The 56,793-nt window shown below is 47.3% G+C and carries 59 protein-coding genes and 1 pseudogene (1 of these 60 only partly in view); 42 read left to right on the plus strand and 18 right to left on the minus strand.

Translation table 11 applies throughout. From position 1 onward, the window contains the following. Positions 1–410: pseudogene (tuf, locus tag MHM89_RS10215) on the plus strand (elongation factor Tu); the annotation flags it as partial. Between the two features lie 502 nt (positions 411–912). Here tuf and MHM89_RS10220 read toward each other — a convergent pair. Then, positions 913–2,028: an alpha/beta hydrolase-fold protein gene (locus MHM89_RS10220; RefSeq protein ID WP_239408736.1), complete on the minus strand. Its 1,116-nt coding sequence runs from the start codon at positions 2,026–2,028 to the stop codon at positions 913–915. A 950-nt stretch (positions 2,029–2,978) separates the two neighbouring features. On the opposite strand from MHM89_RS10220, the gene MHM89_RS10225 reads away from it, so the two are divergent. Continuing rightward, positions 2,979–4,070, plus strand: a complete 1,092-nt coding sequence (locus MHM89_RS10225) for a hypothetical protein (RefSeq protein WP_239408737.1) — start codon at positions 2,979–2,981, stop codon at positions 4,068–4,070. A 717-nt stretch (positions 4,071–4,787) separates the two neighbouring features. On the opposite strand, the gene MHM89_RS10230 is transcribed toward MHM89_RS10225, so the two are convergent. From MHM89_RS10230 to grxB, 3 genes are all read right to left on the minus strand, one after another. After that, positions 4,788–5,189, minus strand: a complete 402-nt coding sequence (locus MHM89_RS10230) for a lysozyme inhibitor LprI family protein (protein ID WP_239408738.1) — start codon at positions 5,187–5,189, stop codon at positions 4,788–4,790. 330 nt (positions 5,190–5,519) lie between these two features. Then, positions 5,520–5,978: a hotdog fold thioesterase gene (locus MHM89_RS10235; RefSeq protein ID WP_053909958.1), complete on the minus strand. Its 459-nt coding sequence runs from the start codon at positions 5,976–5,978 to the stop codon at positions 5,520–5,522. 9 nt (positions 5,979–5,987) lie between these two features. Then, complete coding sequence (grxB, locus tag MHM89_RS10240) at positions 5,988–6,623, minus strand: glutaredoxin 2 (RefSeq protein ID WP_239408739.1); 636 nt, start codon at positions 6,621–6,623, stop codon at positions 5,988–5,990. A gap of 98 nt (positions 6,624–6,721) precedes the next feature. On the opposite strand from grxB, the gene MHM89_RS10245 reads away from it, so the two are divergent. Then, positions 6,722–7,252 (plus strand): DUF924 family protein, encoded by a 531-nt coding sequence (locus tag MHM89_RS10245; protein ID WP_022943696.1) that lies wholly within the window; start codon positions 6,722–6,724, stop codon positions 7,250–7,252. Here the strand turns inward: MHM89_RS10245 and MHM89_RS10250 are convergent, their stop codons facing one another. Both MHM89_RS10250 and MHM89_RS10255 read right to left on the minus strand, forming a co-directional pair. Further along, a complete protein-coding gene (locus MHM89_RS10250; RefSeq protein WP_239408740.1) occupies positions 7,253–7,618 on the minus strand; it encodes an STAS/SEC14 domain-containing protein in 366 nt (121 codons plus the stop codon). A 65-nt stretch (positions 7,619–7,683) separates the two neighbouring features. After that, positions 7,684–8,433, minus strand: a complete 750-nt coding sequence (locus MHM89_RS10255) for an HNH endonuclease family protein (protein WP_239408741.1) — start codon at positions 8,431–8,433, stop codon at positions 7,684–7,686. 219 nt (positions 8,434–8,652) lie between these two features. On the opposite strand from MHM89_RS10255, the gene lexA reads away from it, so the two are divergent. The 5 genes from lexA to MHM89_RS10280 all read left to right on the plus strand — a co-directional run bounded on the left by lexA (position 8,653) and on the right by MHM89_RS10280 (position 13,730). Continuing rightward, positions 8,653–9,270 (plus strand): transcriptional repressor LexA, encoded by a 618-nt coding sequence (gene lexA / locus MHM89_RS10260; protein ID WP_022943698.1) that lies wholly within the window; start codon positions 8,653–8,655, stop codon positions 9,268–9,270. A 318-nt stretch (positions 9,271–9,588) separates the two neighbouring features. Continuing rightward, positions 9,589–10,722, plus strand: coding sequence for a cytochrome c oxidase subunit II (gene coxB, locus MHM89_RS10265; RefSeq protein WP_022943699.1), 1,134 nt, complete (start codon positions 9,589–9,591; stop codon positions 10,720–10,722). Continuing rightward, positions 10,719–12,293 (plus strand): cytochrome c oxidase subunit I, encoded by a 1,575-nt coding sequence (ctaD, locus tag MHM89_RS10270; RefSeq protein ID WP_022943700.1) that lies wholly within the window; start codon positions 10,719–10,721, stop codon positions 12,291–12,293. The genes coxB and ctaD overlap by 4 nt, the downstream gene beginning before the upstream one ends. Further along, entirely contained in the window at positions 12,293–12,835 is a 543-nt protein-coding gene (locus tag MHM89_RS10275; protein ID WP_022943701.1) for a cytochrome c oxidase assembly protein, read from the plus strand. The genes ctaD and MHM89_RS10275 overlap by 1 nt, the downstream gene beginning before the upstream one ends. A 19-nt stretch (positions 12,836–12,854) precedes the next feature. Next, a complete protein-coding gene (locus tag MHM89_RS10280; protein WP_130147031.1) occupies positions 12,855–13,730 on the plus strand; it encodes a cytochrome c oxidase subunit 3 in 876 nt (291 codons plus the stop codon). Here the strand turns inward: MHM89_RS10280 and MHM89_RS10285 are convergent. After that, a complete protein-coding gene (locus MHM89_RS10285; protein ID WP_081604362.1) occupies positions 13,630–13,932 on the minus strand; it encodes a DUF2909 domain-containing protein in 303 nt (100 codons plus the stop codon). The genes MHM89_RS10280 and MHM89_RS10285 overlap by 101 nt on opposite strands. A 74-nt stretch (positions 13,933–14,006) precedes the next feature. Between MHM89_RS10285 and MHM89_RS10290 the strand changes: the two genes are divergently transcribed. The 13 genes from MHM89_RS10290 to MHM89_RS10350 all read left to right on the plus strand — a co-directional run bounded on the left by MHM89_RS10290 (position 14,007) and on the right by MHM89_RS10350 (position 26,372). Continuing rightward, complete coding sequence (locus MHM89_RS10290; RefSeq protein ID WP_162197071.1) at positions 14,007–14,696, plus strand: SURF1 family protein; 690 nt, start codon at positions 14,007–14,009, stop codon at positions 14,694–14,696. Further along, the gene (locus MHM89_RS10295; RefSeq protein WP_152441319.1) at positions 14,683–15,186 is read left to right on the plus strand and encodes a transmembrane cytochrome oxidase associated protein; all 504 of its coding nucleotides are present in this window, start codon (positions 14,683–14,685) and stop codon (positions 15,184–15,186) included. The genes MHM89_RS10290 and MHM89_RS10295 overlap by 14 nt, the downstream gene beginning before the upstream one ends. Positions 15,187–15,196: 10 nt before the next feature. After that, positions 15,197–16,186, plus strand: a complete 990-nt coding sequence (locus MHM89_RS10300; RefSeq protein WP_022943705.1) for a COX15/CtaA family protein — start codon at positions 15,197–15,199, stop codon at positions 16,184–16,186. Positions 16,187–16,200: 14 nt separating this feature from the next. Beyond that, positions 16,201–17,109 carry a heme o synthase gene (gene cyoE, locus MHM89_RS10305; protein ID WP_022943706.1) on the plus strand — a complete coding sequence of 303 codons (909 nt, stop codon included), beginning with the start codon at positions 16,201–16,203 and terminating at the stop codon, positions 17,107–17,109. Then, a complete protein-coding gene (locus MHM89_RS10310) occupies positions 17,099–17,704 on the plus strand; it encodes an SCO family protein (RefSeq protein WP_239408742.1) in 606 nt (201 codons plus the stop codon). Before cyoE ends, MHM89_RS10310 begins: the two co-directional genes overlap by 11 nt. A gap of 159 nt (positions 17,705–17,863) precedes the next feature. Then, positions 17,864–18,133 carry an STAS domain-containing protein gene (locus MHM89_RS10315; protein WP_239408743.1) on the plus strand — a complete coding sequence of 90 codons (270 nt, stop codon included), beginning with the start codon at positions 17,864–17,866 and terminating at the stop codon, positions 18,131–18,133. Between the two features lie 13 nt (positions 18,134–18,146). Further along, positions 18,147–18,509, plus strand: a complete 363-nt coding sequence (locus tag MHM89_RS10320; RefSeq protein ID WP_026110938.1) for a response regulator — start codon at positions 18,147–18,149, stop codon at positions 18,507–18,509. Positions 18,510–18,521: 12 nt separating this feature from the next. After that, the gene (locus tag MHM89_RS10325) at positions 18,522–20,618 is read left to right on the plus strand and encodes a chemotaxis protein CheA (RefSeq protein WP_239408744.1); all 2,097 of its coding nucleotides are present in this window, start codon (positions 18,522–18,524) and stop codon (positions 20,616–20,618) included. Next, the gene (locus tag MHM89_RS10330; protein ID WP_022943711.1) at positions 20,615–21,097 is read left to right on the plus strand and encodes a chemotaxis protein CheW; all 483 of its coding nucleotides are present in this window, start codon (positions 20,615–20,617) and stop codon (positions 21,095–21,097) included. Before MHM89_RS10325 ends, MHM89_RS10330 begins: the two co-directional genes overlap by 4 nt. Positions 21,098–21,128: 31 nt before the next feature. Beyond that, the gene (locus MHM89_RS10335; RefSeq protein WP_239408745.1) at positions 21,129–23,837 is read left to right on the plus strand and encodes a methyl-accepting chemotaxis protein; all 2,709 of its coding nucleotides are present in this window, start codon (positions 21,129–21,131) and stop codon (positions 23,835–23,837) included. A 59-nt stretch (positions 23,838–23,896) separates the two neighbouring features. Continuing rightward, entirely contained in the window at positions 23,897–24,718 is an 822-nt protein-coding gene (locus tag MHM89_RS10340) for a protein-glutamate O-methyltransferase CheR (RefSeq protein WP_151173550.1), read from the plus strand. After that, complete coding sequence (gene cheD, locus MHM89_RS10345; protein WP_022943714.1) at positions 24,715–25,332, plus strand: chemoreceptor glutamine deamidase CheD; 618 nt, start codon at positions 24,715–24,717, stop codon at positions 25,330–25,332. Before MHM89_RS10340 ends, cheD begins: the two co-directional genes overlap by 4 nt. A gap of 8 nt (positions 25,333–25,340) precedes the next feature. Beyond that, entirely contained in the window at positions 25,341–26,372 is a 1,032-nt protein-coding gene (locus MHM89_RS10350; RefSeq protein WP_045979087.1) for a chemotaxis response regulator protein-glutamate methylesterase, read from the plus strand. Here MHM89_RS10350 and MHM89_RS10355 read toward each other — a convergent pair. Next, positions 26,350–27,393: a polysaccharide deacetylase family protein gene (locus MHM89_RS10355; protein ID WP_151173549.1), complete on the minus strand. Its 1,044-nt coding sequence runs from the start codon at positions 27,391–27,393 to the stop codon at positions 26,350–26,352. The two genes, MHM89_RS10350 and MHM89_RS10355, sit on opposite strands and share 23 nt — an antisense overlap. 39 nt (positions 27,394–27,432) lie before the next feature. Between MHM89_RS10355 and dinF the strand changes: the two genes are divergently transcribed. Further along, a complete protein-coding gene (dinF, locus tag MHM89_RS10360; protein ID WP_022943717.1) occupies positions 27,433–28,704 on the plus strand; it encodes an MATE family efflux transporter DinF in 1,272 nt (423 codons plus the stop codon). On the opposite strand, the gene MHM89_RS10365 is transcribed toward dinF, so the two are convergent. Together MHM89_RS10365 and nfuA are read right to left on the minus strand one after the other, a co-directional pair. After that, entirely contained in the window at positions 28,649–28,945 is a 297-nt protein-coding gene (locus MHM89_RS10365) for a hypothetical protein (RefSeq protein ID WP_045979089.1), read from the minus strand. The two genes, dinF and MHM89_RS10365, sit on opposite strands and share 56 nt — an antisense overlap. Continuing rightward, a complete protein-coding gene (nfuA, locus tag MHM89_RS10370) occupies positions 28,923–29,498 on the minus strand; it encodes a Fe-S biogenesis protein NfuA (protein WP_022943718.1) in 576 nt (191 codons plus the stop codon). Before nfuA ends, MHM89_RS10365 begins: the two co-directional genes overlap by 23 nt. A gap of 150 nt (positions 29,499–29,648) precedes the next feature. Here nfuA and MHM89_RS10375 point away from each other — a divergent pair, with 150 nt between their 5' ends. Beyond that, on the plus strand, positions 29,649–32,198 hold the full coding sequence (locus tag MHM89_RS10375; RefSeq protein WP_239408746.1) for a M14 metallopeptidase family protein: 2,550 nt from the start codon (positions 29,649–29,651) through the stop codon (positions 32,196–32,198). 29 nt (positions 32,199–32,227) lie between these two features. Here the strand turns inward: MHM89_RS10375 and MHM89_RS10380 are convergent, their stop codons facing one another. Further along, complete coding sequence (locus MHM89_RS10380; protein ID WP_053909928.1) at positions 32,228–32,905, minus strand: ComF family protein; 678 nt, start codon at positions 32,903–32,905, stop codon at positions 32,228–32,230. Positions 32,906–33,000: 95 nt separating this feature from the next. Between MHM89_RS10380 and bioH the strand changes: the two genes are divergently transcribed. The 3 genes from bioH (at position 33,001) to MHM89_RS10395 (ending at position 34,946) form a co-directional block, all read left to right on the plus strand. Further along, complete coding sequence (gene bioH / locus MHM89_RS10385; RefSeq protein WP_239408747.1) at positions 33,001–33,735, plus strand: pimeloyl-ACP methyl ester esterase BioH; 735 nt, start codon at positions 33,001–33,003, stop codon at positions 33,733–33,735. Between the two features lie 96 nt (positions 33,736–33,831). Continuing rightward, positions 33,832–34,140, plus strand: coding sequence for a hypothetical protein (locus MHM89_RS10390; RefSeq protein WP_022943722.1), 309 nt, complete (start codon positions 33,832–33,834; stop codon positions 34,138–34,140). A 2-nt stretch (positions 34,141–34,142) separates the two neighbouring features. Next, positions 34,143–34,946 carry a putative metalloprotease CJM1_0395 family protein gene (locus MHM89_RS10395; RefSeq protein ID WP_045979092.1) on the plus strand — a complete coding sequence of 268 codons (804 nt, stop codon included), beginning with the start codon at positions 34,143–34,145 and terminating at the stop codon, positions 34,944–34,946. A 162-nt stretch (positions 34,947–35,108) separates the two neighbouring features. Here the strand turns inward: MHM89_RS10395 and MHM89_RS10400 are convergent, their stop codons facing one another. From MHM89_RS10400 to MHM89_RS10410, 3 genes are all read right to left on the minus strand, one after another. Continuing rightward, positions 35,109–37,433, minus strand: coding sequence for a Tex family protein (locus MHM89_RS10400; RefSeq protein WP_239408748.1), 2,325 nt, complete (start codon positions 37,431–37,433; stop codon positions 35,109–35,111). A gap of 133 nt (positions 37,434–37,566) precedes the next feature. Further along, positions 37,567–38,145: a hypothetical protein gene (locus tag MHM89_RS10405; protein ID WP_045979094.1), complete on the minus strand. Its 579-nt coding sequence runs from the start codon at positions 38,143–38,145 to the stop codon at positions 37,567–37,569. A 34-nt stretch (positions 38,146–38,179) separates the two neighbouring features. Beyond that, positions 38,180–38,494 (minus strand): hypothetical protein, encoded by a 315-nt coding sequence (locus MHM89_RS10410; protein WP_151173542.1) that lies wholly within the window; start codon positions 38,492–38,494, stop codon positions 38,180–38,182. Positions 38,495–38,569: 75 nt separating this feature from the next. Here MHM89_RS10410 and greB point away from each other — a divergent pair, with 75 nt between their 5' ends. The 3 genes from greB to envZ all read left to right on the plus strand — a co-directional run bounded on the left by greB (position 38,570) and on the right by envZ (position 41,178). Continuing rightward, positions 38,570–39,052 carry a transcription elongation factor GreB gene (gene greB, locus MHM89_RS10415; RefSeq protein WP_022943727.1) on the plus strand — a complete coding sequence of 161 codons (483 nt, stop codon included), beginning with the start codon at positions 38,570–38,572 and terminating at the stop codon, positions 39,050–39,052. A 98-nt stretch (positions 39,053–39,150) separates the two neighbouring features. After that, complete coding sequence (ompR, locus tag MHM89_RS10420; protein WP_022943728.1) at positions 39,151–39,870, plus strand: two-component system response regulator OmpR; 720 nt, start codon at positions 39,151–39,153, stop codon at positions 39,868–39,870. Further along, positions 39,871–41,178 carry a two-component system sensor histidine kinase EnvZ gene (gene envZ / locus MHM89_RS10425; RefSeq protein WP_022943729.1) on the plus strand — a complete coding sequence of 436 codons (1,308 nt, stop codon included), beginning with the start codon at positions 39,871–39,873 and terminating at the stop codon, positions 41,176–41,178. It begins immediately after the preceding gene. Between the two features lie 53 nt (positions 41,179–41,231). Here the strand turns inward: envZ and MHM89_RS10430 are convergent, their stop codons facing one another. The 3 genes from MHM89_RS10430 to hslR form a co-directional block, all read right to left on the minus strand. Then, on the minus strand, positions 41,232–42,770 hold the full coding sequence (locus MHM89_RS10430) for a phosphoenolpyruvate carboxykinase (RefSeq protein ID WP_022943730.1): 1,539 nt from the start codon (positions 42,768–42,770) through the stop codon (positions 41,232–41,234). A gap of 263 nt (positions 42,771–43,033) precedes the next feature. Beyond that, positions 43,034–43,879, minus strand: coding sequence for an Hsp33 family molecular chaperone HslO (gene hslO / locus MHM89_RS10435; RefSeq protein WP_045979096.1), 846 nt, complete (start codon positions 43,877–43,879; stop codon positions 43,034–43,036). Between the two features lie 8 nt (positions 43,880–43,887). Then, positions 43,888–44,292: a ribosome-associated heat shock protein Hsp15 gene (hslR, locus tag MHM89_RS10440; RefSeq protein ID WP_022943732.1), complete on the minus strand. Its 405-nt coding sequence runs from the start codon at positions 44,290–44,292 to the stop codon at positions 43,888–43,890. Between the two features lie 212 nt (positions 44,293–44,504). On the opposite strand from hslR, the gene gspC reads away from it, so the two are divergent. From gspC to MHM89_RS10505, 13 genes are read left to right on the plus strand one after another with little or no spacing between them, the layout of a single operon-like run. Continuing rightward, positions 44,505–45,431, plus strand: a complete 927-nt coding sequence (gspC, locus tag MHM89_RS10445; RefSeq protein WP_022943733.1) for a type II secretion system protein GspC — start codon at positions 44,505–44,507, stop codon at positions 45,429–45,431. 22 nt (positions 45,432–45,453) lie between these two features. Then, positions 45,454–47,520 carry a type II secretion system secretin GspD gene (gspD, locus tag MHM89_RS10450; RefSeq protein ID WP_022943734.1) on the plus strand — a complete coding sequence of 689 codons (2,067 nt, stop codon included), beginning with the start codon at positions 45,454–45,456 and terminating at the stop codon, positions 47,518–47,520. A 52-nt stretch (positions 47,521–47,572) separates the two neighbouring features. Beyond that, positions 47,573–49,069 carry a type II secretion system ATPase GspE gene (gene gspE, locus MHM89_RS10455; RefSeq protein ID WP_239408954.1) on the plus strand — a complete coding sequence of 499 codons (1,497 nt, stop codon included), beginning with the start codon at positions 47,573–47,575 and terminating at the stop codon, positions 49,067–49,069. Continuing rightward, positions 49,069–50,301: a type II secretion system inner membrane protein GspF gene (gene gspF, locus MHM89_RS10460; protein ID WP_022943736.1), complete on the plus strand. Its 1,233-nt coding sequence runs from the start codon at positions 49,069–49,071 to the stop codon at positions 50,299–50,301. The genes gspE and gspF overlap by 1 nt, the downstream gene beginning before the upstream one ends. A 41-nt stretch (positions 50,302–50,342) precedes the next feature. Beyond that, on the plus strand, positions 50,343–50,765 hold the full coding sequence (gene gspG, locus MHM89_RS10465; RefSeq protein WP_026110940.1) for a type II secretion system major pseudopilin GspG: 423 nt from the start codon (positions 50,343–50,345) through the stop codon (positions 50,763–50,765). 5 nt (positions 50,766–50,770) lie between these two features. After that, the gene (gene gspH / locus MHM89_RS10470; protein WP_239408749.1) at positions 50,771–51,349 is read left to right on the plus strand and encodes a type II secretion system minor pseudopilin GspH; all 579 of its coding nucleotides are present in this window, start codon (positions 50,771–50,773) and stop codon (positions 51,347–51,349) included. Continuing rightward, positions 51,346–51,750 (plus strand): type II secretion system minor pseudopilin GspI, encoded by a 405-nt coding sequence (gene gspI / locus MHM89_RS10475; RefSeq protein WP_045979099.1) that lies wholly within the window; start codon positions 51,346–51,348, stop codon positions 51,748–51,750. The genes gspH and gspI overlap by 4 nt, the downstream gene beginning before the upstream one ends. Beyond that, positions 51,737–52,393, plus strand: coding sequence for a type II secretion system minor pseudopilin GspJ (gene gspJ, locus MHM89_RS10480; protein ID WP_045979100.1), 657 nt, complete (start codon positions 51,737–51,739; stop codon positions 52,391–52,393). The genes gspI and gspJ overlap by 14 nt, the downstream gene beginning before the upstream one ends. Continuing rightward, positions 52,380–53,378: a type II secretion system minor pseudopilin GspK gene (gene gspK / locus MHM89_RS10485; protein ID WP_022943741.1), complete on the plus strand. Its 999-nt coding sequence runs from the start codon at positions 52,380–52,382 to the stop codon at positions 53,376–53,378. The genes gspJ and gspK overlap by 14 nt, the downstream gene beginning before the upstream one ends. Beyond that, the gene (gene gspL / locus MHM89_RS10490; protein ID WP_239408750.1) at positions 53,375–54,583 is read left to right on the plus strand and encodes a type II secretion system protein GspL; all 1,209 of its coding nucleotides are present in this window, start codon (positions 53,375–53,377) and stop codon (positions 54,581–54,583) included. Before gspK ends, gspL begins: the two co-directional genes overlap by 4 nt. Then, positions 54,580–55,047 carry a type II secretion system protein M gene (locus MHM89_RS10495; RefSeq protein WP_239408751.1) on the plus strand — a complete coding sequence of 156 codons (468 nt, stop codon included), beginning with the start codon at positions 54,580–54,582 and terminating at the stop codon, positions 55,045–55,047. Before gspL ends, MHM89_RS10495 begins: the two co-directional genes overlap by 4 nt. Positions 55,048–55,049: 2 nt before the next feature. Further along, positions 55,050–55,814 carry a type II secretion system protein N gene (locus MHM89_RS10500; RefSeq protein WP_151173536.1) on the plus strand — a complete coding sequence of 255 codons (765 nt, stop codon included), beginning with the start codon at positions 55,050–55,052 and terminating at the stop codon, positions 55,812–55,814. Continuing rightward, entirely contained in the window at positions 55,814–56,419 is a 606-nt protein-coding gene (locus MHM89_RS10505) for a UPF0149 family protein (protein WP_239385622.1), read from the plus strand. Before MHM89_RS10500 ends, MHM89_RS10505 begins: the two co-directional genes overlap by 1 nt. Positions 56,420–56,616: 197 nt before the next feature. Here the strand turns inward: MHM89_RS10505 and MHM89_RS10510 are convergent, their stop codons facing one another. Continuing rightward, positions 56,617–56,793, minus strand: partial view of a hypothetical protein gene (locus MHM89_RS10510; protein ID WP_022943747.1) — the 3' portion only. Its footprint extends 165 nt past the window's final position; only the last 177 of its 342 coding nucleotides appear in the window; the start codon falls outside the window, past its right edge — the gene reads right to left on this strand; the stop codon is at positions 56,617–56,619.

Below are 56,793 nucleotides of genomic sequence, written 5' to 3' on the forward strand. Positions count from 1 at the left end.
TTGAGATGTTCCGTAAGCTTCTAGACGAAGGCCGTGCAGGTGAGAACATTGGTGCCCTACTACGTGGTACTAAGCGTGACGAAGTAGAGCGTGGTCAAGTACTAGCAGCTCCAGGCACAATCACTCCGCACACGAAGTTCGAAGCAGAAGTATACGTACTGTCTAAAGATGAAGGTGGTCGTCACACGCCATTCTTCAAAGGCTACCGTCCACAGTTCTACTTCCGTACAACTGACGTAACTGGTGACATCCAGCTACCAGAAGGCGTAGAAATGGTAATGCCAGGTGACAACATCAAGATGGTAGTAGAGCTAATCTGCCCAATCGCGATGGATGAAGGTCTACGCTTCGCAATCCGTGAAGGTGGCCGTACAGTTGGTGCTGGTGTTGTAGCTTCAATCGTTGAGTAATCAATGATATAGCTAAAACGCTAAAAAAGAGGTCGCTTAGGCGGCCTTTTTTTATGCCTGAAATTCGGGTGTTGTTGTGGGTTAGGCTAAAGCCCAACCTACAGGTCCTGATGTTGTAGGCAAGGCTTCAGCCTTGCAACTGTCCAAGGCGGTCATATTCCAGAGGCCAGTACCTAGCCACAACTGTGTTTTTATATGTTTCTCACACATGGTTAGGCTAAAGCCCAACCCACAGGGACCAAGATCGTAGGCAAGGCTTTAGCCTTGCAACTTTGATTACATATGGCACTCTCACCTCTAACCCCAAAGGCTGCTATGCGCTTTTTAACCACTCTTTTTCTCAGTTCACTTCGTCCGTTAAAACTCCCCACAGCTTTGCACAGTGGGCTCTTGTCGCGTTGGCGACGGAACTTGAGATACAAATCACCTTAGGTGCAAGTAATTCGTCCTTGAAGTCTAGTTGATTTCGGAACCTATACCTCGCTGGCTTACCTACGCGTCGCTAGAGGGCGCTAATACGCTGGTGGTTTTTGGTGATGGTCGTGAGCCACCTGCTATTGTTGTGTTGTGCTAGAGCTAAGGCTTTACTGACAGCAGCTTTAGCTTTGTCCTTTTCACCAAGGCGCTCATAGGCGAAAGCTAATGTATCCCATAAGTTATCTGAGCGAGGGTAGCGAGCAACGCCCTCGGCTAAGATCTCTTGCCCCCACTGTGGATGGCCTTCATAAATGGCTTTAGCACCATAAACTATGTATTGCTGCTCATTTAAGCTGAATACGTGATTATTAAACTGGTCTTTTGCGTTTTGATAAAAGCGCTTAATTTCCGCTAAGGGCATGACGTCGATTTCAGGCACTGCGTTATAATCGCTGAATAGATCTCGCAGAGCATTAATGCTGCTTTGCAATGGCACTGAATCATGGGTTTCATTGCTAAACTGTTCCTGCTGCCAACGTAATGACTTGGGAGCGTGCCGACTTAAAACCTGTATTTGAGCATCAAACGCGGTTTGCATCTCGCCCCCTTCGGTTGCCATAGAAAGGTACCAATACCCGGTTAACGGTTTTTTCAATGCCAGCTTGGAATGTTTAACAAGCCATTGATCATCCCACCATAAACTGGGGCTGACAGCTAGGTAGGCATTGAACTCGCCGTTATGGTTGAGCGCTACTTGGCTGACAAATAACCCCGAGAGCGAGTGGCCAAACAGAGCCGTGTAATCACTTGCGCGGTAATGGCTATGAAGAAAAGGTAATAGCTCATCGCTGAGCATAGATAAGTATTTACCGGCTTGCCCTGATCTACCTTCAAAACCCTTTGCCTCGGTTGGCGTAAAATAGCGTATGCGATCAACGCTAGGTACGCCAACTACAATAAACTCTGGGATCATCGCAAACTGCGACATAAACAGAATATTGCCCTCTAAATGGGCAAGGTGTGAACCTCCGTCCATAACTAACAGCACAGGGTATTGGCTGTCATCACTGTGATTATAAGAGTCAGGTAGACGAATGGAGAGTTGGATATCTTGACCGAGTACCTCGGAAGCAAATTGAGTAGGAGGCGTTGCGTAAACAGCATTAGCAGCAAAAACCAATATCCATACCAGTATGCGCATTATGGTAGTTCCTTTTCTATAGTATCTGTAGAGTACTGATAATACCTGACTTTTTCAGTGAGTTCTAAATTTGCATTTGTATGATTCTGAATATCTTAGTGGTTGTTTCATCCTCAGTTCTGACTGTTAGTTATAATCTTGTCGCAGCAAAAGCTGATTTCTCGAGCGCGAATCTGAACGGGGAAGTCGATATCTGTAGATTTGGTTTCAACCTGGTAATTTTTGTCGGGTTGCCCACAGCGTCTCGCGATAAAAATTACCGTAAGTGCAAGTAATTCGTCCCTTAAGTCTAGTTGCCGACGGCATCCTTGCCTCACCGGGCTACCTACATCAGTGAGCTGAGTTGATATATTGGTGTCTATAAGAGGGGGAGGGGGCGTAATGAGGTCTTATAGCTTGTAGCAGTGTGCTCTTTTTAGTTAATTGAAGTGCTGAACGTTTAGTTGATTTTCACAGGTTAAATACTTAGCCTTTAAAGTTGATTATTTAGGGACAGCTTACAAAGGAATGAAATGAGTAACTTAAACACAGCCGTAGCTAATGCGAGTCACCAAATCCCGCAACCCTATACCGTGCAATTTAAGAGGCTTTTAGCAGCTAAGTCGATTAGTTCGAAGAACAAACTTAGCAAATCTTCAGCAGGCTCAGCGCCGTTATGATGCAAATAAGTCGGTATGCATGTTAATTAGTTCAAAAGTTACCTCGCTGAACAAAAAGGTAAATGCATTACCTAATCACTGGGTTGTGCTTACCAGCAACATAACTGTGGACGGTAAGAATATAGCTCACATTCCAGTCAACGAATTGGAGCAGTATGAGAACAAGGCGATCGAGTTACATGTTGCGATATGGGGTATGTCGAAAGGAAAGCTGCCATTACATTCGGTTAACCCTCAACGATCACTTACCTTTTCAGACTTTATGACCTATTACTACGGGCTTGTAGCTGCATGATGAACCCCTTATTCCTAGCTCTTATTTTATGCTTTTTCTCATTTGGTCTCTCGGCAGGTCAGCTCACAATTAAGCATGAAATTGCGATGCCTAAAACTTTGGATGCAAAGGTGTCTTATCTAGGGTATAGCCCCAGCGGAGAGGCTTTGCTGTTGTCGTCTTTTGTGCGAGAGGAGGCCTTTGTTATCGCTCCAGATGGAAGTTTAAAAACACTCGCTTTAACGCCGACCATAGATGAGCAAAGAATGGCTTACACTGATGAAACCTTGTATTTTTTTGCGGACTCGCAACTATATAAATTGTTGGATAATGGAGAGCTGTTACCTATTAGTCAGGCTGATCTTGCTTTAGGTTATGATTTAGATATTAGTCGCTCAGGCCGCTACGTACTTTCAGGTAATTATGAATTGTTGCGCATTAACTCCTTGGATGCAGCAGCTAGAATGCTTAATGTATCGGGAGTTCACCCCAGCGATGACTTTACTATGGGATATGAAGTGCTATCGATGCAACGTGAAGTATCAACATGGTTACGTGATAAAACTTTGCTTAGGGCGTGGAAGTTAGCTGATGCCCAAACGATCAATGACATCGAAGTTAGAGGTAAAGTGCGGACACATATTATTCTGAATGAAGCAGAATTTATCATTGCATACATCGTAGGCGATACAGTGCGCTTTTGGAATTACAAAACCAATACGCTATTAAAGCAACAACTGGAATTTGGGAATGATATCAGCTTAGGTAAATGGAATAATAAAGTTTGGCTACTTAGTGGCAAAACGCTCTACAGGCTTGTATGGGACGGAAATAGCGCCACTGCGCAGGAAGTATATCAAAGCAATGCTGATGAAGTCATTGACCCCCTCAGTCGGCATAACTTTTCTAGTGATGGTAAATATGCTGTGTTAACCGAGCGCAAGGGAGAGGCGTTCGACACTGCACTCTATCGGCAGGACCGCGATAGACAGTTTGTTAAGCTGAGTGAGCTTACTTTTGGACCTGGTCGTCTCAGCCTTCACCCAACAAAACGGGAACTGGCACACTTCAGCTATGACGATAATACTCTGCGAATATACAGCTTTTAACTAGGTTGTATCTCACTCGTATCATAATTGAGATGAGTGTATTGCGTCACCTTGTAGGCAAAGCTTTGGCCTTGTAATCGACAAAGACGCTCATATCATCAAAATTTGGGCTTTAGCGTTCAAACGTGTTCGTCACATGTGGTTAGGCTAAAGCCCAACCTACAGGGAGAGGTCACTCTGTAGGCAAGGCCCTCAGCCTTGTGATTGCGACCGACAAATACATTCCAGATTTCTGGGCTGAGAACACAAATGTGTTTGTCACATATGGTTAGGCTAAAGCCCAACCTACAGGGGAGGTCACTCTGTAGGCAAGGCCCTCAGCCTTGTGATTGCGACCGACAAATACATTCCAGATTCCTGGACTGAGAACACAAATGTGTTTCTCATATAACGGTTAGGCTAAAGCCCAACCTACAGGGAGAGGTCACTCTGTAGGCAAGGCCTTCAGCCTTGCGATTGCGACCGACAAATACATTCCAGATTTCTGGGCTGAGAACACAAATGTGTTTGTCACATAACGGTTAGGCTAAAGCCCAACCTACAAGGAGAGGTTACTCTGTAGGCAAGGCCTTCAGCCTTGTGATTGTGACCGACAAATACATTCCAGGTTTCTGGGCTGAGAACACAAATGTGTTTGTCACATATGGTTAGGCTAAAGTCCAACCTACAGGGGAGGTAGCTCTGTAGGCAAGGCTTCAGCCTTGCTACTCCAAAGGGCTAATTAAGTATCTGGGAAAGAGCCTTTATCCTAGTTTGGTTCATACGCAACTCACAATTATTTATAGCGGTCTCATACGCACTTGTGCCTTGCTCAATCTCGAATGCCTCAAGTTGACAACTTTGAGCCTTAAAATCGCTCCATGCCAATTGAGTTTTTTCTACTTGGTCGATTAATGTGTTACCTAATTCAGCCTCTGCAGCATAAGCCACCTGAATTTGCTCCCGTAAAAGCCTTAACTCGTTTGTTAGGCGGTGTTCAGACTCGTCTTTTTTCTGTGCTATGCATTGCTCGAGTTCAAGACTGTTGGTGGCATCTTCGCAAGGGAGCTTAGTATTATTGGGATTAGCGGCACAACTAAATGTAATCAGTGCCATGATAGCAAAGTATAATGCTTTCATTAGTTCACACCTCCGGTGGCTTTAGGTTTACGCTGTTCTAAATACTTCACACGATTTCTACCCGGTTCATAGAGCCTTAAAGTAGTGGAGTTGCGAATACAGTCGATGAGCTCATTAAAATCGTTATTCATCCCAGCTTTCATCGAGGGATTATAGTAAAGTCTTGGTATAAGAAGTTTACAAAGGCGTCTCTAATTAGAGGCTTTAAGCGTTGCTATCTGATCCTGAGAAGCGTTCCGAAAAAGCTCAATTCAAAACACCTTTCGCAGGGCTAAAGCATTGCCTATTTATTGTCGGACTGAAGTCTGACCTACAGGTGAGTATCTCGCTTTAGAGCCCTGTGCCTTTTGACCGCTTCTCAACCACCGCAGCCGTCATCCTGGAAATACAACACAAATCGCCAGCGCTGTTGTAAATTTTTATCTCCCACACTGATGAGCGGCCGCCTAGGTGCACGGGCTTGGTCACGGCTTTAAGTGTGCCGGTGCGTGAGGCTTTGAGGTGATTGGCGTTGATCTCCTGGCCGACGCAGTAGTATTTGCGGGTATCGACCACAAAATTGGCGGCGTAGCTGGCCACGGTTTCGGCTAATGCCACGTAAACGCCGCCATGAACAATGCCCATGGGGTTATATAATTCATTGCTCACAGGGAGGCAGGCGACCAGGTAATCGTCGCCTATCTCTGTGATCTCAATGCCGAGTTTAGTCATTAAGGTGCCTTTTTCACCTACACCTAAATCAAGCTTTTTACATAAGGCTAAATCAATCTCTTGGGCCCAAATACTCATCTGTACTCCTTAAACAGCAACGCGGGTAAAGGTTTTAATTCGGTGTTCAGTGGCTAATGTATCGACATAATTGAGTACATGCTCTGGAAAGGTTAAGTCTTTGACCACAGTGAGGTTGCGCAGAAAAGGAAATAACGCCACATCGGCCCAAGTAATATGTTCTGGGGTTTGCAGCCATGTTAATTCACTCAATGCGTGCTCCATCGTGGCGATGTCAGTGTCGCTATTGGCTAACACGCTATCGAAAGATTCGCCCAGGCGCTGCTCTTTCTTCTCGCGAAAATAGCTGATAGCGGTATCAATAGCGTATTCCGGCAGGGCCAGTTGCGGCCAACGCACAAAGGTCAGCCGTAAAAAGGTTTCAAGGTACTTTTCAACCCACTGTTGAGCTTGATTAAAGTGCTCTCCCTGTGACAGCTCCTTGTTGGCAAGAGTACAGAAATACTCGGCAATATCTAAGCTTTCGGCCATCGCGGTATCATCATCTTTGACCAAAATAGGCACTATTTTTTTACCCACTAACTGGTTGGGCGTGGCCTCGTCATCGTTGAGTAGGAAGCGCACATCCAACTCTAGCCCCAAGGCGCGTGCAACCAGTAATGACTTTATACAATAGGGGCAATGTTCAAATATAAACAGCTTCATAAAAAATACCTCAGAGCTTGCGAATTACTACCTTTTGGCCTTAGCTGTAACTAAACAATAGTTGCCGGACGAAAGCAAACTTTCGCCATTAGATCATCATGCAATATGAATCCGTTTACGAATTTTGGTTTACTCACAGCAGTCCACAGGATTGGTTTAAAAAAAGCGCCGACTTTGACGCCACAGTAAAAAAGCAATTTTTACCTACTTACGAGGCAGCGCGCCAAGGCGAGCTTTATTCTTGGCGAAAATCTGCTCGAGGCGCGTTATGTGAAATTATAGTGCTGGATCAGTTTCCTCGTAATATGTTCCGCGATACGGCCCAAGCGTTTGCAACCGATGCACTGGCTTTATGTTTGGCGCAGAATGCGGTGGAGAAAAAGTTTGCTTTAGAGCTTGATGATACCGAGCGTAGTTTCTTATACATGCCCTATATGCACAGTGAGAGCCAGGCGATTCATGTGGTGGCCGAGCAGCTTTTTCGGCCCTTAAGTAACTATAAATATGAGCTGGCTCACAAAGAAATCATTGACCGTTTTGGGCGTTATCCACATCGTAATGATATTCTCGGTCGGCAATCGAGCGACGCTGAGCAGGCGTTTTTAAATCAGCCTGGTAGCCGCTTTTAGTTAAGGGCTTTGTGCCCAGCGCTTCGCTTGTTCACGTTGTTCATAACGAAAGGATTTAACTTCTGCATGAATAAAGTGTGCGCCAAGGTGCTGGGCAAAGTCACCAAGCAACGAATTGGTGGCAATGGCTACTTTATTCACCTTTTGATGATGGTCGCGCACAAATTGCAGATGAGAGAGTAACGCGGCAAATGAGTCCCACCCCGGAAAGTGTTCAGTAGCAATAATGAGAGCATGTAGCTTTGCATGCTGTTCAATATAAGGGTCGATAATACGCACGGCTGCTGCAAAGTCTTCTGCTGTCAGCTGGCCTTGTGGTTCAAGTAGAGCGGTATTGTGTGTTTCGTTTATAGTGATATTGAGCATATATCCTCGCCAACGAGTTCATTAGATGCTCTATCAATATAGAATATTTACTTACAAGCGGTTGGTTATTGGTGCAAGGTTGTAGGTAGTGCGCTGAGGTTTAAAGTTTCACCTACGCAGCTTTGCAGCAAACTCTGAACTTGGTCTTTTTCGTTTTGCGAGTAGCGAAGGTCATATTTGCTCATGATGTAATTAAAGCGCTGAATGTACTGACAGCGGTAATCTTGATGCGGCGGCAACCATTGCCAAGGGCCTTTTGCGCCTTTGCTACGATTTAGGCCATCATCAACAGCAAGCAAATTCTCCATATCGTTGGCAAATTGTGCCTTTTGCGAACGACTCCAGGTGGCAGCACCGTGTTCATAGGCAAATTTAAGCGGCACAATATGGTCTATATCTAAATCATCGTCATTGCGTAGTATCTGCCCCGAATAAGGGTCATGCCACTGGCCGCTGGTGACGGTGCAGCGCGCTTGAGTAGTGTAGCTTACATCACTGTGTGATTGGGCAATCAGCACTTCAGCACGGGCGTCTTGGCAGTCGTGATCGGTGTCTAACCAATGTGGCCAGTTATCCCGATGATAACTATTTTCTGATGTTTGTTGAGTGTAGTTCTTTGGTAAACGTCCACCGTCTGCTAGACAGCTTTCTAAGTTCGCATAGGGGGTAAAAGATTGAGTGCGTTGATAATGAGCCGAATCTTCAGGGTGACAAAGGCCGCTGCGCGACATCTTGACCGTATCGGCTTTGCACGCACCTATCGTCAGTGCCGAAATAAGTAAAAGGAACGCTGAAAATACACTTTGGCGAGTCATCTAACTGCTTAATAATATGACTAAAACAGCGCTACTTTAAAGCATTGTCGCGCATTCGTCACCTATCACTTTATGAGTATGAGGTGAGGTTGCATATGAACAAAAGCGAAGTTGCATTAATTAAGGTTGCAACGGTCAGCAAATTCCCTGATTTTATTTGCGATTTTCATTTAACTGTATATACTCACAGTTAAATGTACTGTATGGAAACCCAGTTGTATGCGCCCATTAACTAAACGCCAATCGCAAATTCTTGAGCTGATTAAAGTCTTTATTAAAGATACCGGCATGCCGCCGACGCGTGCAGAAATTGCACAAACACTGGGGTTTCGCAGTGCTAACGCCGCAGAAGAACATCTTAAGGCGTTGGCTAAGAAAGGCGTAATCAAAATGAAGCCTGGCGCGAGTCGAGGTATTCAATTGGTCGAGGAAGAAGAACCCGAACAATTGGGCCTGCCTTTAATTGGCCGCGTTGCTGCGGGCGAGCCCATTCTTGCCCAACAGCATATAGAGAGTCACTGCCAGATAGACCCACTGCTGTTCAAGCCTGCTGCAGATTATTTGCTGCGCGTAAATGGCATGAGTATGAAAGACATCGGCATTATGGATGGCGACTTATTAGCGGTACATCGCACTCAGGTGGCTGAAAACGGCCAAGTGGTGGTCGCGCGGGTTGATGAAGATGTCACCGTGAAGCGTTTAGAAAAAGCTGGGCGTAAGGTTCTGCTGCATGCAGAGAATGAAGAATTCACACCCATTGAAGTCGATTTAGAGAACGAATCCTTTAATATTGAAGGCTTAGCTGTAGGTGTGATCCGAAACGCCGACTGGATGTAATTAAATTTACTTATTTTGCCTCTAATAGGTCTGTTATTAGGGGCTTTCCCCATGTTCCCTCCTTAGCCACAGTGCTTTCTAACAGCTTGAATATTCCTGTTAATTTATTAATAAAACGTAAACAAAAATAGTGTATTAACTTGCTATTAGCTCAATCTTTGACTAATTGGTTATATTACAGGCTTTGCTGGTCGGTTTTTCAACAGTTTATTTAGGGTCAAAGTTGTCGACTGGTAAAAGCATAATAATAACGAAGATTGGGTATTAAGCTGTAACCGCCTCTTCCTTGCATTGCGCAACAATAAGGAGATGGTACACATGAAGAAGCTGAGCTCCCTCATGTTGCTATGTCTGTTATTCCCTCAATTGGTGTCCGCGAATAGCAAGTACAACTTGCGCCAAGGGGTAACTGACATTAGCGAAAATGTTTACCAACTACACATGACCATATTTATTATATGCTGTGTGATTGGTGTGGTTGTTTTCGCGGTGATGTTTTGGGCGCTGCTCAAACACCGCAAGTCAAAAGGGGTCACCCCCGCTACCTTTCATGAAAGCACCAAAGTAGAAATACTTTGGACAGCGATTCCATTTGTTATTCTCATAGCCATGGCTGTTCCGGCCACCAAAACCCTGATTGCTATGGAGGATACAACAAAGGCCGATATCACCATTAAGGTGACTGGTTCACAATGGAAATGGCACTACGAGTATATGGGTCACGATGTGGGCTTCTACTCACTGCTGTCAACGCCTCAAGAGCAAATCAAAAATGCGCAAAATAAGGGCGACAATTACCTCCTCGAAGTAGATAAACCCTTGGTCATTCCCACTAATCAAAAAGTACGTTTCTTAATGACCTCAGATGACGTCATTCACTCTTGGTGGGTGCCCGATTTTGCAGTAAAGAAAGACGCTAACCCTGGGTTTATCAACGAAGCTTGGACACGCGTAAACGAACCGGGTACGTATCGCGGCCAGTGCGCCGAGTTATGCGGTAAAGACCACGGCTTTATGCCGGTGGTCGTAGAAGCAAAACCCCCTGAAGAGTTTGACGCTTGGCTGGCAGAGCAGAAACAAGCGAAGCAAGCTCAGGCGCAGGCCGATGCTGAGCTGCTAGAACAAATCCTCTCTGAAGATGAGCTAATGGCATCGGGCGAGCAAGTGTACATCACGCGCTGTGCAGCTTGTCATCAGCCTACGGGGCTTGGTTTACCTGGAGTCTTCCCCGCCATTAAAGGCAGTCCAATAGCCACCGGCGATATTAACGACCATATCGATATTGTGGTGCACGGTAAGCCAGGGACTGCGATGCAGGCATTTGTCGGTCAACTTACGCTTAAAGAGTTGGCAGCGGTGGTTACTTACCAACGCAATGCCTTTGGTAATGAAACCGGAGACATCGTTCAACCAAGCGTGATTCAGGCCTATATTGATGGGGAGGAACAATGAGTACAGCAGCTGCAACACATGAACATCACGGGCCTGCAACCGGAATTAAACGCTGGCTTTTTACTACTAACCACAAAGACATCGGCACCTTGTACTTATTATTTTCGTTGTTGATGTTTTTAACCGGTGGCGCCATGGCAATGGTGATCCGAGCCGAGCTATTCCAACCAGGACTTCAGCTGGTTGACCCTCATTTTTTCAACCAAATGACCACAGTACATGGTTTGATTATGGTCTTCGGCGCCGTGATGCCTGCCTTTACGGGCTTAGCTAACTGGATGATCCCCATGATGATTGGCGCGCCAGATATGGCTTTGCCGCGAATGAATAACTGGAGCTTTTGGATTCTGCCATTCGCTTTTGCCATCCTATTGCTGTCGCTGTTTATGGAAGGCGGCGGTCCGGCCTTTGGGTGGACCTTTTATGCGCCCTTATCGACCACCTACAGCAACGACAATACTGCCCTGTTTGTATTTGCCATTCACATTATGGGGATAAGCTCCATCATGGGGGCCATTAATGTCATTGTGACCATCGTTAATATGCGTGCTCCAGGGATGAAGTGGATGAAATTACCGCTGTTTGTGTGGACCTGGTTGATCACTGCATTTTTATTAATTGCAGTTATGCCGGTGTTGGCGGGTGCGGTGACCATGGTGCTCACTGATAAGTATTTTGGCACTGATTTCTTCAATGCCGCCGGTGGTGGCGACCCTGTGATGTTCCAGCATATCTTTTGGTTCTTTGGTCACCCGGAAGTGTACATTATGATTTTGCCAGCGTTTGGCATTATCTCCACCATAGTTCCTACCTTTTCACGCAAAAAACTGTTCGGCTATTCGTCCATGGTATATGCCACGGCCTCCATCGCCTTGCTGTCTTTTGTGGTGTGGGCCCACCATATGTTTACCACCGGTATGCCACTGGCCGGGGAATTGTTCTTTATGTACTCGACCATGTTGATATCGGTGCCAACGGGAGTAAAAGTATTTAACTGGGTAGCCACTATGTGGCGCGGTGCCATCAGCTTTGAAATACCAATGATGTTTGCTATCGCCTTTATTGTGTTGTTTACCCTCGGGGGCTTCTCAGGATTGATGTTGGCAATTACCCCAGTGGATTTCCAGTACCATGACACCTACTTCGTGGTGGCGCACTTCCATTATGTTTTAGTGACAGGGGCGGTGTTCTCGATTATGGCCGCTGCTTATTACTGGCTGCCAAAATGGACTGGGCACATGTATAGCACCACGTTAGCGAAATGGCATTTCTGGCTGTCGTTGGTTAGCGTTAATGTGCTGTTTTTCCCCATGCATTTTGTAGGTTTGGCGGGTATGCCGCGACGTATCCCAGACTATGCGCTGCAGTTTGCTGATTTTAACGCCATTATCAGTATTGGTGGTTTCGCCTTTGGTCTCTCTCAACTGCTGTTCGTTGCCGTGGTGTTCAAGTGCATCAAGGCTGGAGAGCAAGCACCAGCGAAAGTGTGGGATGGCGCAGAAGGCTTGGAGTGGGAGGTAGCATCTCCGGCACCCTACCACACCTTTGAAACGCCACCTAAGGTGCAGTAATGAACCACGCACCGTTATTAAAGAAACTAGTCATCAGCGTCATTGGCATGTTTGCGTTCGCCTTTGCCTTGGTGCCGCTTTACGACGTGTTCTGCGAAGTAACAGGGCTTAATGGTAAGCCCTCACTCGAACAGGCGCAGCAAAGCGAGCATGTGGATGACTCTCGCGAAGTGACGGTGAGCTTTACAACCCATGCGCAAAGTGGTGCCCCCTTTGAAGTGTTAGCGCAAAAGCAAGAAGTGGTGGTGAAACCCGGGGCGATGACAGTGGTGACATTCGCCGCAGCGAATACCAGTGGTGAGCCGCGAGTCATGCAGGCTATTCCATCTGTTTCTCCAGGGCTCGCAGCCAAGTATTTACACAAATTGGCGTGTTTTTGCTTTGACCAGCAGCCGCTACAAGCCAATGAACGGCTTGAATACCAATTGCGCTTTTATGTCGACCCTGCGTTGCCGCAGGAGTATGAGGAATTAACGCTGTCTTACACCCTCTTTGATATCAGCGCTAAGCGACAAGACTTACTCGCAGCGCAAGCGCGATAAACCGAGCGAGGTTAACGAAATGAGTAATCAATACGAAAAATATTATGTTCCGGAGCAAAGCCCCTGGCCGATAGTGGGGGCTGTTGCGTTGTTTTTTATCGCTGTGGGCGCGGGTCTTAGCGTTATGCAGTTAGAGCAAGGCGGTGGCTCTGGTACCTATTGGCTTATTGCTGGTATTGCGGTGCTGGTGTACATGCTGGTGGGGTGGTTTCGCAATGTGATTAATGAGTCACAAAGTGGCTTGTATTCGGCGCAAATGGATCGTTCATTTAAACAAGGAATGAGCTGGTTCATTTTCTCAGAAGTCATGTTCTTTGGCGCTTTTTTTGGGGCGCTATTTTATGCCCGTATGTTGGCTGTACCTTGGCTTGGTGGTGAGGGTAATAACTTGATGACCAACGAAGTGTTATGGCCTGAATTTAGCGCCTCATGGCCGCTAGAGCTAACACCAGGCGGTGATACAACTCAGGCTATGGGATGGCAAGGTTTGCCGCTAATTAATACCATTATTTTGCTAGTTTCTTCGGTGACTTTACAGTTTGCGCATACTGCAATTGAGAAAGACAACCGTAAACAGCTTACGGTATTTCTTGCTCTGACGGTGATACTCGGCGCGATATTTCTGTTTCTTCAAGGTGAAGAATACATTCACGCATATCAGGATTTAGGCCTTAAGTTAGACTCGGGTATTTATGGCAATACCTTCTTCTTGCTCACAGGCTTCCACGGTATGCATGTCACCTTAGGGGCGATCATGCTTACCGTGGTACTCATTCGCGTAATCAAAGGGCACTTTAGCAGTGAAAAGCACTTCGCATTTCAGGCTGCGGCTTGGTATTGGCACTTTGTTGATGTGGTGTGGTTGTGTCTATTCGTATTTGTGTATGTGTTGTGATCGGAGAAGGGTTAAAGCGCAGCAAGCCAGCTTGCTGTGCGAGCAAAATAATAATCAGGACGATGGCGCACAAAGCAACACGTTTGCCTAAGTAGTGCGACATCGGCACCTTGGAGTCAGACTTCAGCATAGCCAACATGGCACGGAATAAGGTGTATATGACAAAAAGTAGCAGCGCAACAATAATAATTTTTATAAGCACAGTGCAGTTTTCCTTTAATTGGTGTGCGAGTGAATACTCATAAGCTTAGCGCATTTTTGTGGAGTAGCATTGTCGTGTTAGTAGTAAGTACTTGTGTAGGCTTGGGTTTCTGGCAGTTAGATCGCGCCGAGCAAAAGCAAGAGCGCGAGCAGCTATTGCAGCAATGGGCCAGTAAAGGGCGCATTCCTTTTACCCAAGCTCAGCGCCTGATCAATTCAGATGTTGATGCCACAGGTATGCAAACCGCAGTGTCTGGTCGTGTGCTACAGCACTACTGGTTGCTTGATAACCAGGTTTATCAAGGCCGGGTTGGCTACGACGTATTGGTGCTGGTTATGCCTCAAGGAGCTAGTCGGTGGCTACTGGTCAACCTTGGTTTCATTGTTGCGCCAACAACACGTGAGCAACTGCCTCAGTTGCAGCTACCGACACAGATAACGCTTGATGATGTGCTCATTAAAGAAGGCCCGTTAGGGTCAATTACCTTGGCGCAAAGCTCACCATCAATGGGTTGGCCTAAGCGTGTACAGCAAATCGACATAACACAAATCGCGAATCAAGCGAGAGTCCCCGTTTATAATTTTATGGCGTATGCGCAAACGCCTTCGCCGTTAGTTGCTACCGAGCCACATTACCAGCCTGTGACCATGCCTGCAGAAAAGCATATAGCCTATGCATGGCAGTGGTTTCTCATCGCCTTAGCGGCGTTATTGATTGCGCTTACCGCCTTTTGGCGTGCAAGGAGAGGGTATGACAAATCGTAAACCATTAGTGATTTTTATTGCTTGTTTCATTATTCCCGTTGTTGCGGCTATTGCCGTTCTTAAAAGTGGCTGGCTACCAGCAAGTACCAGTAATAACGGCACTTTAATGAGTGAGCAGGTGGAACTTGAACAGTGGGGCCAATACCCCGTGTCGCCCTGGACTATCGCGCTAGTGAATCAAGCTGATTGTGGCCCTTGCCAAGCTCAGTGGCAAGACATGCAGTCGCTCTATGTAGCGCTCGGGAAAAACCAAAGTAAGGTGCGCATGGCAGTACTAGGGGAGAGGCCACGCAGCGCCGAGGTACCCGAGGTGTTGCATGTGGATTCAGTGCCCAGTGCATTAAAAGCAGGTCATCTGTACTTGATAGATCGCCATGGTTTGGTGGTATTGGAATATGACTACGCTGAGCAGGAGCAGCAAAATCGACTTATCCATAAAGGATTACTAAAAGACATTAAAAAACTACTTAACTATTCTCGCAGCAGCTAACGAGGCCAGTATGACAAAAAATTATAAAACTCTGGTGTTATGCACTGCCATTCTCGCAGTGTTGGTGGTGGGCTTGGGCGCTTATACACGTTTAAGTGATGCAGGGCTTGGGTGCCCGGATTGGCCCGGTTGTTATGGCTTTCTCACCGTACCCGATCAAGCCCATGAAATACAAAAAGTGCAGCAGCACTTTCCTGGTGCGCAGGTAGATCAAGGTAAAGCCCTCAAAGAGATGGTGCATCGCTATTTTGCCGGCGGCCTAGGCTTATTGATCCTAGCTTTAGCAGTGTATGCATTACGCCATGCAAAGTTGCCCCATGTCCCGTTGCGTCTACCAATGGTGTTGTTGTTACTGGTTATTTTCCAAGCCTTACTGGGCATGTGGACGGTGACCATGAATTTACAACCTTTGGTGGTGATGGGGCATCTTCTTGGTGGCTTTTCCATTGCTAGCTTACTGTGGTTACTTTACCTACGAACCCATTCTCAGCCCGTATTTGGTGGCGACCCCGGAGCGCGAGCAAGTCTAGGTTGGAGCCTGTCCGCGTTAGTTGTGGTGGTGATACAGATTGCCTTAGGGGGATGGCTCGCGGCAAATTATGCAGCCACACATTGTATTGGTTTCCCGATGTGTGCGGGCAGTGAGGCGTTCTCACTCAGTAGTGTTTTCCAGCTACCTACCGAGCACAGTAATTATGAGTTTGGGGTGTTGTCGTTCGAATCGCGTATGTCTATTCATCTATTGCATCGCTTTGGCGCACTCATTACCGCCGTGGTGTTGCTCAGTGCCATGTGGCAGGTATTTCGCAGTGCGCAATCACAGATGATTAAACAGGCGTGTGGCTGGGTTGTGGCGGCCTTAGTGGCGCAAATAAGTTTAGGTATCGCGTTAGTACAGATGAGTATTCCGTTAAATGTGGCACTTGCCCATAACTTGATGGCGCTATTGCTATTACTGACCTTAGTACGGTTGTGTTATCTACAAAAATCAAAAAGTTAATAAGGGAGCAGGCTATGAGCAAAGCGATTTATTGGCAGTACGGAGATAGTAAAGACACCACATGGCGTGATTATTTAGCCATGTGCAAAGCGAAGGTTGTGCTGATGTTGGTATTAACCGCTTGGGTTGGCGTAGCTTTAGCTCCCGACATGGGGCGCAGTTGGCTATTACAAGCTGTGAGCTTACTGGGTATTGGCTTATTATCAGCAGCCGCAGCGGTGATTAACCATATTGTGGACCGAGAAATTGATATGAAAATGGCTCGCACTCGCCATCGCCCGGTGGCCCGTGGCAGAGTGAGTGAGCGCAATGGCTTTATGTTTGCAGCACTGATTGGTGGGCTTGGGTTTGCTGCTTTGGTTAGCGCTGCTAACTGGCTATGTGCCATTTTGACGCTGATGGCACTGGTGGGTTACGCAGTTGTATATACATTATTTCTAAAGCGGGCAACGCCTCAAAATATTGTTATCGGGGGGCTTGCAGGGGCGATGCCTCCTTTGCTTGGTTGGGTTAGTGAAACGGGGCAACTTGCTGCAGCACCATGGCTCTTGGTGATGATCATTTTTACTTGGACCCCTCCGCATTTTTGGGCTTTAGCTATTGCTAGAGAGGCAGATTATCGTCGAGCGAATGTGCCTATGCTACCTGTGACGCACGGTATCGATTTTTGTAAAACATGTGTATTGGCGTATACCGTGATTCTCGCCTTAGTGTGCGTCTTGCCCTATTTAATTGGTATGTCAGGGCTATTTTACTTGTTATCAGCAGTTATTCTTAATGGTGTGTTTATTGCCTACGCTTGGCGTTTAAAGCGCGAACAGGACCATCGCAGTGCAATGGCCGTTTTTAAGTTTTCAATTGTGCATTTAATGGTACTCTTTGTCGCATTATTCATAGATAAGTGGATGTTTTATGTGGCGTAAACTAGGCGCGGCCGCGCTATTTTCTGTTCTGCTACAAGGGTGTTCAAAGCCGACATTAGAGGTTGATGCGCTGGTGTATGAGCCAGCCAAAGTCGTGAAGCCATTTAAGCTGAAAAATCAACACGGCAACGATGTCGGCGTTGATGACTTAAAATCGCAGTGGGATTTGCTGTTTTTAGGTTACACCAGTTGCCCTGATGTGTGTCCCATGACCTTGGCAAAGCTCCGGCAGGTAGAAAAAATGCTTGCCATAGAAGATATAAACGTTTGGTTTATATCAGTAGATCCTAATCGCGATACTGCACAAAAGCGACTACAGTATATTAATTACTTTAATCCTAATTATCAGGCCGTGTCGGGACCGCACAAGGCGCTTTACCCCTTTGTCCAGAATTTAGGGCTAATTTATGCAGTGACTGAAGAGCAAACAGGAGACTATTTAGTGGACCACAGTGCCTCGGTGGCACTGGTCGATCCGCATGGGAAAATACGGGCTATCTTCAAACCTGAATTTAAAGCTGGCAGTGTACCAACCATTAATACAGACACCATGATCAAGGACCTTAAATCTATACTCAGCTACTACGGTGGCTGAGCCAGTACCAGCGTGTCCCCCTTCGGTTGTCTATACATAGGCAGCCAACTCACCTAACTCTCTATTTATTTAAAGATTTTTTTACAAAATTCGCTGGCAATCTAACTAACTAGGTCTAAGCTTTTGATATGAGAAATGTTAAATGCTCAAGCATAATTTATGTTTAGGTTGCCTAACGAATTAACCATTTCACAAGTTGAAAATTTACAGGCAGAGCTACTGAAGCAGCTCCAGCGGGGCAGCGATCTATGTTTGGATATGAGCGATGTAACTCGCGCCGATACTGCCTGTATTCAGCTTTTGTGTGCGTTACAAAAAGCATTACAACTTGGCGATCACAGCATTACATGGGAAGGCTCGAGTGAAGCGCTCATAAACGCTTGTCAAAGCTTGGGTGTAGCCAATTATTTAGCGCTAAATGGAAACTAAATTAGGGGTGGGTATGACGAAGATTCTAGCCGTGGATGACTCAGCTTCAATGCGTCAAATGGTGAGCTTTACCTTGAAAAAGGCAGGTTATGAAGTCACTGAAGCGAAAGATGGCAGTGAAGCGTTAGCGATCGCCAAAAAGGATAAGTTCGATGCCGTGATTTCAGACGTCAATATGCCGGTTATGGATGGCATCACCTTGATTCGAGAGCTAAGAACCTTAGGTGATTACAAATTTACCCCTTTGCTTATGCTTACTACCGAATCCGGGCTAGATAAAAAGTCTGAGGGCAAGGCTGCGGGGGCTACCGGCTGGATAGTTAAACCCTTTAATCCAGACCAACTACTTGCAGTAATGAAAAAAGTAATTCGCTAAGGCTGCGCGGCTATGAGTATCGATCTCAGCCAATTTTTCGAAGTCTTCTTTGAGGAGAGTTTCGAGGGCCTTGATGCCATGGAGAGTGAGCTGTTAAATCTTACTCCAGGCGAAGCCGATAGCGAAACGCTCAATACCATCTTCCGCGCAGCCCACTCAATCAAAGGCGGCAGTGGTACTTTTGGGTTCACTTCAGTGTCCGATTTTACCCACGTTTTAGAAACCTTGCTGGACCAAATACGCCAAGGTCAGCGTCAACTTGAAGCACAGCACGTAAACCTGCTATTGCGTTCGGTCGACTGCTTGCGAGAGATGTTGCAGGCACTGCAAAGCGAACAAGAGCCAGAGCTAGACACTGCCAAGGAGCTACAGCAACAATTTGAGGAAATTCTCGGTCTAAGTGAAGGGGAAGTGGCGGCCAACGAAAACGAAGCGAGCGCTTCACCGTCGCAGCAAGCAGAAACTAACACCTATCAAATTTTATTTAAACCGCACCATCATTTATTCAAAACAGGCAATGAACCCCTGTTTATGCTCAGTGACTTGGGTGATCTCGGATCCATTGAAGTTGAAGCTGATTTATCCGCCATCCCTGAAATTCAGAATCTACAGGGTGATGAATGCTTCATGTCTTGGAAAGTATTTTTGCAAACTGAAGCAACACAAGAGCAAATTAAGGAAGTGTTTGAGTGGGTAGAAGATGATGCTGATATCGATATTAGTCTGTGCGGAGGCTTGTTCTCAGAGCAGGAATCATCCGCGCCGACTGAACCACTGGAGCACGATGATGCTGCACAGCAATCAAGTGAAAACGAACCGGTGGCCCAAGCGACTCAAGCACCGGCAAGTAAAGGCAAAGCAAATAAAGCTAAATCTAATGAGTCGACTTCCATCCGTGTTGGCATAGATAAAATTGACTCGTTAATCAATATGGTGGGTGAACTGGTTATTACGCAATCCATGCTCAGCCAACTGGGTGAGCAGGAAGTGACCGAAAATACCCTGGCTGCGCTGCAGGAAGGGCTTGCACAGTTAGCGCATAATACCCGCGATTTACAAGAAAATGTCATGCGTATTCGCATGCTGCCAATTAGCTTTGTATTCAGCCGATTCCCACGTTTAGTGCGAGATATATCGCAAAAACTCGGTAAGCAGGTGGAGTTAAAAATTCTTGGCGAGGGTACCGAGCTTGATAAAACAGTGATGGAGAAGATCTCTGATCCCATGGTGCATTTAGTGCGCAATTCGTTAGATCACGGCCTAGAGACGCCAGAACAGCGTAAACAAAGTGGTAAACCTGAAATTGGCACGGTGACACTCAACGCCTTTCACCAAGGCGGCAATATTGTGATTGAAATAATGGACGATGGCCGAGGCCTAAATACCGAAAAAATCAGAGAAAAAGCCATCGCTAATGGCCTAATCGATGGCAATGAAGAGCTCAGTGACGACGACATTAACGAGCTCATTTTCGAACCAGGGTTCTCCACAGCCGACGAAGTGAGTGACATCTCCGGGCGCGGCGTCGGGATGGATGTGGTGCGCCAGAACATTAGCTCCTTAAGCGGTTCTATCGAAGTGGTGTCGACACCCGGAACGGGGTCAACTTTTACCATCCGTTTGCCACTAACGCTCGCTATTTTAGATGGTCAACTGGTCCGCATTGCCGAACATACCTATATTGTGCCGCTCATTACTATCGTTGAGTCATTACAAATTGATACGAATAAGGTCAGCCGGGTCGGCAAAAGCTTGGAGGTACTGCGGCTGCGTGATGAATACATTCCCATTTTACGGTTATACCAACTGTTCAATCATCATGATGTCATTACCGAACTTGATAAAGCTCTTCTGGTCGTGGTCGAGTGTGATAACCAAAAAGTGGGTCTGCTGGTGGACGACTTACTGGCGCAACAGCAAGTGGTAATAAAAAGTTTAGAGGCGAACTATCAGAAGGTTGATGGTGTTTCCGGTGCGACTATTCTCGGAGATGGGCGGGTATCGCTGATCGTTGATATTGCCGGGTTAACCAAAATGGCCGGTTTGAAAAAGCCAGGTGCACAAGAGGCACTCATTGATGCTGCAGCCCTGCATGAGGAGCAGGTATGAAAGTAGAAGGCATTAACGAACATATTATCTTGCAGAATAATCAGGGTCACATTCAGCAATACCTGACATTCATGATGGCTGACGAAGAGTACGGCATGGATATCCTGAGTGTACAAGAAATACGTGGTTGGGAGGAAATAACCGCGATTCCTAATGCCCCAGATTATATCAAAGGGGTCATTAACCTCAGGGGAACTATCGTACCGATCATTGACTTGCGTTTGCGCTTTGGGATTGAGCCACAGCCTTACGGACCACTGACGGTCGTCATCGTGGTTAAAGAGCAAGTAAGAGAGAAAACTAAGGTAATGGGCTTGGTGGTTGACGCTGTGTCCGATGTTTACGCAATTAATCAACAGGATGCGAAAGGGATCCCGGAATTTAACGATTCAAGCGACAACGAATTAGTGGAGCGACTCGTTAATGTAGGGGAAACCATGGTCATTCTTCTGGATTTGCCAAAAATACTCGATTGTTAATGGCGAACAAGTACTAACAGGGTGGAAAAGCATGGGCTGGTTTACTAAGGAATCAAACACTTCAAATGAAGACACAATGCTATTAAAGGCATTAAACAGGTCTCAAGCAGTGATCGAATTCACCCCATCGGGGAATATCTTAACCGCTAATGATAACTTCCTGCGCGTGATGGGTTATAACCTTGAAGAAATCCAAGGCCAACATCACCGATTATTTGTCGACGCCAAGGAGGCTTCAAGCCCCGAATATAAACGTTTTTGGCAGCGTTTAAGCGCCGGCGAATATATTAGCGATGAGTTTCGGCGTGTAGACAAATCTGGAGAAGATATCTGGATCCAAGCATCGTATAACCCCGTCATGAATCAGCAGGGTGAGGTCGTTAAGGTGGTCAAGTTTGCCACCGATATTACTGAATCTAAGCTCAAGCGAACCGAGCTAGAAGGACGAGCAAAAGCGATATCACGGGCGCAGGCGGTGATAGAGTTTGAGTTAGATGGCACCATTATCACTGCCAATGATAACTTCTTATCAACCTTGGGCTACCGCTTGGAAGAGATTAAAGGCCAGCATCATCGCATGTTTGTCGCCCCTGAGGAGGCGGCAAGCCCTGAGTATACCGTTTTTTGGCAGCGCTTAAGCCAAGGTGAGTATAATTCAGGACAATACAAACGTATCGGTAAGAATGGCGCAGAAATATGGATCCAAGCATCCTACAACCCTATTTTTGATATGAATGGTGACCCTGTAAAGGTAGTGAAATATGCCATTGATATCACCGAGCAGCGCCAACAAGAACGACAAGCACGGGAGTCAGCGCGCCTAGCAAGTGCATTAAAGGTTTGCCAAGCCAATGTCATGATGGCTGACAACGACCTTAATATTGTGTTTGTTAACGAACAAGTCAAAGCCATGCTGCGCAATCGCGAGAAACAAATTCAATCAGCATTGCCTAACTTTAAAGTGGATGACTTGATAGGAACGTGCGTGGATGACTTCCATGCTAAACCGTCGCACCAGCGGGCAATGCTGGCAAAACTTGATGAACCCTACAACACTAACCTTAAACTTGCCGGGCTGACTTTCAACCTAATAGCAACGCCTTGGGTTGACGAAGATGGCAAGCGTCTAGGGACCATTGTTGAATGGCAGGATATGACCGAAGAGCTTGCTCGAGAGGAGAAACAAAAACAGGCAGCACGAGAGAACCTACGTGTACGCCGTGCCTTAGATAATGTCTCGACCAATACCATGATTGCCGACAATGACCATAATATCGTGTATTTGAACGAGGCGGTGGTCAACATGATGCGCAATGCTGAGCGAGACTTACGCAAAGACTTACCCAACTTCGACAGTAACAACTTGGTTGGTCAAAACATTGATGTATTTCATAAAAACCCAGCGCATCAACGCTCAATGTTAGAGAAACTCTCTACCACCTACAGTACAGAGATTGTCGTCGGTGGGCGGACCTTCGGATTAGTTGCCAATCCAATATTAACCGAGGAAGGTGAGCGTGCGGGGACCGTAGTCGAGTGGGACGATCGCACCGCAGAGGTCTCTATTGAGAAAGAAATCAATGACTTAGTAGGCGCTGCTCGCAGAGGGGAGCTGAATGCTCGCGTGAGTTTAGATGGCAAAGATGACTTCTTCCTGCGTTTATCTAAAGGCCTTAACCAACTGGTAGAGGTGGTGGATGAAGCAGTGGATGAAACGGCCACTATGCTGGATTCATTAGCTCATGGTGATTTAACTAAGCGTATTGATAGTGACTTCCAGGGAGCCTTCGAAAAGCTCAAGCGTGATGCCAACAGTACCGCTGATAAGCTCACCGAGATGATTGAGAAGATCACCAGCTCAGCCAACTTGGTGGCAACGGGAGCAGAGGAAATCTCGCAAGGTAACACCGACTTAAGCCAGCGTACCGAGGAACAAGCTTCATCGTTGGAAGAAACGGCATCGAGTATGGAAGAGATGACCAGCACGGTGAAGCAAAATGCCGATAATGCCAAGGTTGCCAGTGAGCTTGCAGAGAAAACATGCGACAAGGCCAAGCAAGGTGGCGACGTGGTTAATCGTGCTGTCTCAGGCATGGCAGAGATTAACGAAGCGAGTAAGAAAATTGCCGATATTATTGGTGTTATTGATGAGATTGCTTTTCAAACCAACCTGCTTGCACTTAATGCCGCCGTGGAAGCGGCCCGAGCTGGTGAGCAAGGTCGCGGCTTTGCGGTGGTTGCCGGTGAAGTGCGTAACTTAGCACAACGCTCAGCGGGTGCGGCCAAAGAAATTAAGGAGCTTATCCGTGACAGTGTCGGCAAGGTTGAGGATGGCACCGTATTAGTGAATGAATCAGGTGCAACGTTGCAAGACATTGTTGAGTCGGTGCAAAAAGTAACGCAAATGATCTCTGATATTTCAGAAGCCTCAATTGAGCAAAGTTCAGGTATTGAACAAGTAAATAAAGCCGTGGCGCAAATGGATGAGATGACTCAACAAAATGCAGCCTTGGTTGAACAAGCCTCTGCTGCTAGCGAATCGATGGCGGAGCAGGCCAATAGTATGCGCCAGCTACTGAGTTTTTTCTCCATCAATATGCAAGCAGCTCTTCCGGATATGAGTACGAGCCCAAGTAGTGCAGTGAAACGGTTGAACGGAGCTAAAACGCAAGCAAATAAATCACCTGCCCCCTCAGGGAATAACTTTGTTGATGATGGAGACGAGTGGGAAGAATTTTAATAGCGTAGTGGCTACATGATGTGCCCAACTAAAGTACGTATTGGCGAGGAGGCCCAGCAATGTCGGAGTTTATTTTTACAGATAAAGACTTTAAAAGTATTGCTGGGCAAGTTTATCAGGCGTGCGGCATCGTGCTCGGACCGCATAAACGAGAAATGGTGTATTCGCGGCTGGCAAAACGGTTGCGCCAATACGGGTTTACCAAATTCAAGCAATACCTAGTGTTTTTGGAGCAGCATCCCGAGCAGGAGCTGAGCCACTTTATTAACGCATTGACCACCAATCTAACCTCATTTTACCGTGAGAAGCACCACTTCGATTACCTAGAAAAGGAGCTGCTTCCGCGAGCGTTAAAAGAAAATACTCGCGATCATAAAATTCGTATCTGGTCGGCAGGGTGTTCCACAGGCGAGGAACCATACTCCATTGCGATGTCGGTTGCCAAAGTTTGTCCGCGTGTTGGCTGGGATATCAAGATTCTCGCGACCGATTTAGACTCCAATGTGTTGCACAGCGCACAACAGGGAGTGTACAACCAGCGACAGGTCACAGGGATCCCGGAGCCACTGTTGAAAACATGGTTTTTAAAAAGCCGCAGTGGCGAACAAATGAAAGTGAAGCAGGCGCTACAGAAGTACATAACCTTTAAGCGCTTAAACTTACTTGAGCCTTGGCCTATGAAGGGCCAATTCGACGTTATTTTTTGCCGAAATGTAGTGATTTACTTCGACAAAGTGACCAAAGAGCACCTCTACAATTTATTTGCACAGCGGCTCAAACCCGGAGGACACTTATTTTTAGGCCACTCCGAAACCATGGGTAAAGAGCAAACTCAGTTCAATAACCTAGGTCGTACTATGTATTCTAAGGTAGGTTCATGAACCCAGCATTCAAGCCAACCTTACGCGGGTTTGAGCAAATAAAACGGTTTTGGGACTCAGGCCGTAATAAAGTGATGGCTAAGGTGTTGCCCGGTGAGTTTTATGTCACCAAGCAAGATGAGTTGGTGTCAACGGTACTGGGATCATGTATTGCCGCGTGTATCTACGACCCGGTAATGGGAATCGGTGGTATGAATCATTTTATGTTACCCAGCTCTTTGCAGCTGGAGCAAATAGATCCCGATAGCACCGACTGCCGCTATGGGAACTGGGCAATGGAATTTTTGATTAATGAAATTGTTAAAAATGGTGGATTGCGCAAGAACCTACAAGTGAAACTATTTGGTGGCGGTAAGATTATTCGCTCTATGACCGATGTCGGTATGGGCAATATCCGCTTTGCCAATGCATATCTAAAGGAGGAAGGGCTCAACTTGGTTGCACATGATGTAGGTGGCCCTTGGCCGAGAAAAGTGCTCTTTCACCCAGAATCAGGTGCAGTGAAGGTGAAAAAGCTGCGCACAATGCACAACGACACTATTCAGAAACGAGAACTGAAATACCTGCGCGATCTTGAGCAGACAGACAGCAATACCGATATTGAGCTGTTTTAGGAGTGACCATGATCCGTGTATTAATTATCGATGACTCAGCGCTAATCCAGTCACTATTAAAGGAAATTATTACTGACGCCCATGATATGGAGGTGGTGGGCTGTGCCAGCGATCCCTACCAGGCAAGGGAGATGATAAAACAGCTCAACCCTGATGTGCTCACTCTCGATATTGAAATGCCAAAAATGGATGGCATCAGCTTTTTAAAAAACCTCATGCGCTTGCGACCAATGCCGGTGGTGATGATTTCGACACTGACCCAGCAGGGCGCACCTATTACACTCGAAGCGTTGGAGTTGGGAGCTGTAGACTTTGTTGCTAAGCCCACCAATAATGTTCGCGCCCAAATGCAAGCTTATGCAGGTTCAGTACAGCAAAAAGTGCGCACTGCGGCTAAGGCCAACATTCGTCGTCACTCCAGCAAAACACTTGCGCCGGTAACCGTTCAAAAAGACCAACAGTTTAAACTCAACCACCTCGTAGCCATAGGTGCATCTACCGGTGGTACCGAAGCTATTAAAGAAGTGATTACGCGCCTACCTGAAAACTTCCCTGCGGTGGTTATCACCCAACACATACCACCGGTATTCAGCCAGTCTTTTGCCATACGCATGAATAATGTTTGTGCGATGCAGGTGCACGAGGCAAGTGATGAGCAAGTCATTAAGGCAGGCAATATCTATATCGCGCCAGGTGGCGAGCACCTGATGGTGCAGCGTAAAGGCGGTAAGCTGGTGTGTCGGTTGTCATCAAGCGAACCGGTTAATCGTCATCGTCCAGCGGTGGATGTGATGTTTTCGTCCATTGTTGAGCAACAACTAGCTAAGCACACCTGTGCACTATTGCTAACGGGCATGGGGGCTGATGGTGCCAAGGGGCTGTTACAGTTAAAACAGGCAGGAGCAGTAACAGCGGCCCAGGATCAGGCAAGTTCAGTGGTTTGGGGCATGCCCAAGGCCGCCATTGACCTTGGGGCCGCACAGGTAACCTTAAGTTTAGCTAAATCTCCGCAATGGCTTATTGAGCAGGCGAAGAAGTGATCACCCAAGGTTGTGAAAACCAAAAGTAGCGCCCGCTCGCTTGTTGTGAAGGCGCAGTGCAGTTGTAACGGGCACGCCCGTCTCCCAACTCTTGTTTAGCGGTGATTTTAACCTGCTTAGCAGAGAGCCAGTTGAGTTCGGCCCGACCTTGACCGGACACATAGCAAGCGAATTGATTTTGATGAAAGCCTTTTTCTTTGAACGAGATCGTCAGTTCAGGTTGGCGTTTTGTCGTGACCGTATCGTCATAGGTTAAGGTATCGATATGAAACGGCAGGGATGCCAGTTTAGTAGACAGGGTATCCAAGTCTGCATAAAAACCAGATGCGGGAAAACGTGGTAAACGCGTAAAGTCGTTGTCTGGACCTACGGCCCCTGAATGTTGTCCTATGCCAACATAACCCATGTCTTGCACCAGTTTTTGTAAGGCTCGGTCAAATTCGCCATAAGGGTAGGCTAAATACTTTAAGCTGTAACCCAACTCTTCCTCTATACGTTTTTCTGAATACTGTAAATCCGCGCGGATACGTTCTTGCCATTGGGCGTCACTCTCGCCATCTAAGCGGTGGTGCAGATAGTCATGCTGAGCGCTATGATTAGCGATAAGGGCACCTTGCTGACTGAGTGTCTTGAGCTGCTCCCAGGTCATGACATAGCTGCGCTGCTCATCAATAAGTTTGGGGTTAACAAATATGGTATAGGGGTAGCCGAACTCGTTAAGAATAGGCGCTGCTTGCTCAATGTTGTTGTCGTAACCATCATCAAAGGTAATGGCCACGGTTTTATCATTATAGCTTTCGCCCTGTTTGAGTCCTTCAATCAGAGTGTCTAACGCAATGACTTCAAAATCATTTTTTTTAAGGTACTGCATATGAGCACGAAATGTACTGGCATCAACACTGGTGACCTTAGGCAAGGTTTTACTTACGTGATGATACTGTAGAATAACGGCAGCTTGAGCCGATGCGCACGCCAGTGCAAAGAAAGAGAAAATTACTACATGGGACACTTTTTTAAACATAATACCCACCATAAAAGCTTATTGATGCTTGCTGGGCCTATGATTCTATCGAATATCACCGTGCCATTACTAGGCTTGGTTGATACGGCGGTCATAGGTCACCTCGGGAGTGCCCATTATTTAGCAGGTATAGCCCTAGGTGCAACGGTTATTTCCATGTTGTTTTGGCTGGCGGGCTTTTTGCGCATGAGTACCACCGGGCTTATTGCTACGGCTTATGGCGAACAGAACAAGCGCCAGCTTGTGGCCTCGCTACAGAAAAGTATCATGTTAGCGCTGCTGGTGGCGCTACTACTCATTGTTTGCCAGCATCCTTTAGCCTGGTTAATGGCACAACTCTCCGATGCCTCGGCGCAAACAATTGAGCAAGCCAATCATTACTTTTATATTCGTATTTACAGTGCCCCCGCAGCACTGAGTAACTTGGTGTTGTTGGGTTGGATGCTCGGTGTACAGTATGGTCGTGGCCCTTTCCTGCTGGTGTTATTAACCAATGTGGTCAATATAGCACTCGATCTTTACTTCGTATTGGGCCTCGAAATGGGAGTCAAAGGTGCGGCCTTAGCATCCGTGATGGCTGATTACTGCGCTCTCGTGTTTGCACTGTGGTTAGTGAGCCGTTTATTTAAACGCCATCAATTACAATGGCACTGGTATTTATCCCCTAAACTACTGCAGTTAGGCGCCTTGCTGCGTCTCAATGGCGATATTTTCTTTCGTTCGCTGATGCTGCAGCTGTGCTTTAGCTTTATGACTTTTTACGGGGCGCGTCTTGGTGATGTGGTGTTGGCGGCGAACGCGGTGTTAATGAATTTCTTATTGCTAATCAGTTTTGCTATGGATGGTATTGCTTATGCAGCGGAGGCCAAAGTGGGGCAGGCTAAAGGAGCCAAAGATGAGCAACGTGTGCGTATGTGGGTGCGTATCAGTATGCAATGGGGCTTAGTTTTTGCGTTGCTATATGCACTTATCTTCCTACTCGGTGGTGCGCAAATTATTCGTCTGCTGACCGATGTGCCCGCAGTTAACGCCATGGCGATTACTTATTTACCTTGGCTTATCGCCATGCCACTTATCGCTATGGGCTGTTTTCTATTCGATGGTGTTTTTGTGGGGCTAATGCGGGCCAAGGATATGCGCAATACCATGATCTTCTCAGCAGCTGTGGGCTTCTTTGGTGTTTTTGCCCTGACTCAAGGTTTAGGTAATCACGCGCTGTGGGCGGCGATGACGGCCTTTATGGGCTTGCGCGGGATTACTTTGGCGCTGCGTTATCATCGTCTGGCCAAGTCACATCAGTTGCTGATATAACCTGCGAAAAGCGATTAGCAAAAATTCCCAGGTAGCCCCAAAAGGCAAAAAATAGGGCTACGGCGAGTAGAATAAGGCCAGGGACTTGTAACAGTGGTACATAAAAGTAGCCTGCCGCAATGAGGCCCATGGCGATGGCAAATAAGCCTAAACCGATAAAAAATCGCCTGAGGCTTAGCTTGGGCTCGCTGCCCAAGCTATATACTAGGCGTTTAAACTTAGTAGTATGAGTGTTCGCCACGGCTATGCTCGGTGATATCACGCACGCCAGAGATTTCGCTAAATTTAGCGACCATTTCCTTCTCGATACCCTCTTTGAGGGTCACATCAATCATTGAACAACCATTACAGCCGCCGCCGAATTGTAAAATGGCAATGCCATCAGCGGTAATTTCTACTAGCTGTACTTGACCGCCGTGATTCGCAAGCTGTGGGTTCACATCAGTTTGCAACATGTGCTCTACACGCTCCTCTAATGAGGCATCGTCAGACAACTTACGTGCTTTAGCATTAGGTGCTTTGAGAGTGAGTTGTGTGCCCATTTGGTCGGTAACAAAGTCGATTTCGGCATCTTCCAAAAAGGGTGCACTCTCACTGTCGACAACAGCATCGAAGCCATTGAAGTTCAGACGAATGTCACCTTCCTCAACGGCATCGGCAGGGCAGTAAGACACCCCGCACTCAGCTTGTGATGTGCCAGGATTGACAACAAATACACGGATGTTGGTGCCTTCGGCTTGCTCACTAAGCAATTTGGCAAAGTGGCTTTGAGCAGATTCTGAAATTGTGATCATAGTAACAACGCTATACTTGACTATTTTACTCGGTTACTGCGTATCATACTCTGCTCATCGCGTTGTCGCCAGTGTTGACCGTAAAAAGTTGGCTTAATTTTAATCGGGTGGTAGCGTGAGGACTATGGTCCTCTAACAGCAATAAATTCCATGCGTCGAATACTTTTTCTAGTGGTGCTTTTATTTGCATCTTCACTGAGTGCTAAGCCACTCGATTACTACTTTAACAATGATATTCAGTTCGACCCTAATGTCCCTACACCACAGTCGGTGCTTGGGTATGAAGTCGGTGAGTGGCATGTACGCCACGATCAACTGGTTTACTATATGCGTGCTTTGGCCGATGCCAGCGAACGTGTCAATATTGAAACCATTGGATACACCCATGAGCGGCGACCATTGCTGATGTTAACGTTTGCTGCACCACAACGCTTAGCCGATATCGAGCAAGTTCGCGCACAACACTTAGCGCGCTTAGAGGGTGAGCCGGGCACGAACGATGACCCTGCTGTGGTTTACATGGGTTATAGTGTTCATGGTAATGAATCTTCAGGCAGTAATGCGGCATTATTAGTAGCGTATTACTTGGCCGCAGCACAAGATCAGCGTGTTGAGAAGTTACTCAATGACACTGTGGTGCTGTTGGACCCGTCGCTGAACCCAGATGGCTTGGCACGTTTTGCAAACTGGGCAAACTCAAACCGAGCCATGACACCCAGTGCCGACCCTCAAACACGCGAACACGATGAAAACTGGCCGAGTAGTCGCACTAACCATTATTGGTTTGACTTAAATCGCGACTGGTTACTACTGCAACACCCTGAGTCTCGGGCACGTATTGCTCAGTTCCATAAGTGGCAGCCCAATGTGCTGACCGACTTTCATGAGATGGGGCCAAACAGCACTTATTTCTTTCAGCCAGGTATACCATCACGGAAAAACCCGCTAACACCCAATGGTAATGTTGATCTAACCAAAGCCATCGCGAAACATCATGCTCGCATCCTTGATAGTGAAGAGCGCTTATATTTTACCGAAGAAGCATTTGATGATTTTTATGTTGGTAAAGGTTCCACTTACCCAGATGTGAATGGCAGCATCGGTATTCTCTTTGAGCAGGCGAGTAGCCGAGGCCATGTTCAAGATACTGTTAATGGTCAAATGGACTTTGCTTTCACCATAAAGAACCAGCTTCTCACTAGCTTCTCTACTTTTGATGCGGTGCTTGAAAACCGTCAGCAGCTACTTGATTATCAGCAGGACTTTTACCAACAAGTAGGTAAGCTCGCAGATAAAGACAAGTTGAAAGGTTATGTGGTGAGCGCACCTAAGGATGCTACCCGTTTAGATTATTTCTTAGAGTTACTCGCGCAGCATCAAATTAAGGCTTATGCACTCGAAGAACAAACCACTGTTGATAAGCGCACTTTTGCTGCGCCTAATAGCTACTTTGTGCCACTGGCGCAACGCCAATACCGACTGATTAAGTCAATTTTCTCTGAGCAGCAAAGTTTTAATGACAATACCTTTTATGACGTATCTGCTTGGACACTTGCCCATGCCTTTAACCTTGAGTTTGCGCCATTAAGCAGTACTTGGGGGCTGGAGCTTGCACAGCAGCCATGGCAACAGGGTGCGCAGCCATCAGCGCAAGAACTAACAAGACACTACGCGTATGCCTTTGAGTGGTTCGACTATGATGCACCTAAATTATTAAGCTACTTGCTTCGTGAGGGAGTCAACGCTCGCGTTGCCTTAGCACCACTGAGTGCAAAAAGTGGTAACGCGACAAAACAGTTTGCGGCGGGATCTATTGTTATTCCAGCAGGCATACAACAACACGAACATTGGCTAGAAATTTTAAATGAGGCGCAACAACGCTTTGCTATACCTATCGTTGCCTTGGATTCAGGATTAACCAGTAAAGGCGTTGATTTAGGTTCGCGGCAGCTTGCTCCTGTGCACTTACCAAAAGTGTTGCTGGTGGGCGGTAAGCAAACCAGCCAGTACGAGGTGGGCGAGCTGTGGTATTACTTAGATCGCCATGTGGGTATCACGCCAAGCATTATTGAGTTGGACAACCTAAGTGGTGTGAGTCTAGATAATTACACCCACATCGTGCTCGCCAATGGTCGCTACTCGGCAATGAGTAAAGCGCAAAAAGTGGCACTACAAAAATGGGTTAAACGCGGTGGAGTTATCTGGGGCCAAAAAGGTGGAGCTAAGTTCTTGGTTGACCAACAAATACTAAAAGCCAGTTATGTATCGCGTAAAGATATGGCCGCAGTATTCGCAACCGAAGGTCTCAAATATGGTGACCAAGATATGCTTGCCGGTAAGCAGCGTATCGCCGGGGCTATTTTTAATACGGAAGTCGATTTAACGCACCCGCTGAGCTACTCGTTAACTCGTAAGCAGCTGCCAGTATTCAAAAACAGCACCTTTTTGCTTGAGCAATCCAGTGCTCCATTTGTTAACGTAGCGAAATACACCGAGAAGCCATTATTAGCTGGGTTTACCCATGATAATAACGTAACGCAAATCGCTAATGCAGGAGCCATTGTTGCGCACTCATATGGGCAAGGTACGGTGGTCGCGATGACAGACAATCCGGTTTTCCGAGGTTTCTGGTATGGCACTAGCCGTATCTTTAGTAATGCCTTATTCTTCGGTGAGCATATTCACGCTCGTGGTGAATAATCCAGAGAGCCGGCTTTAGCCGGCTCTTTTTACTTTGCGGTTAGGCACACAACCCAAGCCGATACCTCTTTTGCCCCAGCCTCTTTTAACTTACGAGCAGCACTGTCTACGGTAGCGCCTGTGGTCATGACATCATCAACGATGGCAATGTGCATACCCTGAACACGCATTCTAACGGTAAAGGCGTTGGCTAAGTTTTTGCGTCGCGAACGCGCTCCCAGCTTAGCTTGTTGCTTTGTGCTCAATGGTCTGGCAAGAGCATTGGCGACAAATAAACCTTGTGGCACCGCCTGCTGCCAAAGCAGCACACATTGATTGAAGCCGCGCCAAACAAGCCGGGGATGAGCTAAAGGGATAGGCACGATACTATCAGGCCATTGCCAATTATCAGCACGGCTAAGAGTATATAAATGCTGCTGTAAAAGCTGTGACACGGCGACCTGGTAGTGCAGCTGATGGGCGTACTTGTATTGCTTTAGCCAAGTACTCACGGGTGGCCGATACCACTGCAAAGCCACTAAGTGATCAACATAGCGCAATGGAAACAGTCGTTGAATATCGGCACGAACTAATAAGTCGGGCTCAGAGAAGGTGCTAAATGTCGCGCAACAGTGTTGACATAACTGTGCTCCCATCGGCAGAGACTGTGAACAAAGCTTGCAGTACTGCGGAAATAGCCAACTGCGCAGGTGTGATAGAGCATCCATTGCATAACCTTTAAATCCCGTTATTATTGCTACATTGCGTGCTTGGGCTCTCTGCCCAGGCAATCCGTTTTAATAGTGGGTGTGGTCGTTAGAAAATGCAAAAACAATTGGTGTTACTGCACGGTTGGGGAATGAATAATAAGGTATGGGAGCTTATTCGCCCAGAACTCAACTTTTTATTTGATGGCGAGGTACGTGCGTTGGACTTGCCAGGATATGGTGAGAGTCAGCAGTTACACACTTATGATTTACCGACTATGAGTGCGGTGCTTGCAGATCAACTGCAGGACAACAGCGTTATCGTGGGATGGTCTTTAGGTGGGTTGGTGGCGCTTTACCTTGCCTATTTTTACCCGCATAAGGTCAGCAAAGTTATCCTTGTGGCATCCACTCCATTTTTTGCCCAACAAGCCGACTGGCCGGGTATAAAAGCACAGGTTCTAGAAGATTTTAGCTCGCAACTGCTGAACAACAGCGCAAAAACCATCGAACGCTTTTTGGCTATTCAAGCAATGGGTAGTGATACCGCCCGTGCCGATACAAAGCAATTAAAAGCGTTACTTAAGCAAGCACCACCGCCTCAGGCTGAGGCATTGCGCCAAGGCCTGGATATTTTACAACACCATGACTTACGCCACGAGTTTGCCCATATTAAGCAACCAGTGGGTGCTATTTTTGGTCGTTTGGATGCCTTGGTTCCCTACAAAGCTATTGCACAAATGCAGGCGTTGCGTAGCGATTTAGATATCGCCGTGCTTGATAAGGCCTCTCATGCGCCTTTCATATCTCATAAAGATGAATTTTTAGCTACTTTAAAATCAATGCTTTGACCTAAAACCAGTGAGACATAGCCGAAACACCTTTATTTCGTCTACTTTTTGCGCAATAATAACTATAAGTGTAATTGTAATGTAGGTGGGAAAGTTATGCCTGTAGGAGCTATTTTTAATGCTGGTGTAGAAGGCTTTAATCGCGCTCAACAAGATGTTGAGCAAGCGACCGCTAACATTAATCGCGCCACTATTGAGCGCCAAGACCAACAGCAAACGCAACAGGGTCGTCAACTTCAAGGTGCCAATGCTGATGAAGCGGTAACGGCTCCGGTGTCACAGGCTCCGCGCGTGGATGAGGAGCTGGTGAATCTTAAAGTAGCTGAATTCAACGCTAAAGCTAACACTGAGTCAATTCGTACTGCCGATGAAGTGTTAGGAACAATTATCGATATTCGTGCATAGACATGAACATAGTCACGCCAACGCCAACTATTAATTTTAATACCGCAAACGTTTACACCGAGAGTGTAAGGCGTGACAACCAGCTGCGCGAAGTGATCCCCGAGCCTAAGCAGCCAGCACAGAGTGCAACCGATAATAAAGCTGCATCAGACGCAGACAAGGCACGTAACCCCGGTCAGAGTAAAGACGCGCAAAGCAGCGAAAAAGAAACAGTTGCCCAGCAGAAAACGATTAACGAGCGCGATAGTGAGGGGTCTGAGGAGCAATCTAGCGAGCAGCAGCAACAGCAGCGCGAGCAGGAACAGCAACAAATCCAAGAGCTTGCAGAACGTGACCGTGAAGTTCGAACCCACGAACAAGCCCATGCATCGGTAGGAGGTCAATATGCCGGCTCACCGAGCTACGACTATCAACGTGGTCCAGATGGCAAAAATTACGCGGTGGGTGGGGAAGTACAAATAGATGTGGGTGAAGTACCGGGCGACCCACAAGCAACCATCGAGAAGATGCAGCAGGTACGCTCAGCGGCGTTGGCGCCAGCAGAGCCCTCCGGTGCTGATCGAGCCATAGCGAATGAAGCAACGCAAAAGCTGGCCCGGGCTCAGGCTGAGTTGGCTGGGCAACAGCTCAACACCTCTGAAGAGGACGAAACGCCAACACCGCCAGCATTCGCAACCAATGAGCCTACTCGTCGTTTTGAGCGTGACCAAGAGGTTGAATCAAGAGCCCTGCGTATTGCCGATTTTTATCAGCAAGTCAGTGCGCCGCAAGAGCGCAAGCAATCGGCTTTTATGGCGCAGGTTTAGCGCTACTTTTCCCCCTTACTCTTCACCCCTATACTCGACACATTTCCTATTTCTGCCTGAAATGGTTTATTTAAAAGCAACGGCACCATCATAGCGACTGCTGATGCGTTAGTGAGGGCAAAAAAAAACGCAGCGGTTGCTGCGTTTTCTATCTTAAAAAGCTTACTTCTTAAGTTTGGCAAAGGCCTCAGCGAATGCATTGCCCATAGCGGCGTTATTCGCTTCTTTAGGCTTGCGCGGTGCGCCTTTACCTTTGTTTGTAGCGCCTTGAGGCTTTCTCGTTTGTTTGCGCTCCGCTTTCGCCGCACCAGCAGCCGGTAGCTCATCGTTTAAGCGCATGGTGAAGCTGATGCGCTTACGCGACACATCCACTTCCATTACTTTTACTTTAACAATATCACCGGCTTTGACCACTTCGCGTGGATCGCTAATAAACTTGTCGGTTAACGCAGAAATATGAACTAAACCATCTTGATGGACGCCAACATCAACAAAGGCGCCAAAGTTGGCGACATTGGAAACGACTCCCTCAAGCACCATGCCCGGCTTTAAATCGGCTATGGTATCAACACCGGCTTTAAAGGCCGCAGTCTTAAACTCAGGGCGTGGGTCGCGGCCCGGTTTGTGTAGTTCTGCAATAATATCGGTGACCGTAGGCAGGCCAAACTTATCATCGATATATTCTTGTGGATTGACGTCCTTCAATGCTTCTGCATTGGCTATCAGGGCATCAATGGGCTTACCCGTTTTTGCACAAATGGCCTTTACGACTGGGTAGGCTTCTGGGTGCACAGCTGAAGCGTCCAGAGCATCTTTACCACCGACAATACGCAAGAATCCGGCACTTTGTTCAAAGGCTTTAGGACCTAGGCGCTCTACTTTTTTCAGCTCAGAGCGACTTGCAAAGGCACCATGCTGATCACGGTATTGAACGATGTTCTGCGCCAAGGTTTTATTCAGTCCGGAAACTCTAGTTAATAGGGGCGCAGATGCGGTATTTACGTCAACACCCACGGCATTTACACAGTCTTCTACAACTGAAGTCAGGGTTTGCCCAAGCTGACTTTGTGATACATCGTGCTGGTATTGGCCAACACCGATGGATTTTGGTTCAATTTTTACCAGCTCTGCTAGCGGGTCTTGCAAGCGACGGGCAATAGAAACCGCGCCACGTAATGAGACATCTAAATCCGGAAACTCTTGAGCTGCAAACTCAGACGCAGAATACACCGAGGCGCCCGCTTCACTGACCATCACTTTATTCAGTTTGAGCTCCGGTTGTGCCTTGATCAGTTCGGCGATGAGTTTATCGCTCTCGCGGCTGGCGGTGCCATTACCAATGGCAATTAACTCGACTTTATGCTGACGACACAGTTGCTCAATCGTACGTAGCGATTTATCCCATTGATTTTGTGGAGCATGTGGGAAGATGGTGGCGGTTGCTAAGACTTTGCCGGTGCTATCGACAACGGCCATTTTACACCCGGTACGCAAGCCAGGATCAAGGCCTAAAGTGACTTTTGCACCTGCTGGCGCAGCCATTAATAAATCTTTTAGGTTCTTGGCAAACACATCTATGGCACCGGTTTCTGCATGCTCACGCATCGCCGCTAAAAACTCATTCTCTAGATGCAGTGATAGCTTCACTTTCCATGTCCACTGCGCCACTTGGGCGAGCCAGGTACTGGCTGCTTTGCCTTCCAGCGGCAAATTGAAATGCTCGGCTATCATCGACACACATAAAGCATGGCCATCAGCGCTCTCGGCGTCTGGGTTAATGCTCAGTGCCAGCACGCCCTCGTTGCGCGCACGAAGCATGGCTAAAGCGCGATGAGAGGGAACACTCGCCACGCCTTCACTGTGTTCAAAGTAATCTTGGTATTTAGTTCCTGACTGCTCTTGGCCAGCAATAACCTTACTTTCAATATGACCATGTTGCTTAATATGTGCACGCAACTTGGCAAGCAGCTTGGCATCTTCGGCAAAGCGCTCCATCAGAATAGCGCGGGCACCATCTAATGCTGCCTTATTATCTGCGACTCCTTTATCGGCATCGACATATTCTGAAGCTTGGCTTTGTGGGTCAAGATCAGGGTTCTCGAATAAGGCATCGGCCAAGGGCGCCAGACCCGCTTCGATAGCAATTTGCCCTTTTGTGCGGCGCTTGGGTTTGTAGGGAAGGTAGAGGTCTTCAAGCTCTGTTTTAGTCGTTGCTGCGGCGATGTCGGCTTGCAGTTCGCTAGTGAGCTTATCTTGCTCTGCAATGGTTTTAGTAATGAATTGACGGCGCTCTTCGAGCTCACGCAGGTAACCTAATCGCTGCTCTAGGGTGCGTAATTGAGTATCGTCTAATCCACCAGTAACTTCTTTTCGGTAACGCGCGATAAACGGTACTGTTGCCCCTTCATCAAGCAACTTGGTTGCTGCGATCACCTGTTGCTCTTGCGCTTGCAACTCTTGCGCAAGCAAAGTTGTGAGATTGCCCATTGAAAACCTTTACACTTGTCGCCCTAATACGGGCACATTAATCATAATTGCATTGGATAATATCACAGCCAACAGTGAACAGAAGGGCAAATTTCGCCGTCCCTGGCGAGGTGTTTCACTTTGCAAAACTTTGTTAATGCGGATGCTCGACGCTGGCTACAACCTCTTGAAAAGATTGTGCGACAGGAGTGATATCTAACGCGATACCTAACTTTCTGGCAATAGCACGGGCGCAGAAAACTCCAGTTACTTGCTCTTTGTCAGTCACTAATAAATAGAAACTGCCACGGTGTTCCATAGTGCTGAGTACATTACCCAAGGTGGTATTACGTGCAGCAAGCATACTGATACAGGGCAGGGTATGCAGCGAACGCATCATGTCATGAACCAGTAGCTCACTAGGGTTGATGCCCATTTGTGCGGCTTGGGTCGTGACTCGCGCGCTCTGTAATTCGACGCTAGAAGTAACGCCTAGCACGTTATTCTGTTCATCGACCACTAACAATGCGTTGGTGGGAGTAGCGCTGGCAAGTTTTCGTGCAGCGTTCAAAGGGGTGTTAGCCAAAATGCGAACAGGCGCTTGGGCTGTAAAATCTTGCAGTAATGTCATGGCATTACTGTTGGTGTTTAACGCCTCAGGTACAACTTGGGGAGCAGTAAATTGGCTCGCACTTGTTACATAATGAGTACGTAAGGTTTTAAAATCAGTCATGATCTTCTCCAAATAATTGTTAATAAAAAACAGCTTATTTAAAGAAAATGGGAGGCGCTCGTTGTTGTGGGCGTAAGTTACATAGTGCACCCTTACCTAGCTCGGTGTGAGCCGCTCTAAGTGCTAAGGATTGGTATGTATTTGCTGAAAGTGAAGCAGCGGTAAAGTCAAAATCTTTCTCGCTGTCTTTATCTTGAGCTGGGCTTGAGGTAGCTTCTAACTCGAGGGCGACACTCGGCTGATCAGTAACGCTACAAAATTGCGTGTGAGCATTGGCAACTCCCCAGCTGTTAAGCACAAGTAGGCTGAGTACCAATAATATTATGTGTTTTACACTGTATTTGTGCATCACTATACTCGCCTAAAAATACCGCTACATTTAACTATGTAATGCAGACTGTGAATTAAAACTGAACAAAAAGCAATGAAAACGAAATTAATTACACGCCGTGGATACCAGCAGTTGCAACGAGAGTTAGACCACTTATGGCGCACCGAGCGCCCAGAAGTAACGAAGAAAGTCGCTTGGGCGGCGAGCTTAGGTGATCGCTCGGAAAATGCCGATTATCAGTATAATAAAAAGCGTCTGAGGGAAATAGACAGGCGCGTGCGCTATTTGCGTAAGCGCTTAGAAGACCTTCAAGTTGTTGATTACAGCCCTCAGCAAGAAGGAAAAGTATTTTTTGGCGCCTATGTCGAAGTGGAAGATGAACAAGGCGAAGTGTTACGCTTTCAAATTGTCGGTCCAGATGAAATTTATGATAGCAAAACTGTCATCTCAATTGATGCACCAATGGCGCGAGCGTTGTTAAAAAAGCAGGTTGATGATGAGGCCTGGGTATCTACCCCGACAGGGCGCAAACTTTGGTACATCAATGACATTCACTATCGCAGTGACGATAGTTAGGCCGACAACAAATGTAACAATCTAATTGGTGTTGTACATTTCCCCTGCCCGCTATTTCGAATATAGTTAATGGAGGAAAAACAACGAAAAGAAAAATAATGGGACAGGAAACAACAAAAATCCTCGTTGTCGATGATGACATGCGCTTACGCAGCCTTTTGGAGCGCTATCTAGTTGAGCAAGGATTTATCGTACGCAGCGCCGCCAATGCCGAACAAATGGATAAGCTTTTAGAACGAGAAAACTTTCATTTGATGGTTTTAGATTTAATGTTGCCCGGCGAAGATGGCCTTTCAATTTGTCGCCGTTTGCGACAAAAAGAAAATGAAATTCCTATCGTGATGTTGACCGCCAAGGGTGATGAGGTTGACCGCATTATTGGCCTCGAGTTAGGTGCTGACGATTACATTCCTAAACCGTTTAACCCACGCGAACTATTGGCTCGAGTGAAGGCTATTTTGCGTCGTCGCGCTAAAGAAGTGCCGGGTGCGCCTTCATCAGAAGAAAACTTAGTTAAGTTCGGTGATTTTGCGCTAAATCTGGCGACGCGAGAAATGACTCAAGGGGATGAGGTTATTTCACTGACCAGTGGCGAGTTCGCGGTACTGAAAGCTCTTGTTTCACACCCACGTGAACCACTGAGCCGCGATAAGCTTATGAACTTGGCTAGGGGCCGTGATTATAGCGCTTTGGAGCGCAGCATCGATGTGCAAGTATCACGTCTAAGACGGATGATTGAAGCCGATGCCGCGAACCCTCGTTATATCCAAACAGTATGGGGACTGGGCTATGTATTTGTGCCCGACGGCAACAAGTAAATGAGCTTATTTCCCAAAAGCGCATTTGGGCAAACGGTATTTTTAGTTGGTGCTTTGCTACTTATAAACCAAGTGGTGTCCTATGTTGCGGTGAGCTTCTATGTGGTCAAGCCGACCATCGAGCAAGTGAATATCATGCTCGCAAAGCAGGTGAAAACGGTATTCATTGGTGTCGATGATGGCGTCGAAGTCAGTGATGAAGTGTCGAAACGCTTCTTAGAAGAAACAGGAATCGAGTTACTCACCCAGCGCGAGGCTTACATTAACGGGCTAGGGCAAGCTCGTGAATATTCAATGCTCTCCAACATTATGTCGGAACAGCTGAATGGCTCGGCCCGTGTGCGTATTAGCCAAACTAATCCATTGGTGTATTGGATAGAACCGCCTCAGGCTCCAGGATACTGGGTGCGGGTACCACTATCTGGCTTCACCGAAGCCAATATTGAGTTTTTAACCTTTTACCTAACCAGTATAGGCTTTCTCAGTGTGTTGGGAGGGTGGTTATTTGCGCGGCACCTAAACCGCCCACTCAAAGCTCTCCAAGAAGCGGCGATGAAGGTGAGTAAAGGCGACTTTAGCACCGTTGTTGATGAGCAAGGTTCGACTGAAATGGTTGAGGTAACGCGAGCCTTCAATCAGATGTCGCGTAGCATTGCTGCGCTAGAGCAAGATCGGCGCTTGTTAATGGCTGGGGTATCACATGACTTGCGAACGCCGTTGACCCGTATTCGCCTAGCCACTGAAATGATGTCTGATGATGAGGACTATCTGCGCGAAGGCATTATTCACGATATAGAAGATATGAACGCAATCATTGATCAGTTCATTGAATATCTACGCCACCATGACAAAGGGGATAACCAACCTGAAGATCTCAACGCTTTGGTTGAAGAGGTGGTCCATGCTGAGCAACAGCATGGCCGAGATATCACACTCACTTTGAATCCCAGCCTTCCCAATGTGCCGATAAGTTGTGTGGCAATCAAGCGTGTACTCACCAATATGATAGAGAATGCCTTGCGCTATTCTGATGACAGCATAGAGGTGAATACTCACTTTTGTGCGCGCAAGAAATACGTCTGTGTCAGTGTGTTAGACAAAGGGCCTGGCATCCCTGAGTCTGAGCTGGAGAAGGTGTTCGCGCCTTTTACCCAAGGTGATCAGGCACGAGGCAGTGAAGGCAGCGGTTTAGGGCTGGCGATTATCAAGCGCATCGTTACTATGCACAATGGCAAGGTTGAACTCAAGAACCGTGAACAGGGCGGCTTGTGTGCAACTATATACTTACCAATAAAAACGCCAGCGTAATGCTGGCGTGGGATTGAATTCTCAGCGCAATGGCTAAGTATAAACAGCAGCCCTTAGCTTTGCGGGCCGGCTTGTTTAATCGCATCAGAAACATCGTATTTAGCGAAGTTCTGATTAAAGTCGTCTGCGAGTTTCTTCGCGTATTCGTTGTATTTGTCTTTATCAGCCCAAGTGTTGATAGGGTTCAGTACCTCAGTGTCGACACCAGGTACAGCCACCGGCACGTCTAGGTTTAATACATCGATATGTTGGGTCTCTACATCGGCTAAGTTGCCTGACACAATCGCATCAACTACAGCACGCGTGGTTGGGATATCAAAACGCTTACCAATACCGTAAGGACCGCCTGTCCAGCCAGTGTTAACCAAGTATACTTTAGCGCCGAACTCACGCACGCGCTTCATTAATAGTTCCGCATAAACACCCGCTGGGCGAGGGAAGAATGGCGCGCCGAAACAGGTTGAGAAAGTAGATTCAATATCAGACGTTGAGCCAATTTCTGTTGAGCCCACTTTAGCGGTGTAGCCGCTTAAAAAGTGGTATGCTGCAGCTTCTTCACTTAATACTGATACTGGTGGTAACACACCGCTCACATCACAGGTTAGAAACACTACGGCTTTTGGTTCGCCGGCGCGATTTTCTTCTTTGCGCTTGGCAATGTGCTCTAGTGGGTAAGCTGCACGGGTATTTTGCGTCAAGCTAGCATCGCTGTAATCAGGCGTACGGGTGTCGTCTAGTACCACGTTCTCTAAAATAGTACCAAAGCGAATAGCATCCCAAATAACCGGTTCGTTCTTTTGCGATAAGTCGATACATTTGGCGTAACAACCGCCTTCAATATTGAAGACGCTACCAGGAGCCCAACCGTGCTCATCATCGCCAATCAAGAAACGACTAGGGTCGGCAGACAGGGTGGTTTTACCCGTGCCTGAAAGGCCAAAGAACAAGGCGGTATCGCCATTCTCACCCACGTTTGCAGAGCAGTGCATAGGTAAAACACCTTTCCCTGGCAATAAGAAGTTCTGCACTGAGAACATCGACTTCTTCATTTCACCAGCATAGTGCATACCAGCAAGTAACACTTTTCGCTCGGCAAAGTTAATGATCACAGTGCCATCACTATTAGTGCCATCGCGCTCTGGGTCGCATACGAATGAAGGTACATTCAAAATCTGCCATTGCGGTAAATTCGCGGCATTGAACTGCTTTGGCTCAATGAACATATTTTTCGCGAACACGTGGTGCCATGCAGTTTCTGTAGTAACAACAATAGGTAAATAATGCTCTGGATCGGCGCCTACTTCTAAGTGAGAGACAAAGTGATCGTTTTCAGCAACGTGGTTTTCCACACGTTCCCACAACGCATTAAATTTATCGGCATCGAATGGGCGGTTAACATTGCCCCACTGAATATCATTTTCAGTGCTTGCTTCTTTTACGATAAAGCGATCTTGAGGAGAGCGACCAGTGCGACGGCCTGTTTTAGCAACAAATGCACCGTTAGCGGCTAGAGTACCTTCGCCGCGACGAACTGCCTGCTCGATCAGTTCTGCGGTTGTAAGATCAACAAAACGAGTAGCGCTTGAAGTCATTTTTTTACCTAAAATTGTGAGAGGTTGAACGGGTTAATCTAAAGCTGTGTGAGAGTGCTTTATGGATTTTATAGTAACAGAAGGTTTGCCTGTATACGAGCGGTGAAAGCCCTAAAAATGGCGGTTTTATATGAAAAAACATGAATAATTTCAGTGATACCGGTGTCATAAAAAAGCAAAATTTCATGATACCGGTGTCATTATTTTAAACAAAAAAGCTCGAGTTTTTCGTACTCGAGCTTTTTAAATGAATAAACGCTTGATTAATTGAAGATTGCTTTAATTTGCTCTTCGTTAAAGCGGTATTCACTGAGGCAATAATGGCAGTTAATGACAATTTCGCCATTCGCCTGTACGTCGGCAAGTAATTCATCTTTGCCGACATTAACGAGTGCATCAATGGTTTTCTCGCGACTACAGGTACATTTAAACTGCACTGGCTGTGGCTCGAACAGTTTAGGGTTGTCTTCATGGTACAAGCGAGTCAATACGGTGTGTGCATCTAAATTTAATAACTCGTCTTCGGTTACTGTATCGCTGAGCGTCTCTAAATGACTAAAATCAGCAGTCGCTTTGTCTTGGTTGACGGGAAGCACTTGCAGGAAAAGGCCCGCTGCACGTTCTTGACCAGGGCTTATATCCGTGGCGAACCACATCCGTGTTTTTAGTTGCTCAGATTGGGCAAAATATTGTTCCACGCATTTAGCTAAGCTGTCATGCTCTAGCGGCACAATCCCTTGATAGCGTTCGCCTTTGACTGGGGTGATAGTAATAATCATATGACCCTTACCCATCAGCGCCAGTAACCCATCTCCTTTTACTTCACCTTGCATGCGAGCGACACCGCGTAGGTTTTGCTCATGATCGCCGTTGATGGCTGCAAACTTTACTGGTCCATCACCTTGGATTTGCACATTAATATGGCCTTGAAACTTGAGTGTCGCAGTCAACAACGAAGTGGTTACGAATAGCTCGCCCAAGAGCTTTTTTACGGCGTCAGGGTAGTCGCGGTCTTTGATCACTTGCGCGAAAGCATCGCTTACTTGAACGAGCTCACCACGAACATCGTGTTGCTCAAAAATATAACGGTGTAATAAATCGTTTTGCATGAGTTTCTCTATTTGGCTTTCATCTTAATCAGTTCACGGCGCTGCTTTTTGTCCGGTTTCTGATTAGGGTGTGGCGCAAAGAAGGCATTGTTTTTACGCGCAATGGCATTCTCTTCGCGTTTTAACTTACTTTGCTCGGTTTCTTCGTAACAGGTCAGAGCAATGGGGGCACCCACACGCTTTTCAAGTAGTTTAAGAACTTTAATATGTTTTTCATCGAAGCCTTGAGCAAGGCGGATACTCGCTCCCACTTCGACCTGACGACTAGGCTTGCAACGTTGACCGTTATAGTGGACCTTGCCCCCTTGCACCATTTCGCGTGCTATGGCGCGAGTTTTGTAGAGGCGCACGGCCCATAACCATTTGTCTAAGCGCACAGATTCGCTGTGTTCGTTCGCTGCTGACTTGCTCACTTTACCTCGGTAGTATTTTCTCTAAGTTAAGGGCGAAATTTAGCACAACACAACGACCAAAAAAAGCACAGAACGCTGTCATATTGCTGTCTTGCGCGGAGGTTATACTAGGCTACATGTTTTTACATTAATGCTACATGGTGTGCTTGTTGTCACTCAGTGATAGATGTACTATGTGACGTTAACGACTACAATAATAATAGTATAGAGTTTTGGATTCAGCCCAACTACAACAATGGCTTAAGCAGCTCCCACAGAAAAAAATCGTGGCCACTATCGTGCTGGTTGCGGTGTTGTATTGTGGTTATCTAGCCGCTGGGTTGCTTTGGCTGGTATGGCCACAACCGCAAGCAAGCACGGTGATGCCACCTGTGAGCCAAGCAAACAAAGGTGCAGAGCGAGCAAATATTGCCGCCATCCGTTCAGTTAATTTGTTCGGTGATGCCGCCGCTGTCGAGCAAGCTGAACCTAAACAGGAAGTTATCAGCGACGCCCCTGAAACACGTCTAAGCATAAACCTAACCGGCGTGGTAGCAGCTACCAACGACAAAACCGCCGGGCTCGCCATTATTGAATCCCAAGGGCGCCAAGAGACCTACGGTATTGATGATGTTATCAAAGGAACACGCGCTAAACTGGCAAAAGTACTTCCTGACCGAGCTATTTTGGATGTCGGTGGGCGCTTTGAAACACTGATGCTTGACGGCTTGAGCTTCACTAAAACCGTATCTATGCCTGTGCCAGCAAGTCGGCCACAAGCTGATAACGCTCCCAAAGCGAGTGCCGGTAAGGCGAAAACCATCAATGCCACAGCCAGTGCTGAGGCCAAGCAAGCTCTACAGCAAACACGCAAACAAATTCTTGCCGACCCAGGAAAGTTATCGGAGTATCTACGTATCACTCCGGCACGTAACCAAGGTCGTCTACAAGGGTATAAATTAAGCCCAGGAAAAGATCCGGCCCTATTTAAACAAATGGGCCTTGAAAATAATGACATCGCCATTGCTATAAATGGTTATCAGCTAACCGATATGAAACAAGCCATGGCAGCATTGCAAGAGCTGCGCAATAGCACCGACGCATCTATTACCGTGAACCGCAACGGGCAACTGTTCGATGTGCAATTTAGCCTGCAATAATCACACGTTTGGAGTAAGAACAATGGGCGCGAAATTTCGCACAAAAATAATAAAAGGGCTTGCCAAGTATGGCGCGCTACTTTTCGCCGCTGGGGTAAGTTTAAATCTATACGCAGTCGAATATGCGGCAAACTTTAAGGGCACAGATATCAACGAGTTTATCAATATCGTTGGTAAAAACCTTAACAAGACGGTGATCATTGACCCCAATGTACGTGGCAAAATTAATGTGCGTAGCTACGAGCTCATGGATGAACAGCTGTACTATCAATTCTTCCTCAACGTTCTCGAAGTACACGGCTATGCTGCTGTCGAAATGCCAAGTGGTATCATTAAAGTAGAGAAAAGCTCAGACGCGAAAAAGTCTAATGTGCCAGTCATCGGTGAAGATGACGGCATGGGCGGTGATATGCTGGTAACTCGGGTTGTGCGAGTGAAAAATGTAACCGTCCAAGAGTTGGGTCCACTGATCCGTCAGTTTAGTGACCAAAAAGATGGCGGCCATGTTACCAACTTTAACCCTTCTAACGTCATGATGCTGACCGGTCATGCCGAGTCGGTAAACCGCCTAGTGGAAATTATTCGCTTGGTTGACCAAGCCGGTGATAAACGTGTTGATATTGTGCGTCTGAAACATGCCACGGCCTCTGATGTGGTGTCTGTTGTCGATAATATTTTTAAAGACAATGGCAAAGGCAGCGTCCCCGACTTTTTGATCCCTCGGGTCGTTGCAGATGAGCGTACCAACAGTGTGATTGTCAGTGGTGAAGGGCAGGCTCGCACGCGCGCCATTGAATTAGTCAAGCGCTTAGATAACGAGCTAGAGACAACCGGGAATACCAAAGTATTTTACCTTAATTACGCTAAATCAGATGAGCTGGTTAAGGTATTACAGGGGGTTAGTAAGTCTTTAAAAGAAGAGCAGCAAGGCAATGGTAATGCTGCGCGTACCACACGTCGCGGCAGTGATGACATCAGCATTGAAGCGCACGAAGCGTCAAACTCATTGGTGATTACCGCCCAACCCGACATGATGCGCTCACTTGAAAAAGTGATTGAACGACTAGATATTCGCCGTGCGCAAGTCTTGGTAGAAGCCATTATTGTTGAGGTTTCTGAAGGCGATGGTGTTAACTTTGGTTTGCAGTGGATCTCCGAACAAGGAGGCATGTTGCAGTTTAACAACGGCACCACGGTGCCCGTTGGCTCACTGGCAGTGGCAGCAGAGCAAGCTCGTGATAAAACCATTACCGACAATGTTGTTGGCTCAGAAAGTGGTGTGGTAACACCGATTAGCCGTACCGAAGAAGGCGACCTTGGTCCTCTCGCTAGTTTACTAGGTGGAATCAATGGCTTAGCTATGGGTATCGTTAAGAATGACTGGGGCGCGATAGTCCAAGCCGTTTCTAATGACACGAATTCGAATATTTTGGCGACCCCTTCGATTACTACGATGGATAATGAAGAAGCGTCGATGATTGTCGGTCAAGAAGTACCCATTATTACCGGCTCGTCGACCGGCAGTAACAATGAAAATCCATTCCAGACTGTTGATCGTCAGGAAGTGGGTGTGAAGCTTAAAGTAACACCGCAAATAAACGATGGCTCGGCAGTGCAGCTAACCATTGAACAAGAAGTATCGAATGTCGCGGGTTCAACGGCGGTGGATATTTCCATTAACAAACGTGCCATTACCACCACAGTGCTAGCCGACGATGGTGGTATGGTTGTGCTCGGCGGTCTTATCGATGAAGATGTCCAAGAAAGTGTCTCTAAAGTACCGTTACTTGGTGATATTCCTGTGCTCGGCCACTTATTTAAATCCACCAGTACGTCAAAGCGTAAACGCAATCTTATCGTCTTTATTCGCCCCACAATTTTACGCGATATTGAGAGCATGAACCGTTTGAGCCACAGTAAATATAAATTTATCCGTGGTGAGCAGCTCAAACAAAGCGATGACGGTATCGACTTGATGCCAACCGAGCAAGTGCCATTACTCCCTGAGTGGAATGACGCGCTTGTATTGCCACCTACCTATGAAGAGTATCTGAAAGAGCAAAATAAGGCTGAGCGAGACAATGACTGAGCAAATCGCCGCCCAAAGCAGCGCCGAGGTGCCCGTCACTGACGAAGCGCTGATGGAGGTATCAGAAACCGTTGCCACAGCGCCACTGCGACTGCCATTTGCCTTTGCGCGCCGCTTTCAAGTGCTATTGGTAGAGCATGATGAGACGTTACTGCTTTACTATAGCCATGATTTAGAGCCTCAGGTTATGTTGGAGGTGCGCCGCTTCGCAGGCCGAGGGTTTAGCGTAGAGCGGTTGCCGGAAGACAAATTCGAACTCGTCCTTGAGGCGGCCTATCAACGCGATAGTTCGGAAACCCAGCAGCTAATGGAAGATATCGGCAATGAGGCCGATTTATTCTCTCTCGCCGAGGAGCTGCCGCAAACCGAAGACTTGCTCGCTGCTGACGATGATGCGCCGATTATCAAGCTGATTAACGCCATGTTGGGCGAGGCTATCAAAGAGGGCGCATCGGATATCCATATCGAAACCTTCGAGCAAGAGCTTGTGATTCGTTTTCGCGTCGATGGCGTGCTCAAAGAGGTGCTCAAGCCTAATCGCAAGCTAGCTTCGCTGCTCGTATCGCGTATTAAAGTTATGGCTAAACTGGATATTGCTGAGAAGCGTGTTCCTCAAGATGGTCGTATCAGCCTACGCATTGCTGGGCGCGCGGTTGACGTGCGGGTGTCAACGATGCCATCAAGCTTTGGTGAGCGGGTGGTGCTGCGTCTACTTGATAAAAACAATGCCCGCCTTGATTTACAAGACCTGGGAATGACGCGACGCAACCAAGAACTGTTTGCGGAGCTCATTCGTAAACCCCATGGCATTATTCTCGTAACCGGCCCAACAGGTTCGGGTAAAAGTACCACCCTGTATGCCGGAATGACGGCCATCAATAGCCGAGACCGTAATATCCTCACTGTTGAAGACCCTGTTGAGTACGAGATCCCCGGTATCGGCCAAACTCAGGTCAATCCGAAAGTGGATATGACGTTTGCGCGCGGTCTGCGAGCTATTTTGCGTCAAGATCCAGATGTGGTGATGGTAGGTGAAATTCGTGATTTAGAAACCGCGCAAATTGGTGTTCAGGCGTCACTGACCGGCCACTTGGTACTGTCAACTTTGCACACCAACACCGCAGCCGGGGCGATCACCCGTATGGAAGATATGGGGGTAGAACCTTTCTTATTGTCCTCGTCGCTGTTAGGAGTCTTGTCTCAACGTTTAGTGCGCACCTTGTGTAACAATTGTAAGCAGGCCCATGAAGCTGATGAAAGTGAATGCCAGCTATTGGGTGTGCCCGCTGAAAACCCACCCACTATCTATCGCGCCCAAGGCTGTGAAGAATGTAACTATAACGGTTATAAAGGGCGTACCGGTATTCATGAGTTATTAGTGGTGGACGACCATATTCGTGAGCTGATTCATAACGGCCATGGCGAGCAAATGGTTGAGAAATATGTGCGTCAGCACAGCCCAAGTATTCGCCAAGATGGCTGCTCTAGAGTTCTTGCTGGGAAAACGACTTTGGAAGAAGTGTTACGGGTTACCCGTGAGGAGCAATAGTGGCAGCATTTGAATATCGCGCGTTAGATGGGCGAGGCAAAGAAAAAAAAGGGCTTTTAGAGGCCGATACGGCAAAGCAAATACGTCAGCAATTGCGTGACAAAGGACTGATGCCTGTTGCCGTGGAATTAGCTGCTTCTCAAGAAAAGGCCAATGCTGCCAATAAAGGCTTATTAGGCAACGTATTTAAAGCGAAAATATCGACGTCAGATCTTGCCCTTATTACCCGTCAGCTTGCCACCCTTATTCAATCCGCTTTGCCAGTTGAAGCTGCGGTCATGGCCGTGGCCGAGCAATGCGAGAAGCCGCGCTTGAAGAAAATGTTGATGGCGGTACGCTCGAAAGTGGTTGAGGGTTACACCCTAGCCGATGGCCTCGCGGAGTTTCCTCACGTGTTTGATAATCTGTATCGGGCGATGGTCTCAGCAGGTGAAAAATCAGGGCATCTAGACCAGGTTTTAAACCGCTTAGCTGATTACACCGAGCAACGTCAACACATGCGCTCACAGATTACCCAGGCCATGGTATACCCTATCATTTTGGTGATTTTTGCCGTGGCCATTGTTTCTATTCTTCTTGGAACTGTGGTGCCCAAGATATTGAAAACGTTTGAAAAGTCAAAGCAAGCATTACCTTGGACCACCGAGTGGGTGATGGCTGCCAGCCACTTCGTGCAAAACTATTGGTTTGTGTGCATCGCAGTATTTGTGTTGCTCACAGTCGGTATTAAGCAAGCGCTGAAAAAGCCCAATATTCGCTTTTGGTATGACAGCAAGCTGCTCACCTTACCCGGTATCGGCAAAGTGAGTCGGGGCTTAAATACTGCGCGTTTTGCTCGTACCCTAAGCATTCTTTCTTCCAGTGCTGTGCCGCTGCTTGAGGGTATGAAAATTTCAGGTCATGTGCTTGCTAACGAGAAGATTAAAGCGGCCGTTGCCGAGGCGGCTACTCGAGTTAGTGAAGGGGCTAGCCTTCGTGCGGCGCTTGAGCAAACTAAGCTTTTCCCGCCCATGATGCTACATATGATAGCCAGTGGTGAGAAGTCAGGCGAGTTAGAGCAAATGTTAGAGCGCGCCGCCGATAACCAAGATCGTGAGTTTGAGACCATGGTCAATGTGTCACTTAAACTTTTGGAACCCGCGATGATAGCAACCATGGCTATTATCGTGTTATTTATCGTAATGGCCATATTGCAACCGATTATGGCGATGAACAAGGCCATTGGCTTATAAGCTAAGGCGCAGATGGATTTAAGCAATTAGAGGTAATGACAGTGAGAAAGCAATCTGGTTTTTCATTATTAGAAGTGATGGTAGTTCTGGTCATTATTGGCATGATCATGTCAATTGTGGCACCCAACATTATGGGGCAACAGGAAGAGGCCGCATTAGACAAAGCAAAGCTAGATATTCAACAGCTTGAAGATGCATTGAGCCTGTATAAATTAAAAAATAAGACCTACCCAACCACGGAGCAAGGTCTTGAAGCTTTGGTGACCAAAACAAGTATTGAACCGGTGCCAAAACGTTTCCCTGATGGTGGTTTCATAGAGAATTTACCAGAAGATCCATGGGGTAATCCGTATCAGCTTATTTACCCAGGAGAAGTCGGTAAGATTGACGTATTTTCAATGGGTCCGGACGGTGAAGCGGGTACTGAAGACGATATCGGTAACTGGGACGAAGAAGAGCGTTAATTTGTATGGCAGTTGCTCGTCATCGTGGCTTTAGTTTAATCGAGATTTTAGTGGTTTTAGCGATCATCGCTTTTACCGCTAACCTCGTGGTATACAGCATCGATGACTCACATGAGGATGAGCTCGAGCAACACGCCCTCGCGCTGCAGACCAGTATTAATTATGCCTCTGAGTACGCCATTTTAAATCAGCGTCAATTAGGGTTGTATGTTGCTGATAATGGCTATGAGTTTTTAACCTATGCTGAGCAGGAATGGCGGCCATTGGAAGATGCCGAAGGGGTACTGAAAGGCAAGCAATTCGAACCGCCTTTTGAGTTGACCCTGAATCAAGAAGATTTGCCATGGGCGCAAGATAGCCTGCTCGATGCCGTCGACTGGCAGCAGCTTTTAGGGGTCGATGAAGAGGACTTCCTTGAGCTGGAAAAAATGAAAATCCCGCAAGTGATGATCCTTTCCTCTGGAGAGGTCAGCCCGTTTGAGCTGGCGTTGGCCGTGGATAGCCGTGAAGAAGAGCTTATGCCCTACACTATTACCGGTGAGTTTATGGCTCCCGTGGCACTTGATAGAGAGCAGTGGCCATGAATCGAGGCAGGGGTTGGTGGTATCAGGGCTTTACGTTGTTGGAAGTTATGGTGGCCTTGAGTATATGCGCCATGGCCGGCATCGCGGCGATGCAAATCAGCGGCGAGCATATTAATCACTTAAGTACCATCGAAGAGCAAACCTATGCGTCTTGGGTGGCAGAAAACCAGTTAGTTGAAATTCGTGCTCAAGGTGACAAGTGGGCTGCTAAAAATAACCATAAAGGCAAAGTCGAGTTGGCTGGACAAACATGGTATTGGCAGCAAAAAGTCACGCGCACGGCTGACAGTAGCTTTGTAAAAGTGGATATCGAGGTGTACACCGATGAGCAATACGAGCAGTTTGCTTACACCCTGTCCACTTATATCGATAAAGAGGCCAAAAGCAATGGCCGGCGCTAATGGCTGTCACAATGGGAGCGAAGGCGGTTTTACCTTAGTCGAGGTGTTGGTCGCGTTGGCTGTGATGGTGTTTATTATCGGCGCAACCCATCAGATTTTGGATGTAACCACACGCACCAAGGAAGCGTCAGAGCAAACCTTGGATGAGCTCTCACGGCTACAAAACGTATTTCGTATGCTAGAGCAAGACTTTAGCCAGATCACTAAACGCAAAGTGCGCAACGAGGCGGGTGATACGCAAGAGCAATTCCTGATGCACGAACGCTATTTATTCGATAGCGAGTTTGATGGTATCGGCTTTGTGCGCAGCGGCTGGACAAACCCCGGCTACCTATTACCGCGCAGTGAATTGCAAGCTGTGGCATATCGGGTACAAGAGGAGCGGCTAGAGCGGCTATATCGACTCTATGTCGATCAGTTAGATAGTACAGAGCCACGTGTGCAAGTGCTGTTGGAGGGGGTGCAAGAGCTCACTTTTGAATTTTATGACAGTAAAGGCGAGCAGCCATGGCAGCCACAGTGGCAACAAGAGGGATTACCCAAAGCGGTATCTATTGAGCTGACGCTAAAAGACCGGGAGCCAATTAAACGTTTGTTTTTACTTGCAGGGCAAGGCAAGGAGGCAAAAAGTGGCGAAAAGTAAACAGTCAGCTCGTGGTGCAGCGTTGGTTATCGTGTTGTTTATTGTCGCCTTGGCGACGACTATAGCGGCGCAAATGAGCATCAATTTAATGGTGCAGGTGCAAAAGTCTACGAATTTAGACGATTTCCGCCAGGCGAAATGGTATGCCTATGCAGCGGAAGCGCTGGCGCAAAAAGTGTTGCGGGAAAGTATTGAAAAAGAGCCCGATAAAATGCATTTACAACAACCTTGGGCACTCGCCGCTGACACTCCTTATCCGGTGGAAAACGGCACCATTAGTGGTGCGATAAGGGACTTACAAACGTGCTTAAACTTAAATGCCTTGCGCGCTGAGCCCAGTGCTGCTGAAGGCGGCTTTGTAAAATCAAATCCCGCGCACAAGGCGCTGCTAGCCTTGCTCAAAGAAGTTGAGGAGTTGCCTGCGCAAGAGTCGGAAGAGGCCATGGCTGACAGTGTCTTTGATTGGCTTGATGAAGACAGTATTACCATGCGTTCAGGCGCGGAAGAAGATGAGTATTTGTCACGTGATGTGCCTTACTTAACCGCTAATAACTTCTTCGCCGATATTTCAGAGCTGCGTTTAGTGAAGGGCTTTAACCCCTTAGTCATGCAGAAAATAGCACCCTATGTGTGTGTTATTCCTGATGACGAGCTGTTTTCTATTAACGTCAATACCATTACTGAAGATCAGGCGCTGTTGTTGGCAGCAATGGTCAATGGTCTCAGTGAGTCAGGTGCGCAGGCGGTGATTGCCGCTCGTCCCGACGAAGGATTCGATGAGCTCAATGAGTTCACCACAGAAGTAAAAAAGCAAGGCGGACAGGATGTGAAGGCAGATGATGAGCGTTTTGTGTTGAAAAGTGAGTACTTTCAATTACAAACCACCGCTACCTTCGTTGATTTCGAGTTTACTATGACGTCATTACTACAAGCAGATAAAAACAACGTAACTATTTTGGCGCGAAAATTTGGAGGCGTGCAGTGAGAGAGTCCTTACTGATCCACGTGGGCGAGCGCCCCGATCAGCCCATACATTGGCTGGTCTATAACCGCAGTGAAAATGAAATTATTGGCAGTGGTCAACTACATGATGCCAATGAATTAGAGCAGTTAGCAACGAAAGTACATAACCGTGAGTGCACCTTAGTGTTACCCAGCGCTCAGGTGCAATGTCACCGCGTGCAATTGCCGACTAAGTGGAGCCGCAAGCTAGAGCAAGCGCTTCCTTATATGATTGAGGAGCAGGTCGCCGTTGATGTCGACAGCTTGTTTATCGCTCACGGCCAGGCGCACAGTGATGGCGAGCAGCACTTCATTCAGGTTGCTTTGGTGAACCGTCAATGGTTGCAAAATTGGCTATCAGTATTGAGCGATGCGCAATTGCTTGTCGAGCATATTCACAGTGATGCTCTGTTATTACCGGAGCCTCAGCCACAGCGAGCTACAGCGATGGCTGTCAATGAGCATAGCTTTTTGGTGCGCTATGGAGCGTGGCATGGTGCACAGCTAGAGCCACAGTGGGCCGAAGCCTTTTTAAGTGCCGTTGGCGTACAAACCTTAGACTTGTATAGCCCGTTGCCTGGTTATCACAGTGAGCAGATAGCCACCGAAGTACATGAAGAAAAGTTTGAGTTACCTTTGGCTATGTTCGCCACCGCCTCGTCGCCAATCGATCTTCGCCAAGGCGAATTTGCTTATAAAAAGCAAAGCTATGGCTGGTTAAAAACTTGGCGCCCGGCGATGGTGGCGGCAGCGGTGACCTTGGTCTTTATGCTTGGGGTTAAAGGCGCGCAGCTTTATCACTATAGCAGCCAAGCTGAAGCAACCAAGGCTCAGGTGATCAGCACTTATGAACGTGCTTTCCCAGGCACTAAAGTGCGTCCTCATTTATTACGGAGCCAGATTAACGGTGCTTTGAAAGAAAGTGGCCAAGGGCCGAGCGCCCAATTTTTATTATTACTACAAGATTTTGCCGATGTGGTGCAACAAAGCAAACAGTTTGTGCCGCAAACATTACGCTTTGACCAACGTCGCAATGAACTGCGCGTAGGGGCCCGAGGACAAGATTTCCAAAGTTTTGGGCAGGTAAAAGCCAAACTCGAGCAGCGCGGTTTAGATGTTGAGCAAGGCTCACTCAATAACGATGGTGAAAGTGTCATCGGCGAGTTAAGAATAAGGGGAGCACAATGAGCGCACTCACTAATTATTGGCAGTCCTTAAAGTCGCAAGAGCAGCGCTTACTCTTAATTGCTGGTGCGGTATTTGTGGTGTTCTTCTTTGTCATGGTGGTTTATCGGCCGTTGAATAATGCCATTGAAGACGCCAAGCAAGACCAGTTAAAACAACAAGAGTTGCTGCAATTTGTGCAGCAAAGTGTGGTCAAGCTCAAAGCAAAAGGCGCCGTTGCCAACACCGGTGGCAAAAATGTGACGCAAATCGTCAACCGCACCCGGGGCCGATATCAAATTGCGATCAGCCGTATGCAGCCAAGCGGTGATGGCTTACGGGTAAACATTGATAGTGTGCCGTTCAACCAGTTGTTAGCTTGGCTTGACGAGTTGGTGAACAATCACGGCGTTAGCATCGCCAATATTGAACTGTCGCAAGACCAAAAGCCTGGGCATGTGCGCGTTAGCCGCATTGTATTGGAGTAACTATGTCTGTGAAGAAAGCATTCGCTCTGGGAAGCTTATTTTTACTATCTTTTATCATCTTTGCTGTGGCTTTATTTCCCGCCTCTATCGCGCTTAATTTGGCGGCTAAGCAATTGCCGCCAGGATTACAGCTAGGGCCAGCAAGCGGTACCATCTGGCAAGGACAAATAAATGGTGTGCGCTATCAAGGTCAATACCTGAGCAAAGCGCAGTGGCAAGTGAATGCCTGGGCATTACTAACAGGTAAAGCGCAAGTGGATGTCACCTTAGGGAATAAACGTAACCCTGAAGAGCTCTCTGCGGGTGGGGTGATTAATTATGGGCTGATTGAGAAGGATTTAACGGTTACTGACGCTAATGCCCGTATTCGTATAGAGCAGGCATTGGCACAAGTACAACTGCCTATTCCCACCCAAGCGCAGGGGCGGATTTTTGTTGATATTGCCCAATATCAATTGGGTCAGCCGCACTGCCAAGTTCTCGCTGGCGAAATTAGCTCACCAGATATCACCGTGAAAGGGCGCAATGGCTGGTTCAGTATTGGTGAATTAGAAGGACAGTTAGCCTGTAAAAACGGCGGCATTAGCGTGAAAGTTGATAAAGAGAATCGCCTTGGGCTTCAAGTTGATGCGGGCCTTAACGAGCGTAGTCAACTTACAGCAAGTGGTTTTGTAAAACCGGATGCGAGTCTACCTAAGGATGTGCATGATGCTGTACAGTTCCTCGGCAACCAAACCAGTGATGGGCGTTATAGGATCAACTTCTAATGAGCGACAGTGTGCAGCAACAACTGCAAAAATACTTGGATGAACATGACCATGCAATGGACTTTGTGCAGCTGCAAGGCTACTTGTTTGCCCTTGTGTGCGCCCCTCAGCCTATCGAGCCAGAGCAATGGTTGGTCGATGTGTTGGGCGAGCAAGCAGCGAAGAGCGATGAGAGCGTATTATTTGCGTTAATGAATGCGCAGCAACAGGTGAGCGATCAAGTTTATAGTGAGGGGTTCAACCTGCGTAAGGTTGTGCAATTGCGTCAGCCTTGGCAGCATAACTTTGCCAATGATGCACCTATACTTCTGTGGAGCCAAGGGTTTGCGATTGGTGTTAGCTATTATATTGAGCCGTTGCTAACGGCGCAGGCGGTGGATGATGACAGTCGCGAGATGTTGCTACAAGCGGTGACCGTACTGAGTTTGTTCAGTGAGCAACAAGCATTTTGCGCACAAGCGGCACAAAGTGGGCAGAGCGAGCAACAGTTTGCCGAAGTCTTGTTCGATATGATGGCCGACTTTAGCCTCGGCTTTGCTGAGCTGATTGAGCTTGTCGCAGTGCAAAGTGGCTTATTTGATGATGAGCAAGAATGGGACGGCTAGGATAGCTGTAATAGCACGTCGGTACAGCCCTTTTCGCACCGTGCGCTCGCATAGCCCGGCTCACCCAGAGCTAGGATGACTTTTCCGTGGCAGTGCTCGCAGCGCACCTCTTGACCTTTAGACAGTCGCTGTAGCAATTTTTTTTGCTGCACAAACGACTGGCTTTGCTTTTTGGTCAGTGACGAGAAATCCATAACTTAGTGGGTGCTGGCGATGACCGAGCAGCTTTGGCGCAAAGCATCACCAAACAGATATTCATTAAGCTCGCGATTTAAACAGTATTTACGCTCCCATGCGTACATGCCATTGACGGTATTCAAAGCAGAGGCTAGGTGTTGATCCTGTTTGTCTGTCAAGCGTACCTGTTGGCGAAT

The organism is Pseudoalteromonas sp. CNC9-20, assembly GCF_022347875.1.
Taxonomy (GTDB): domain Bacteria; phylum Pseudomonadota; class Gammaproteobacteria; order Enterobacterales; family Alteromonadaceae; genus Pseudoalteromonas; species Pseudoalteromonas ruthenica.

What these genes read in the sequence shown, in the direction of transcription:
- MHM89_RS10220 (WP_239408736.1), bottom strand. Translation starts at nt 2,028, where the DNA reads ATGCGCATACTGGTATGGATATTGGTTTTTGCTGCTAATGCTGTTTAC.
- MHM89_RS10225 (WP_239408737.1), top strand. Translation starts at nt 2,979, where the DNA reads ATGATGAACCCCTTATTCCTAGCTCTTATTTTATGCTTTTTCTCATTT.
- MHM89_RS10230 (WP_239408738.1), bottom strand. Translation starts at nt 5,189, where the DNA reads ATGAAAGCATTATACTTTGCTATCATGGCACTGATTACATTTAGTTGT.
- MHM89_RS10235 (WP_053909958.1), bottom strand. Translation starts at nt 5,978, where the DNA reads ATGAGTATTTGGGCCCAAGAGATTGATTTAGCCTTATGTAAAAAGCTT.
- grxB (WP_239408739.1), bottom strand. Translation starts at nt 6,623, where the DNA reads ATGAAGCTGTTTATATTTGAACATTGCCCCTATTGTATAAAGTCATTA.
- MHM89_RS10245 (WP_022943696.1), top strand. Translation starts at nt 6,722, where the DNA reads ATGCAATATGAATCCGTTTACGAATTTTGGTTTACTCACAGCAGTCCA.
- MHM89_RS10250 (WP_239408740.1), bottom strand. Translation starts at nt 7,618, where the DNA reads ATGCTCAATATCACTATAAACGAAACACACAATACCGCTCTACTTGAA.
- MHM89_RS10255 (WP_239408741.1), bottom strand. Translation starts at nt 8,433, where the DNA reads ATGACTCGCCAAAGTGTATTTTCAGCGTTCCTTTTACTTATTTCGGCA.
- lexA (WP_022943698.1), top strand. Translation starts at nt 8,653, where the DNA reads ATGCGCCCATTAACTAAACGCCAATCGCAAATTCTTGAGCTGATTAAA.
- coxB (WP_022943699.1), top strand. Translation starts at nt 9,589, where the DNA reads ATGAAGAAGCTGAGCTCCCTCATGTTGCTATGTCTGTTATTCCCTCAA.
- ctaD (WP_022943700.1), top strand. Translation starts at nt 10,719, where the DNA reads ATGAGTACAGCAGCTGCAACACATGAACATCACGGGCCTGCAACCGGA.
- MHM89_RS10275 (WP_022943701.1), top strand. Translation starts at nt 12,293, where the DNA reads ATGAACCACGCACCGTTATTAAAGAAACTAGTCATCAGCGTCATTGGC.
- MHM89_RS10280 (WP_130147031.1), top strand. Translation starts at nt 12,855, where the DNA reads ATGAGTAATCAATACGAAAAATATTATGTTCCGGAGCAAAGCCCCTGG.
- MHM89_RS10295 (WP_152441319.1), top strand. Translation starts at nt 14,683, where the DNA reads ATGACAAATCGTAAACCATTAGTGATTTTTATTGCTTGTTTCATTATT.
- MHM89_RS10300 (WP_022943705.1), top strand. Translation starts at nt 15,197, where the DNA reads ATGACAAAAAATTATAAAACTCTGGTGTTATGCACTGCCATTCTCGCA.
- cyoE (WP_022943706.1), top strand. Translation starts at nt 16,201, where the DNA reads ATGAGCAAAGCGATTTATTGGCAGTACGGAGATAGTAAAGACACCACA.
- MHM89_RS10310 (WP_239408742.1), top strand. Translation starts at nt 17,099, where the DNA reads ATGTGGCGTAAACTAGGCGCGGCCGCGCTATTTTCTGTTCTGCTACAA.
- MHM89_RS10315 (WP_239408743.1), top strand. Translation starts at nt 17,864, where the DNA reads ATGTTTAGGTTGCCTAACGAATTAACCATTTCACAAGTTGAAAATTTA.
- MHM89_RS10320 (WP_026110938.1), top strand. Translation starts at nt 18,147, where the DNA reads ATGACGAAGATTCTAGCCGTGGATGACTCAGCTTCAATGCGTCAAATG.
- MHM89_RS10325 (WP_239408744.1), top strand. Translation starts at nt 18,522, where the DNA reads ATGAGTATCGATCTCAGCCAATTTTTCGAAGTCTTCTTTGAGGAGAGT.
- MHM89_RS10330 (WP_022943711.1), top strand. Translation starts at nt 20,615, where the DNA reads ATGAAAGTAGAAGGCATTAACGAACATATTATCTTGCAGAATAATCAG.
- MHM89_RS10335 (WP_239408745.1), top strand. Translation starts at nt 21,129, where the DNA reads ATGGGCTGGTTTACTAAGGAATCAAACACTTCAAATGAAGACACAATG.
- MHM89_RS10340 (WP_151173550.1), top strand. Translation starts at nt 23,897, where the DNA reads ATGTCGGAGTTTATTTTTACAGATAAAGACTTTAAAAGTATTGCTGGG.
- cheD (WP_022943714.1), top strand. Translation starts at nt 24,715, where the DNA reads ATGAACCCAGCATTCAAGCCAACCTTACGCGGGTTTGAGCAAATAAAA.
- MHM89_RS10350 (WP_045979087.1), top strand. Translation starts at nt 25,341, where the DNA reads ATGATCCGTGTATTAATTATCGATGACTCAGCGCTAATCCAGTCACTA.
- MHM89_RS10355 (WP_151173549.1), bottom strand. Translation starts at nt 27,393, where the DNA reads ATGTTTAAAAAAGTGTCCCATGTAGTAATTTTCTCTTTCTTTGCACTG.
- dinF (WP_022943717.1), top strand. Translation starts at nt 27,433, where the DNA reads ATGATTCTATCGAATATCACCGTGCCATTACTAGGCTTGGTTGATACG.
- nfuA (WP_022943718.1), bottom strand. Translation starts at nt 29,498, where the DNA reads ATGATCACAATTTCAGAATCTGCTCAAAGCCACTTTGCCAAATTGCTT.
- MHM89_RS10375 (WP_239408746.1), top strand. Translation starts at nt 29,649, where the DNA reads ATGCGTCGAATACTTTTTCTAGTGGTGCTTTTATTTGCATCTTCACTG.
- MHM89_RS10380 (WP_053909928.1), bottom strand. Translation starts at nt 32,905, where the DNA reads ATGGATGCTCTATCACACCTGCGCAGTTGGCTATTTCCGCAGTACTGC.
- bioH (WP_239408747.1), top strand. Translation starts at nt 33,001, where the DNA reads ATGCAAAAACAATTGGTGTTACTGCACGGTTGGGGAATGAATAATAAG.
- MHM89_RS10390 (WP_022943722.1), top strand. Translation starts at nt 33,832, where the DNA reads ATGCCTGTAGGAGCTATTTTTAATGCTGGTGTAGAAGGCTTTAATCGC.
- MHM89_RS10395 (WP_045979092.1), top strand. Translation starts at nt 34,143, where the DNA reads ATGAACATAGTCACGCCAACGCCAACTATTAATTTTAATACCGCAAAC.
- MHM89_RS10400 (WP_239408748.1), bottom strand. Translation starts at nt 37,433, where the DNA reads ATGGGCAATCTCACAACTTTGCTTGCGCAAGAGTTGCAAGCGCAAGAG.
- MHM89_RS10405 (WP_045979094.1), bottom strand. Translation starts at nt 38,145, where the DNA reads ATGACTGATTTTAAAACCTTACGTACTCATTATGTAACAAGTGCGAGC.
- MHM89_RS10410 (WP_151173542.1), bottom strand. Translation starts at nt 38,494, where the DNA reads ATGCACAAATACAGTGTAAAACACATAATATTATTGGTACTCAGCCTA.
- greB (WP_022943727.1), top strand. Translation starts at nt 38,570, where the DNA reads ATGAAAACGAAATTAATTACACGCCGTGGATACCAGCAGTTGCAACGA.
- ompR (WP_022943728.1), top strand. Translation starts at nt 39,151, where the DNA reads ATGGGACAGGAAACAACAAAAATCCTCGTTGTCGATGATGACATGCGC.
- envZ (WP_022943729.1), top strand. Translation starts at nt 39,871, where the DNA reads ATGAGCTTATTTCCCAAAAGCGCATTTGGGCAAACGGTATTTTTAGTT.
- MHM89_RS10430 (WP_022943730.1), bottom strand. Translation starts at nt 42,770, where the DNA reads ATGACTTCAAGCGCTACTCGTTTTGTTGATCTTACAACCGCAGAACTG.
- hslO (WP_045979096.1), bottom strand. Translation starts at nt 43,879, where the DNA reads ATGCAAAACGATTTATTACACCGTTATATTTTTGAGCAACACGATGTT.
- gspD (WP_022943734.1), top strand. Translation starts at nt 45,454, where the DNA reads ATGGGCGCGAAATTTCGCACAAAAATAATAAAAGGGCTTGCCAAGTAT.
- gspE (WP_239408954.1), top strand. Translation starts at nt 47,573, where the DNA reads ATGGAGGTATCAGAAACCGTTGCCACAGCGCCACTGCGACTGCCATTT.
- gspH (WP_239408749.1), top strand. Translation starts at nt 50,771, where the DNA reads ATGGCAGTTGCTCGTCATCGTGGCTTTAGTTTAATCGAGATTTTAGTG.
- gspI (WP_045979099.1), top strand. Translation starts at nt 51,346, where the DNA reads ATGAATCGAGGCAGGGGTTGGTGGTATCAGGGCTTTACGTTGTTGGAA.
- gspJ (WP_045979100.1), top strand. Translation starts at nt 51,737, where the DNA reads ATGGCCGGCGCTAATGGCTGTCACAATGGGAGCGAAGGCGGTTTTACC.
- MHM89_RS10495 (WP_239408751.1), top strand. Translation starts at nt 54,580, where the DNA reads ATGAGCGCACTCACTAATTATTGGCAGTCCTTAAAGTCGCAAGAGCAG.
- MHM89_RS10500 (WP_151173536.1), top strand. Translation starts at nt 55,050, where the DNA reads ATGTCTGTGAAGAAAGCATTCGCTCTGGGAAGCTTATTTTTACTATCT.
- MHM89_RS10505 (WP_239385622.1), top strand. Translation starts at nt 55,814, where the DNA reads ATGAGCGACAGTGTGCAGCAACAACTGCAAAAATACTTGGATGAACAT.